The sequence below is a fragment of the Labilibaculum euxinicum genome, assembly GCF_009795715.1.
In the GTDB taxonomy this organism is placed as follows: Bacteria; Bacteroidota; Bacteroidia; order Bacteroidales; family Marinifilaceae; genus Labilibaculum; species Labilibaculum euxinus.
This window is the reverse complement of record NZ_WTCR01000002.1, coordinates 1-57671: the sequence shown is the minus strand read 5'-3', so window position 1 is coordinate 57671 and position 57671 is coordinate 1. Positions and strand designations below refer to the sequence as shown.

Sequence of the window (57671 nt, the reverse complement as noted above, 5' to 3'; positions counted from 1 at the left end):
AGAAGCAAATGATTTGACAAGGGAAGCAAACTAACAATTTCTTTATCCGCAAATATTTCACCACCTTTCACTACATCTACAGACCTGCCGTCAAGCACACAAAGTCCTTTTCTTTGTTCTCTTACAAAAAACTGATCATGAACAAGAAAACCAAAATGAAATTCATTTTCATTCTGAATTTGTGAAATTGCACCGTCTCTATAATAGAATATCTTTTGAAACGAATGAAACAGAATACCCTTTTTATAAGGAAAAATTTGCCAGACTTCATCAAATTTCCGATCATTATCAGGCAAAAGATCAACGAGAGAATGATAGCTCAACTTCCCTTGATTATCGGGCTTTAGATATCCAAATTCGTTATATGCACCAACAAATATCTGTCCCAAACTATCTACTGCCAACGAACGAACAACTGAATTATTCGGCATTGGAATCACACGCCAATTGTTTCCATCAAATTCCAATACCCCCTCGTTATTAGCAAAATAAAGCAACCCATTGGGTGCTTGTGTAATGTCCCAATTCTGGGTTCCTCCTTTATAATGGCTTCGGGGAAATTTTTTTATAAAAGGAATTCCATTGTTCTTCACTTTTGAGAAAGCAAAAAAACTGCTAATGGAAATTAAAAGAAAAATAATTGAAATTCTTTTCAAGATAGGATCTGTTTGTTTCGCTGAAATTTAAGATGATTCTAAGAAATATCCAAACCAAAAGAAAATTGGTTCTTTTTATTCTATATTCAATCTTCTCAATTTTAATGCTTCAACTAAAACAAATCAGGCATTATGTCACTTATTTCCTTTACTAAGGATAAAACGCCCATCAAAAAAATATTGATGAGCGAATAAATTATTTTAATTTTTACTGTTTACGAAAAAGAGGCAATCCCAACCGTTGACCTAAAACGTATACATGTCTGAAATATAAGGGATTGCCTGCTTTACTGAAATTTGCACCATAAATAATGGAAGTTATTTATTTAGCCGAAAAGGTGCCTTTGGCTATGTTTTTTCAATTCATTTCTGCAAGATATCTTTCTGCCTCGATGGCCGCCTGACATCCTGAAGCTGCTGATGTTATTGCTTGTCGGTAATTCGGATCCTGAACATCGCCACAAGCAAAAACGCCTTTAATATTTGTCATCGGAGTGCCTGCCTGAGTCAGGATATAACCTTGTTCATCGGTATCAACGTAATCAGAAAACACATCTGAATTTGGGTGATGACCAATTGCCAAAAAGAACCCATCAATAGCAATTTTTACTTCTTCTGGCGAAGAGGTACCTGCATTTTTAATCAATGTGCATCCCTCTACCCCATTTTCTCCTGTTAATTCCTTTGTAGTGTGTTCGAATAAAATTTCAATGTTCGCAGTTTTAAATACTCTTTCCTGCATTGCTTTCGAAGCTCTTAAAAAATCCTTACGAACAATTAAGTAAACCTTATTACACAAACCAGCTAAGTATGAAGCTTCTTCGCAGGCAGTATCGCCACCACCTACAACAGCAACATCTTTTCCTCTGTAGAAAAACCCATCGCAGGTTGCACAGGCCGAAACACCCGATCCTCTATATTTTTCTTCGCTCTCTAAACCCAAATATTTTGCCGTAGCTCCTGTTGCAATAATTACCGAATCGGCTTCAATATCCTTATTCCCATCTACCTTTAATTTAAACGGTCTTTCGTTCAAATTTACTTCGGTAACAATACCCCAGCGGCAATCGCAGCCAAATCGTTCGGCTTGTTTCTTTAGTTCACCCATCATAACATTTCCTGTAACTCCTTCAGGATATCCCGGGAAATTGTCAATTTCAGTAGTTGTAGTTAATTGTCCGCCTGGCTGCAAACCTTCATAAACAACTGGATTTAAATTTGCTCTTGATGCGTAAATTCCGGCCGTATACCCTGCTGGTCCCGAACCAATTATCAAACACTTTACTCTTTCAATATTCTCTTTATTTTTCATCTTTTTTCTTTTTCTTTATTCTCAAGAAACTTTCTTCATCTTTTCCAACATGGTCTTAAGAATAACCTCGTCGGTTACTTCCATTCCCTCATTTGCCAAACGACCAATATTCCGAATAGTAGCTTCCACATCATCATCAATAATACCATTCATTCCATTTAAACAATTGTGATTCATAGCTAATAATGATGATTGAATTGCGGCACTTACACTTGCAGCAATCTTATGAGAACAACCATATTTTGCTCCATCGCAAATCATACCGGTTACACCCCCTGTCATATTCTGCAATGTCATCCCCATTTGTTTGAAATCGCCTCCCATAATGTAAGTAATTCCGCATCCTGCACCGGCAGTAGACAATAAAACGCCGCAAAGTGCAGATAGTTGACCAACGAAAGATTTCATATAAATAGTAACCAACAATGCCAAAGCCAATGCTCTTAGTAATGTTTCATTACTCACTTTAAATTCCTCTGCTGCAACTACCACAGGCAAAGTAACGCTTATTCCTTGGTTTCCGCTGCCACAATTAGACATTACAGGCATTGCGCTTCCGGCCATTCTTGCATCTGAAGCGGCTGCTGTAAGCATTATGGATCGATTCATTAAATCCTCTTTAAGAATTCCTTTCCGGATATTAATCATCATCGATTTACCCACCTGAAGTCCGTAATTCCCCTTTAAACCTTCCTCCGCAATGGACTTATTAAGCTTTACTCCTTTTTCAATGAAAGCGATATCGGCTATGTCAACAGTATTAATAAATTCATAAATACTACGGAAGCTCCAGTCTTTCATATTAAGGACAGCATCGGTTGCTGATTTTGAAGTATTTTGGTAGATAACAAAACCATTTCGTTCGGCTAGAAGAATATTTGTATGTCGATCCTGAATAATAACCCGACCTGAATTTTCACCCTTAAAGCAGATGCATTCAATGTACAGTTTAGCTACACCATATTTTACATCTACCTGAACTTTTCCCTGGTTCACAAAGGTTTGCGCCAATTCAACAATATCAGGACTAATTCCATCCAAAACTTCTAATCCTGCCATAGGATTGCCTCCCAAAGCACCCAAAGCTCCGGCAATGGTTAAGCCGACCATACCTGAACCTGGAATTCCAACTCCCATTCCATTCTTAAAAATATTTCCACTTACATGAAATTCAATCCGATCTGGTGATTGATTCAAAATTTCCCTTGCTTTTGCTGCCGCATAAGCAACTGCGACTGGTTCTGTACACCCAAGTGCCGGAACAAATTCTTCTTTTAGTTTTTGCAGATAAAGTTCCTTCATTACTGATTTTTCAAGAAAAACAAACTGTATGCTTTTCGATAATTTACTAGTGGTTGGTTAATAGTTTAAGACAAAAGAGCGGACCGGTCAATCATTCTCACCAACCGGTCCTAACTAAATCAAAACAGACTAATGATTTTGTTTTACTATTTTTTAGGATTCATGATCACTTCAACAGTATTCACGTTTTTTAATATTTCTTTTGCAAAATTCTGAATCGAGTCTGCATCGATATTTTCAATCATTTTTATGTAATCTTCTTTAGACGTCAGTTCCGAACCCAGCATCAGGTTCTTTTGAATACTGCTCATCCAGAAAGAGTTTTGTAATTCAGCTTCTTCTCTGCTTTTAATAAAATTGTTCTTAATCTCATTTAAGTCAACTGCATCACAAGCTTCATTTTGAATTTTAACAATTTCCTCCTTAACAATTTCAACCAAACGATCACGCTTTTCAGGATTACAATCGAAACTGATATTCAATGAGAATTCCGGTGTTGGTAATTTAGATGATGATGGACTTACTCCAACGCCATAAGATCCACCTTCCTCTTCACGAATAGTTGTCATGTATCTTTTAGACAGAAGCTGAGACACTACACTAAGCAGCACTCTGTTCTCTAAAGTATAATCGAAATCGCCCTGCAAAGCATAATTCACAGTTGTTTTAGGAACTGCCATTTCACGATCAAAAATTCTGCTTGTTTTTCCTTTGGCAGGACCCACTTTATGATCTAAATATGTTTCTTTTTTGTTCGTAGAGCTAATGTTACCAATATACTTTCGAATCATTGGTAAATGTTCCTTCTCGTTAATATTACCAACAAAAATGAAGGTAAAATCACTGGCATCAGAGAAACGCTCACGGTAAATTTCCGAGGCTCTGTTAAAGTCGATCTTATTAATAAAATCTTCTCCAAAAAGCAAAGTACGTGGAGAATAATTTGTCGATAATAAAGCTATAGTATCCTGAAGTGCTTTATTATTATCTACTTTTATGTTTGCAACATAATCTCTCATACGTGCCATCTGCGCACTAAAAGGAGCTTCTTCGAAACGAGGCGCTTCAAAATTCAGGTAAAGCAATTGTAGTAAAGTCTCAAAATCCTGAGGAGAAGCAGAACCTGAAAACCCTTCTGTCAATTCTCCTAAACTTGTATTCAAACCAACAATTTTACCTGCTAATTTTTTCTGTAACTGAGTTGCATCAAACTCCCCAACACCTGACATTTCAACAATACTTGCCGCCATATCAGCGGAAGCAAGATCTTTATCAGCAATTAATGATGTTCCTCCAAAACTGAAAGAAGACATTGAAATTTCATCCTTACTGTATTCAGTAGGAAGAATAACTACTTTTGCTCCATTATCAAGAACATAACCTTTAGCATCAGTTCCCTCAACTCCAAATTGGCTTAAAATCTTAACCGGCTTCAACTTCTTAGCAACAAGAGGCTGATTGCCTGCTTCATCAATATAAGCTTCCACATTCGAAGATTTCACTTTAGCTGCAACAGCCAGCAGTTCTTCTTTAGTTGGGTAAACTTGTGTTTCATTATCAGGACCTTGTAATATTAATGCTGAATTATCAACATTAGAATAAGACTTTACAAACGCATTCACCTCATCGAGTGTGATGACTGGAATTGTTTTAGCTGCAAATTCCATTTCCCACTCCAAAGAAGGAAATGGTTCTGCTTTTAAGAACAAGTCTGCTAATTGCTCTGCCCACTTATCATTTGTAATTTTGCTGTAATTTGCAGCATATGACTCATATGATCTCATGTATTGCACCTTGGTTCTCTCAAGCTCCGAAGCAGTAAAACCATAACGTTTAACACGTTCCAACTCTGTTAATGCTTCAGTAAAAGCTTCCAGTTCTTTACCAGATTTTGGCACAAGGTAAATATAGTCAGCACCTTTGGTACGCGCTAAATCATATCCTCCAAACTCAATACCCATAGCCGAACATTCCAATTTCTTGGTTTTTTCAGAGATACGGGCAGCAAGCATCTGATTGAACATACCCTTGGCCAGATCGTTTCTTTGAGTGGTTTCATTCTTAACGGCATCCAAATCGCGGCGGAATAGCCACATAATACTAAGATTTTTAGCTTCCTTGTCTTTAGCGGCAACATAACCAACTTCTTTTGAATCCTCAATCTTAGTATAAGTGCGCTCTGCAGCATTTTTTTTCATTGGAATTTTTGAAAATAAATCCTTTACTTTCTTCTCAATATCCTCTGCATCTACATCTCCAACAATAACTACAGCTTGTAAATCCGGACGATACCACTTGTCGTAATATTCGCGAAGTGCTGAATGTTCAAAATGATCAATCACATCCAAAGAACCGATCACATCACGTTCTGCATACTTCGAATTATTATACATCACCGATGATGTTTGATCTCCCAAACGCTTACGAACATTTCTTCTGGTACGCCACTCTTCATGAATAACACCACGCTCCGACTCAATTTCTTTGCCTTCCAGCAATAATCCTCCTGACCAGTCATGCAAAACCAATAAAGCCGAATCCATCAATCCTTCACTCCCTGTAGGAATATTACTGATATTATAAACAGTTTGGTCCTGGGCAGTATAAGCATTAATATCACGCCCAAAAAGAATACCATTTTTCTCCAAATAATCAAGCATGTTCTTACCTGGAAAATTTTCCAAACCATTAAACGCCATGTGCTCTAGAAAGTGAGCCAAACCATTTTGAGAATCTTCTTCAAGAATCCCTCCAACGTTTTGTACAAAATAAAAACTGGCACGGTCTTTTGGTTCCTCGTTATGCAATATATAGTAAGTCAATCCATTTGATAACTTACCTTGCTTTACCTTTGAATTCAATGGAATCGTTGTTGTATACTGAGCTTTAGAGACCAAACCAGAGCATAAAAAAACACTCGCAAAGAGTAATAATACAATCTTATTCATACGTTAAATTTTACTTTATAAATTCTTCTCATTAATAATTCCGAGAGAAAAGTGTTCTCAGGTTGCCCATTAATTCCTAATTGATAAAACTTGTAGTGTTCAATTGGGAATCGATAGGTGGTTTTCATAGCATGAAATTAAATTTCTAAAAAAAAGAGCAGGGAGTTTTTCAGATCAGATATTGGGGTAAATAACTTGACGTCCCTGCCCTTTTTACCACTAACTAAAGTTTGTTGTTGTTTATCTAGATTTTGTTTTAACCACTAAAAAAAATATTCAGGTTTGATGATGAGATGACAGGGATTGCCGACCCTGCCATCTACATCTTCCCTACTAACCACGTTTTCATAATTTACACATGAAAACTCACGAACTACTAACTTACTAACTAATGTTCTTCTTAAATATCTTCCTGCCGTCTTGCTAAAACAAAATAATTTCTCTTTTAATTTAGTTAACTCTTACTGCTACTGTTTTTTTTTGCTTGAAGTTTTTAATTCCTTCATCAAGGAATTCAACAAATTTACCTGCATCCAAATCATAGGCTCTTGGTGAAGCAATATCTTCCCCATCCGAATTAAGCAAACAATAGTAAGGCTGAGCATTAATATTATAATTCGAAATTTGGAAATCGGCATTTTTCTTTCCTAAAGTCTTCTTCTTTTTACCATCATAACTGGAAACAATCCATTCTTCTTTAGGCAATTTTGTTTTATCATCAACATACATTGCAATTACCACATAGTCTTCACGCAAGCGCTTCAACACTTGTGGATCTGACCATACATTGGCTTCCATTTCCCGGCAGTTAACACAACCGTGACCTGTGAAATCCATAAATACAGGTTTGTTTTGCTTTTTAGCAGCATCCATTCCTTCCTTGTAATCGAAATATCCGTTTAAGCCATGAGGTAAATGTAAAAAGTCTGAATACATAGCAGTATGGGCTTCCTGATGAACTGCACCGCTATTACCTGCATTATTTCGTACAATCTGATTGATATCAAAATCCTGAGTTGCTTGTGGTGGAATGTACCCTGAAAGAGCTTTTAAAGGAGCTCCAAACATTCCTGGAATCATATAAACTACAAACGAGAAGGTCGCAACCGCCATCAAAAGACGAGGAACACTAACAAATTTCAACTCACTATCATGAGAGAATTTGAGTTTACCTAATAAATACAATCCCAATAAGGCAAATACTACTATCCAAACAGCAAGGTAAATTTCACGATCCAAAATTCCCCAATGGTAAGTTTGATCAGCAATACTTAAAAATTTAAGACCTAAAGCCAGCTCAATAAATCCCAAAACCACTTTTACTGAATTTAACCATCCACCGGACTTCGGCATTTTATTCAACCATCCCGGAAAAATGGCAAACAATGTAAACGGCATCGCAAATGCTATTGAAAATCCTAACATTCCAACAATTGGCATTAATACTTCTCCTCCTGCCGAGGCAACTAAAATGGCACCCACAATAGGTCCTGTGCATGAGAACGAAACCAAAACCAAAGTAAATGCCATAAAGAAAGCACCCAATAATCCACCTTTATCTTCGTTTGATACGGACTTATTCACCATCCAGCTTGGCATGGTAATTTCGAACATTCCAAAGAAGGATGCAGCAAACACCATGAAAATTAAGAAGAAGAAAACATTAGGAACCCAATGTGTTGAAAGGAAGTTGGCAAAACCAGGCCCCATAACAACGGCAAGTAAAGTCCCAATAAAAGTATATATCGCAATAATAGAAAATCCATAGAAGAAAGCCTGCATTCTACCTTTGGCCTTGTTTTCACTGCTGTGCATAAAAAAACTAACCGTCATAGGAATCATAGGGAATACACAAGGAGTAAAAATTGCAGCTAAACCACCTAAAAAGGCAAAAATAAATACTGCCCAAAGTCCTTTCTTATCTTTTGATTCTTTTACCGGTGCCGGTGCTTCAGCTTTCACTTTTTGTGTAACTGCAACGGCTCCGCCTTTAACCTGTAAATCGAAATTATCATCCCCCATTACACATTGTCCCGTAGCATCGGAACAAGTCTGGTATTCGAATGTTCCTTTTACATGCAAGGGCAATTCCTTCACCAAAATACTTTGGCGCATCTCAGCTTCATTTTCGAAATAGCTTACTTCACCGCCCCATATTTCATCGTGGTGCTTATGAGCATTTATAGGTTTTACTTCACCAATTCTTTCGTAACTGGAATTTTCTGTAAAATCAAATTTAATTAATACCGGCCCCAACTCAGGGTCGAAATCGTTTGAGTACACATGCCAGGTCTTATCAATCGCAGCCTTAAAAACAACATCCAGCTGATCACCTACCTTAACCTCTTTATTCGAAAACTCAACTTTCCATTTGGCTGGTTGTAAAACTTGTCCAAATGAAAATTCGCTAAACATTACCACTATAATGGCAAGAAATGTAAATTTCAATTTCATTTTTTAATCTTTTTATTAATTGGGTCCTCCCACAGAAGTATTACCCAATGTAATTGAGTTGCTTTAGTTTATTTGATTCTTCTTTCTAATTCTGTATTGTTACTGTAAAGACAACCAAAATACACAATAGGGTGAAAGACAGAATGAAAAAATTCGCTAATATTTGTTAATTACTAAGCTTTTACGAGACATTAGATTATCATCTTCATAATTATTTTGTTTATTAAATTCAATGTAATTAGTCTGATAATCTATACGAATCAAAAATGCTTTCAATCTAGATTAGATAAAAATTACGATTCGATTAAAAACTCCCCTTTTTAGTGATATTTTTAATCGAATCGTAACTAAAAGGTGTGTTTTGGTTCGTTGTAATTAAATATGCCTGCGTTTTGCTTGTGAAACTAACTTCTTCCTGATTTTAAAATGATCATCTCAGTCTTTACCAATTAAATAAATTAATTTTCTAATGGATAGGATACGATATCCAAACTTATGTACAAATGAAAAAGCCACCTGACAGGTGGCTTTAAATTCAGAATTTAATCGATATGCTAATTAAACTCTTGTAAAGTATTGGTGTGATTAAAAATTTTGGCAATAATTCTATTTTATTTAGCCGGATATGTAATATCAAACTCATCATCTCCCATTACACACTGTCCACTTACATCGGAACAGGTTTGGAAGTCAAAGGTTCCCTCCACTTTTAATGGCAGGCTCTTCACCTTTATTTGCTGACGCATTTCAGCCGTATTTTCAAAATAGCTCACTTCCCCATCCCAAATCTCATCGAAATGCTTTTTTGCATTGATAGGTTTCACCTTACCAATACGCTCATAACTTGCATCCTCTTCAAAATCAAATTCAATCAAAATAGGACCTAAGTCAGGATCAAAATCATTTGAATACAAATGCCATGTTTTATCAATTGTCGCCTTAAAAACAATGTCAATTTTGTCGCCCACCTTAATATCTTGCTTTGACAACTCTACCTTCCATTTCGATGGAGTTAAAATTTGTCCGAACGAAATGCTGCTTAGCATCATGAGTAAGAGTGCAGCAAGTGTAATTTTTCTATTCATTTTCATTTGTATTTAAATGTGATTTTTACTCTCAGACTACTTTTAAGCCTTCTTCTTACCTTAAAGACAATCTAAAGTGTAAATAGGGTGAATTTGCAGGCATAAAAAAATTTCTATTCAACAAACGATTATATACTATCAATATCTGCTTTCAATTTGTCTACACGAACATTTGCATTCTTAGTCAGAAAAGTATTGAGGTTCTCTAAAGCTTTCGCTTTATCACCAAAATCACCGTAAAATGATGATGAAACTCTCTGCATCATGTTACATGGCAAATTATTCCATTCTTATCAACTCGTATGTTAGAAATTAATCTTTTGCCCGCTTTTCATCATGTCCAATAACTCTTCCATATTTCCCTTATCGCTATCTTCAGCAAACAAAGCTGCCTTTTCCCCAAATTCTATCGCTTCTTCATTCCTTCCAAGTGTATAAAGCAAAGCAGCTCTAGTCATCAGTGAAGAAACATCTTCCTGATTTTGCTTCAAAGAAATTTCACTCCATTCAAGCGCTTTTTCCAAAAAATCCTTATCCTTACAAGAGGTAAGAATAGTCCAAACATAACCATTGATATCTTCCTTTAAATATTCATTATCCTTTATTTGTAACCATCCTTCAACTTCCTTCACAAAATAGTTCCATTCCTCATGTTCTCCAAAATAGATGATCCTGGCCTTTGTTACCAAAGCATCACTGTATTCAGTATATGTAGAATTTATTGATTCTCTTATTTTATTCCAATCCGGGGAAGATTGATCAGAAATCAATGGCAAAACCTCTCTATAAAAAATAGTCCCCTCCACAAGAGACCTCGATATCTTCCTTCCTTCTACCGAATCAATGGATGCTCCGTATTGGCGGAATATTTCAAAACCCTTATCGCTCACATTATGAGTGAATCTCATCATAAAATCGATATTCTCCTTTGTAAGAAGATCTTTAACTTTCGATTTTGAGATAAACTCATTGGCACATTGCTGCCCCATATCTCCTTCTCCGTTTTTTGTATCACCATTATGCGAAAAAGCTATTGCCATACTTCGCAACAAAGAAAGATCAGGATCCAATGTACTCTCAAACTTCTTTTTTAAGCTGATATATTGAGTGGAAGAATCGAGTGCTGCTTTAGCGTATTCAATAAACTCATTTGGCTCAAATGGAGCTCCCACATAGCGATGAATAAGTTCCCCTGCCGGGGTGAAATATAAAAACGTCGGGTAATTTACCACCTGACCAATCTTGGCAATTGTATCAACATCAGAATACCATGCCTTAACATCTTCCTTATCATGCGGGGTTTTATCCATCTGTACTTTAACATTAATAAAGTTTTGATTAAAAAACTGCCCGACTTCCTCCAACGGAAAAATTTTTGTGCTTACCATCTTGCATGGGCCACACCAGGTTGTAAAACAATCTACAAATATATACTTGTTTTCAGCCTTTGCTTTTGCTTTTACTTCTGTCCATTTAAGACCATGTACAAACTGAACTCCCTTTTGCTGAGCCATTGTACAACAGGAAATGGAAATTAAAAAAAACAGAACAATCGTCCTTCTCTTCATTTTCATTGTTTTAGAATATTATTTTGCCATCTCAGCAGCCATTTTTTCTAATTCCGCCTCTGCAGGGAAAATTCCTTTATCCAAAGAGTCGGAAAACATTTTTAATACATTGATGCCAGTTTCCGGAAGGTTCTCCTTAACCGCCAATTCAAGAGATCTCTTCACCATTGTTTTTGCATACTCCTTTTCGTTATTCGCCCAAAACATTTGAGTGACTAAAGCCAGATATCCGAAATCCAACTGATTTTCCTTCAAAAATTTTGAGGCAACATTGTAAATGGCATCGTCAACAATCTTTACCATTGGAGTTACTGGGTAGTAAGCGGCTACCACAATGGTAGTTTTCAGAAGATCACTATCAGTAGTGCTGTTTGAAACCCGATTGATAAATGCAACAAGTCCTTTATAATCTTTTTTAGCGGCATAAGCCTGATATCCAGATGCAACGATATCTCCTGCAGCAGAAGTATTCTCCAATAAAGCTCTGTCAAAATCAATATTTACATACTTTATTAATTGATCAAACTTCTCCTCTTCCATAAGAATACTATATAGCTGAAACAGCACGATCGGCAAGAATTTTTCCTGGCGTCTTTTTTCAAAATATGCAAGAGCCTCTTCAGGTTTTCCGCTTCTTTTAAGCGCTACTGACTTATAGATTAATGCGATTTCCTTATCAGGGTCTTCGAGCAGTATTTCATCGAGTGCAGCTAAAGCTTCGTCATATTTCTTATCATCAAATATCAAGTTCCTTATGCTTACTATATTGCTTCCGGAACTAAGTTCCTTAAGTTTTTCTTCCGAAAATTCTTTATTTATAAGCAAATCAATTGCTTCATCTGTTAATTCATCAGGGTGAGTCATCCAAATTACTCTATTGTTCTGAATTACAATTGTAGTTGGAATCGAATTAATTCCTGCAGGCTTCAGCCATTTTTTAGAAAAATCACTCTCTGTTCCTCCACTATAAGTAACCCGGTACGACATTTCATCCCCTTTACCGGCAACAAACTTTTTAACCCTGACTAAATTGTTTTCGAATACATTTTGCCCGACAATAACAATTTTATCTCCATATTTTTTGTGAAGCTCATTTAAGTGAGGCATAGCAGCTTTACACGGGCCACACCAAGTAGCCCAACATTCAATAATGTAGATCTTATCCTTATCAAATTGAGTAATTGAATCCCCTTTTATCCATTGTACCTCCGGATAATCGTACACTTCGGTACCAATAGTGAAGGTGATCTGGCTGGTGTCTTGTTCGGTTTGTGCAAGACCGTTATGAGTAAAAAAGAATAAACTCAATATGAAGCCAAGCTGCAATTTTATACTTGATTTTTTAAACATTATGCTGATTATTAAACATTTTTAGCTGTTCTCAATTAGAAACCACTGATAAACCTTTAAAATATTTATCAACGATATCCTAATTATTTCAACTAACTATTTTATTATTATGTTAGTTATTATACCCTGGATTTTGCGTAAGCTTAGTATTAATTTTTATCTGACTCTCGGGTATCGGATACAATATGGCAGTAGAAGTCCAAGTCGGTTTGTTTTCGGACAATACATCATCAGCCCTTGTTTTATTCGTTGGATCAACGATACTCGGAGTCCGTTTTAAATCCAGCCATCGATGTCCCCATTCTCCAAAAAATTCAAGATTCCGTTCTTTTTCAATGGCAAGAAACATTGCTGATTGAGTAGAAGCATCTGTATTTTCAAGCCCTGCACGGTTTCGGATCGTATTTAAATCAGCTTCTGCACTATTTGCTCCGGTAATACGATTCAAATGAGCTCTGGCTTCGGCACGAATTAAGTATTGTTCCGCCAAACGCATAACAATATCGTATTCATTACCTGTGCCGGATTTTACTTTGTATTTGAATATTGTACCGAATTCCTGACCATTAACAGTTACTTGTTTTATCCACATGCTCTTTCTTAAATCATCATCACTAAATGAATTAAACAAGTTATCGGTTAAATAAAAAGATGGCATGGATTGCTCGGATACAGGAACATACATCTCTCCAAATTTTGAAACCCCGGTTGTGTTGGCAATTTGTAAAATGGTCTCTTTACAAGAATTCACAAATGTTTCATCCAATGCTGACAGTTCATAAGCGGAATTACTTATCACCAGACCTGACTCTGACTCTGCTTTTACCCAATCTTCCCGATAAAGATAAACCCTGGCAAGTAAGGCACTAACGCCTGATTGATTAACCCTTACTCTATCACCTAAAGAGCGATCATCCATTCCTAGTAATTCTTTCGCATCTGTAAGATCTGTAATAATCTGATCGTAAACATCTGAAGCTGCTGTTCTTGGCAACGACGCATTTTCTATTACATCGGTACCCAACGGCATAGGAACATCTCCAAACATATTTACCAAGTAAAAATATGAAAATGCCCGCCAAAATTTAGCTTCTCCCAACAATTGGCTCTTAACTGAAGAAGATGGCATTTTGGATTCATTCAATCCATTAATTGCATAATTAGCCTGTAATACGGTGTTATAAGTACTACCCCAAAGATAATAAGATGAATAATAACTATTAGTAGGTATAGCATTACTAACGAATGAACCATAACCATTTGTATACGGCAATACCCCATCGGCACTGCATTCCATACAAGCCACATAATGTTCATCATAAGCACTTAACCCTGCATATAATCCCAAAACGGCACCCGTAGCAGACGCTTCATTGTTAAAAGCTTCCTCTACCCCAATCTGCATTTCCGGTGCACCAATATCAACAAAATCATCACAGGAAACGAGTAACAATAAAGCAATCGCAAAGGTGGAAACAGAGGTGCATTTTAAGGTGTTAATAATATATTTTTTCATGGTTTTACTAATTAAAATGAACAATTAATACCTAAAACAAATGTTCTTAATGGTGGCATAGTGCCAATTCCAATTCCGCTGGTTTCAGGATCAAAAACATATTTATTCTTCGTTGCTGTATATAAATTTTGTCCTTGGAAATATATTCTGGCCGAAGATATTTTCAGCTTTTCAATCCATTGATTTGGCAAATTGTATGCTAAATTTATTGATTTGAATCTTACAAACGATGCATCACCATAATTTGCATTAGAATATGAATAATTGTCGTAACTATCATAAATATCTGTACCGTAATTTGCTGAAGCTCCCGGGAAGCGGGTATTTTCATCTCCAGGAGATCTCCATCGATTCAAAGCTGAAGTGTTTTGGTTAGCCATAGTTCCCAATACAGATTCATATTGATATTCACTTATATTATTGGTCTGCCCTTTTCTATGCGAAAACTGAATTAAAAAATCAAAAGACCAGTTTTTATAAGTAAACGTATTACTTAACCCACCATAAAAAGGAGTGCCGACCGGAGCATATTCATAATCAGCTTCTCCATCATTATCCTTATCAGTATACAAAACCTTACCTGTTGAAGAATCTATACCGGCATACTGATAATATTTGCTGGCATTAATAGGTTTACCAATCTCGTACAGATCGCTGAAATTACTTCCTTCGAGCCCTGGGAAAGAAACTAACTTATTCTTAGGGAATGAAATATTAAAATTAGTAGACCATTTAAAATCCTCACCATCTATATTTGTAGAAGACAGATCAAACTCCAGCCCCGTATTTTGAACTACAGCATCCAGATTTTGAATGGAATAATTAAAACCTGACTGCGAAGCTGTTTTTACATTCACAATTTGATTGCTTGATCGATTCATATAATAATTAGCAGCAAGAAGCAGTCTGTCTTTAAAAAAACCTAAATCCAAAGCCATCTCAAACTTACGTGTTGTTTCCCATTGTATGTTTGGGTTTGATAATGTCTTCAAATTAAGACTTGCTGAATTGTTATAGGTCGTTCCAATATCGTACAGCGCTAAATAGAGATAGTTGTCTATTTGATCATTTCCTGTTACACCATAACTGGTTCTCAATTTTCCGAAACTTAAAAACGGCACCCCTTCCTTAATAAATGGTTCACCGCTAAATAACCAGGCCACACCGGCAGAACCAAAATTTCCGAATCGATTATTGTCACCAAATTTCGATGAACCATCTCTGCGGTAGTTCACATTCAAGATATATTTCTGCTTAAAATTGTAGGTAATCCTGCCAAATAGAGATGCAAAACTATATTCCGAACTATCCTCATACAAAGAAGAAATAAGACCTGCTCCCGATATTGCACCTAATAGGGCATCAGAGCTGTAATTGGATCCTTCCAAAGAACTGCCGCTGGTAATATTACGTTGCAGCGAAGCTCCCAAAAGGGTATTTAAAGTCCAATTATCTCCGGAAATAGAATAACTGCCGGTAGGTTCAATAATATAATTTGTCATCTTATTATTCGCAAACATCGCAAAACTAGTCATGCCATATGAAGGATTAAAAGATGAAACTGGATATTTACTTTTTTGTTCTAATGTTGTTTGGGTGTAACCCAGATTTACCTTTAAATATAATTTATCAATTGGGCTATAACTAAGCGTCGAATTACCCATTAAATTGTTAGTAATCCCTTTATATGTTTGCTGTAAGTTAGCGATCGGATTATCTTGGTAATAATCCCAGAATAAGGTTCCATCTTCATTATACACTGGATAATTGGGAGGTAAACTATAAAAACGTGTTAAATCGTTAGCGTACATATCAGTTTTATCGTTTGAAAACGCGCCTGAAAATGTAGCTTTAAACTTCCCGTCCTTCGAGCCATAATCAAGATTCATCCTTGCCCCAGCCTTAGTAGATCCTTGATTTCCAGGAAAAACAGTTCCTTCATTTCTAAAGTTGGCATTCACCAAAAACTTTACCATTTCGCTGCCTCCATGCAGGGTAGCCTGCACATCGGTTGTGTGAGCAGTTCCTCCGATAAGTAATTTTTGCCAATTGGTATAAGCTTTTTGATCGTAAGCCATTAAATCCGGTGCATTGTACTCATCTGGTTCAACGCCGTCATTTTTAAATGCCTCCCGTCGCATACCAAGATATTCATCTGTATTCATCATAGGAATAAAATGACCTACTTTCCCAGCACCTGTGTATACATTCACATCCAGTTTTGCCTTTCCTGTTTCACCTCTTTTTGTGGTAATCAGAACAACACCATTGGATGCTCTGGCACCGTATATTGCCGTTGCATCCGCATCCTTTAGTACATCAATCCGCTCAATATCCATGGGATTTATCACACTAAAAGGGCTAATTCCTCCACTAGCTGCGCCAATTCCAAAGCTGTTAAGATTCTCGTTGGAAAAAGCGACACCATCTATTACGTATAATGGCTCTGTACCCGATGAAAGGGAACTTCTCCCTCTGATTTGTAATGAGGTACTACTGCCTGGCAAGCCATTATTTTGTTGAATGACCACACCTGAAACCCGTCCCGACAGTGCATTCATAGGATTGGCAACAGGCTGACTGGTTAATTTGTCCGATTTAACCGAACTTACCGAGCCGGTATTTAACCGTATCGAAGAAGTACCATATGCTATAACCTGCACCTCGTCAAACACCTGACTTTCGGCAACCATTACAACATTCACCACAGATCTTTGCGCAATTTTCACCTCCTGCTTTTGCATACCTACAAATGAAAATATCAAAACAGGATTATCATCTACTTCTATGGAATAATTTCCATCAACGTCGGTAGATGTACCAATCATAGTTCCTTTAACAACAACAGATACTCCTGGCAGAGGAATACCATGTGTATCCATAACACGGCCATGAATTTCCTTTTTTTCTTGCTGAACCGGCTTAGGTGCAACAATTGGTTTCTGTTTAACGATTACTACTTTATCGACAATTTCGTAGCTTAAGTTCGTATTCAGAAAACAGTTATCAAGAATCTCTTCAACAGTAGCCCCTCTTTGGTCAATATCCAGATTGTTAACTGTTTCTACATCTTCTAAATCATACACAAAAGTAAAATCGCTATTGTTTCTGATCTCTTTAAATACTTCAACCAATGATTGATTGGTCATGTTCAAATCGAGTTTGGTATTTTGCGAATAGACACTAGCAGACAACTGCATAGCATTCAACACTATTAGCATCAGGGTAATCTTCATTGCTAATAAAGGTTTGCAGAGTTTCTTACGCCAAAAACTCCGGGTTTCACTTTTTTTCATAAATTTGCATTTAGGGTTAATAATTTAATTCCGTGCGGGAATTGGGTTACTACTCACCGGGCAAAAGTTATCTCACTAACTTTTGCTCTTTTTTTATTTTAATTTTTAACAATTACTACATTCTTATTTATCTCGAAATTTACTTTGTTTGTTCTCTCCAACATATTCAGCACATCCTCAATTTCTTCGTACCTTTTCACTTCAACAGAAAAGCGTTTCATCTTTATTGTTTGATTCATATAGAATACCTTTATTCCGTACCATCTTTCCAATTTTTGCATTATTGTTCCCAAGTCAGCTTCTTCAAAACAGAACACTCCATCTTTCCATAGTACGTAATTTTTAGCAACTACATTTTTCACTGCAAACTGTTCTCCCCCATCCGAAATAAAGGCTTGCTGATCGGGCTTAATAGTGACACTTTCCTGTCCTTTTCTTAGCTCTACACTTCCCTGAACCAGTGTGGTCACCACCGATTTCTGATCATTGTATGCTTCTACATTAAATTCGGTTCCCAAAACCTCAATTTCAACATTCTTAACATCTACAATAAACGGCTTGTTTTTATTGTGCGCCACATCGAAAAACACCTCCCCTGCAATCCAGACTTTTCTCTTATTCTGGTTAAACTGAACAGGAAACTTAATTTCCGACTCAGAATTCAGCATTACTTTAGTTCCATCTGAAAGTGTCAATTGATACTCTCCTCCAACCGGAACCTTAACCGTATTATAAATTGTTTGCAATGCAACATCTTCATTTGCGGCATAAGATAACTTTCCATTTAAATTACTAATGAAGGTTCCATCTTTTTCCACAATGCTGTCATTACTTTTATTCTCTAACTGCAGCGTTTCACCGTTATAGAGCTGCAATACAGCTTTTGAAGATCCTGGCTCAATGGTCGAAGAGACCAATTCAGATTCATATTTTAGATCTTTCGTTGAAATATGATAAAGTGTTCCAACCAATACTCCAATTACCAAAACAGCAGCAATCCTCAATCCCCATTCCTTTAAGCGAATGATTTTTTGCTGTGGTTTAATTTTATCTCTTACCTTACCAAAAGCCAACTTCACATTCAGATTTGCTGCATAAGAATTTCTTTCAACTCTTTTTTCTCCCCTTTTAATAATTTCGTATAGTTCTTTGTTTGCCTTCGATTCGGACTTCCACGTCTCAAGTTTTTTCACTTCATCAGCAGAAAGTTCATCAACAATCTCTTTCGAGATCAATTGAGCAATTTGATATTCACGGTGCAATTCTTTCATGTTTAAGGTTTCATTTCTAATTATAAAAACAATCGGGGTTTAAAAGTAGATGAATGGGATTAAAAAAAATATTAGCTAATACCATAAGCATAATGGTTGTAATAATATTGCTTAAAGAAATGGATAGAGAATTATTTACTCTATAGAGTGTAGAGAAGATAAACAAACGGCTGTTGCAGCAAGCTGTAAATCTGAATTTAAACCTGTTTATTACAAATAAACAAATTAGAAATTTACTTCGTGAGAATTATTCCTTTGAATAAATTAAATTTCCCCGAGTAAAAGAAGAAGGATAAAAAAGTAGTTTTTTAATTTAACTCTAAGAGTTTTCATCGAATTATATTTCAGCGTTTTTACAGTATTAACCGATATTCCAAGTCGTTCGGCAATTTCATGATTTCGCACCCCCAGCAAGCTTAGATTCATAATAGCAGCACTCCTATGCGGCAATTCATCGATAGCTTGCTGCAAAATCCTGTATGTTTCTTCTTCTACAATACGGTTATTGAAATAATAATAATCTTCTTTGTCGAGACTTTCTGTAAATTTGCTGCCCAACTTATCTCTTTTTAAAGAGTTAAGACTCAAATTTTTAACCATCACGTACAAAAATGATTTAACAGAGGTAATATCTTCGTATCGGTCACGGGCATTCCACAATTTAACAAAAGCTTCCTGAGCTATATCTTCAGCCATTCCATCGTCCTTCACATATTCGCGGGCCAGCACACACATCGAAGGATACAACTGATTAAATAATGCTTCGAATGCTTTGGAATCTCCCGATTTTATTTTTTGAAATTGGCTTTTTGTGGTCATGGATTGTGGGTATGGGCTGTGGTTAAGATTTTTCAAAAGTAAAAATAGAAATGGTATTTCCAAAATTGAAACTGGACCGCATGTCGCTTAAAAGCAGCAAATAAAATGAGTTCACAAGGACAGTAACAATCAAAAAAGACGCTTGTACAGTTAAATAAGAATTAATCATTATAAATTGCCGGCATAGATTTCATATTTCCTGTAAAAATAGTTGTAAGCACTTCAAAAAACAGCTAAAAACACAGGGTTGATAAGGCATAGATAATTTCATGAAAAATTTACCGGCACATGCTTCATGCAATAGATCGCTGAATATCAGACATGAAATATTGGATTGATTTACAACACGATTACGTTTCAAATTTTTCGCCGAAACATTCAATAAGCAAATCACCCTAAAAATTGAGAACCTGAAAAACTTTACCGGCAATACCAAATTAACATCAAAACATGCCTTATAAAATGTTTCTTTTCAGCTATATCTTCGTTAAAAAAGATGCATCGCAACATGGCTGTGCTTTACTTTTTTGCCTCGATACAGCTAAAAATTAATTCATATTATTTAAAGTCTGTTTTGAAATTAAATTGGAATAAGACTTAGAAAGATTTTGCTCTGTATATACAGATTTCTACAAAATAATCTATTCTCAATTGGCTTAAACCTGGCTCAACCTATTAAACATTTATACAAACTGAATTCAGTTCTGAAATTTACCCTATTTTACATCCCCTGCTGCCAGCACATCTGCAAATGCATATTATTAGTTCAACCTCTAATAAAAACAAACATACACACAGATAGCTCACACCTGCTCACAAACCAAATAAATTCCATTAACAGTCTCCCAAACCATTTGTTAAATTTCATTAATTTCACTGAATCGGTAAAACTTGGCAAACTTGACACTTTATTAAAATGTAGATTTTACTTAATTTCACACTTGTTGAAATGGAAAAGATCTGTTTCGGGTAAAAACAGACAACCCATCGGCTGGTCATCAACCGGATCGTTTTGAGACGCGAGTTTGGAAGAGGAGGCCGATGGGCTCTGAAATATACAAACAAAATCGTAATTGATTCTGAAAAAGTTAAATCTTGAAAAAAGAGTTCGTTTACGATTTAAATTCAAAAATCAAATGGCAATAAATTTTAAAGTCATTGAAAGAGGCCAACCAGGTATAGTAGGTGGCGGTGAAAAAAAGTACTATGCAAGCAACATGATCAGTGGAAATGCTGACATTGAAGGTTTAACTGAGGGCATCGAAAAAATCAGTACCGTGAGTGGTGCAGATATCCGTGCCGTGCTTTATGCTCTAACCGATGTAATTCCAAACATGCTTGCCGATGGAAAATCGGTGAAACTTGGTGAAGTGGGAAACTTCAGGGTAAGCATCAACAGCGAGGGGAAAGAAACCCCTGAGGAGGTAAATGCCAACTGCATAAAGAAATCGAAGATTATCTTCACGCCCGGCAAAAAATTAAAGGGGATGTTAGATAGTTTAAAGTACCACAAATTGTAGATGCTAAATTTCATGCTTATCGCAACTTTTTGCAATCACTATTGCAACTTTTTGCGGTAAGCATCGCAAAAAGTTGCAGTAAGCATAATTCTAAAACGGGATAAGCATTCCGCAATTACGCACTACCGATCCTCTTTTTTAAATCTGCCTATCACAAAAACAAGCTCGTGGTTTACCTGGAAGTAAGCACATTTGTGTAAATGTAAATATCTTAAATAATAAAGCAAGGCTTCATTTCTTCAATTACTCTTTCCTAAAACCAAATCCCGATCTTAATTCAAAATTTCAATCGTTTAACCGATTATTTTAGAGTAAGACCCCCATTGATGAAACTCCATATGATATCGCTGCCGTAAAAAAAAAGCAGCCACACAAATGCGGCTGCTCAAATAATATTTCAAATTTAAAACCTATTTTTAAAAAACCTAATGAAAGGGACCTGTTTTGAGATACTCTAATTTTAACCCTATGTTATTCTAAAATGCCCCAACGTTTTTCAAAAAAACTATTTTATTTCACTCAACAGATATTGAACATATTCTCTTGTTGATACAGATCTATAATCACTTTCCCCTTCTGTCGATTTTAAGTAATCATTCCCAATTTTTTTAGCACGATTAATATCGCCTGCAATAACATAAGCATAAAACTCAGGATAGCAGAATTGATCAGGCTCCATCATTTTTTTCTTAAATTCATTAGCCCAATCAATTACTAAATCAGGATTATTGAACTTCGAAAACTTTTCTTTTCCAACACCATACAATTCCCAAACCAACTCATTGCGCAGATAATTATTGGGTTTTGAAAATTCCTGCAGGTACTCTTTTGCAGATTTTTCGAATGATAAAAAATCGGATTTGTTTAAATAATACTTCCATTCTGCTCTTTTCATAAATAAGCCCAACTCATCGAATCCAATTTGCTTGTATTTAAGAACAATCTCTTTATATTTCTCTGTTCCAAAGTTCGACTGCAATTCATAATCAATTTCCTGGTCAATAGCTCTTTCAATTTTAAAATCATATGCTACTTTCTGATAGTCTTTTCGATGACGAACTACAAAGACAAACACTTCACCGTCTGTATCCAATCTCACATCTGATATCATTTCAAAAGTTAAGCTATCCAGCTTTTGTTTTTCGGGCAGGCCTTTAAAATATTCCTCGAATTCACCTTTAGAGTTTTTATCAAAAGCAAAGTAGTTCATAGCTACCGGCAAAGAGCGATCGCCATTGTTCCATTTTGTTATACTTGAACCTACTCTCTTATCCTCATCGAAGACTTTTTTTGCTTCTGTCAATAATTTATCAACCTCATGAAAACCTACCGCCAAATGCAGTAATTCCCCTTCGCCATCAACCCACATTAGTGTTGGATAGGCTGTCACATGATATCGATCAGCAATTTCCTTATTATCAGCTTCCTTTTTATCTGTCTGCAACTTAAAACTCACAAATGATTTATTAAAATAATCTCCTACTGCTTTTTGAGGAAACACTTCTTTGGATAGCTTTTTACATGGGCCGCACCATGATGTAAAAACATCTATAAACATTGGTTTATTTTCCGCTTTTGCTTTTGCCAAAGCCTCCTTGAAGGTGCCGTGTTCAAAGTTTATTCCTTGTGAGAATACATTACCGCAAAATAAAATTGCAGCAATAATTACAAATAAATTTTTCATTATTTTTTAATTAATAAAGGTTTTATCTTAAGATTATTCCTTACAGGTTATTATACAATTTTCTTTATAGAATTCTAAACATTGATCTATAGATTAAATCCGTCATTTCAATTCAGTTTTCTTTTTGACAAAATAGCTGATAGACAAAATTGAAAATGCCAACATAGGTTAGAAATATCAATAAATGAACGGATACATCTAAAATGAGCGATTTCTCTTTAAGAAATTCATCTAACACAAATTTATTTACAGAAGCTAAAATATTAGTTACAGCAACCAGCAGTATAAAAACAGCTGTTTTTTTTAGTGCTTGACATATGGGTTGATGATTAAAATTCAATAAATAAAAGGGTGTCCTAAAAGTTCAATCTCATTGTTATTCTGAGCTTACTGAAGCATATTTACATCTGAATCACAGACATTTAAACTTCAATAAAAAGATTATTTTCAAATGAAACTTTACTTTTCGGACATCCTCTTGAGTGCTGTTTACCGAGGGTTTTGCTCAATTAAAGAATTCAACTCGATCACTTTACGTGGAATTGGAAGCACATATCTTTTGCTTCCAGGCTCCAAAGTGTAGGTCTGACCAAACAAAGTATGGGTGATTGTTTTAGCAGTCTTGGAATCCTTGTTTAATCGCTTTAAATCGAACCAGCGAAGTCCTTTAAATATGGTTTCTCTTCTTCGTTCATCCAATATTATCTGCAAAAGTGCATCTGGATTTGTTTCTGTGATATCAGTTGTACCTGTTACATACCTCTTGGTTCGCAAAGCATTTAATGCTTTAAGGGCTCCATCAATATCATTATCCCGCAATTTCGCTTCTGCTTCTGTCAGGTATACTTCACCAAGGGAAATCCCCCTATTTACATCTGCTTCATCTGAATACCGATAACCATTGGGATCCTCAACAAATGAGTAGTATTTATAATTGGTAACAAAATTTTGATACCTCAGATCGGATGTTGGATCCATGAGAGTCATTAACTCATCTGACACGTAATATTTGCTGGATAAATCGCTGTTTTCCTTGTAAAAAACAACATCCGGCTTTTCCCAACCCGAATAAGGAGCCCAGTTGTCGAGACCAAAATCCGGTTGTCCGGGCTCATACTGCTCAATTGTATTGTAGTCTTTCAGTTCCGGCACAATTTGCAAAACCGAATCTGCGTACTGCCAGGATTTTTTATATTCTCCCTGATATAAATAGAAACGAGACAGAAGACCAAAAGCTGCTGGTTTTGCAGCTTGAAAAGTATACTCAGATTTGTTGGAAAGTAACTTCGATGCCTCTTTTAGGTCTGTCAGAACCTGAGCGTAAACATCAGCAACAGTAGCTCTTCCATATCTGATATTAATATCGGATTCCAACGGCAATGGTACACCAAGAGCTGCTGAAGCCGTATTTTCATCATAGTGTTCTGCATACAGATTCACCAAAATGAAAAAAGAATGAGCTCTGTTCAACAAAGCGGAACCTTTCACAAAATCTCTTGAATACTCGCCTGATCCTTCCGGAGCATCATCAATTTTTTCCAAAATATAGTTACACAAATAAATCACATGATAGAATCCTTCCCAATTCCCATCATTCTTCGAAACATCGAATAAGTGATCCGCCCAAGTATAACTTTTCACAACAGCCGGATTTGCAGAAGAGGCAACATCTTCAGGAAGCTTGCAGTCATCAGTCATTAAAGTCTGATTTCCATGACCAAACGCAATTGCATTGGGTTCAAAGATATCGAAAGCATCCAAAATCATTCCCATATCGTCAACTGTCTTAGGAATCAAATTCCCTTTTGGTGTTTCATTTACAAAATCCTGACAGGAGAAAAAAAGCAGGACAATAAGGATTATATATATATTTCTCATAACGAACATTTTAATTTTACAGATTCAATTTCAAACTTACTGTATACTTAGCTCTGACGGGCAAACTAAACGGTGAGCCATAACCTGACGCAGATAAATAATCTGTGTCCAAATTATACCTGTTGGCAGCCCAATACCAAAGGTTCTCAGCATTCAGACGGATAGAAGCATCTTTTACTGGTAACTTTTCAATTAATTTGTTCAATTTATATTCCAGACTAATGCTCTTCAATCGGATGATATCCCCTTTGTCTACAAGATAATCGCTGTACTTCACAGCATCACCTCTGTCAAATGAAGCATATCCCGGACTTGCATCCAACTTAGGCGCCCATTTTGTTAACTCGTCTCCAGGTTTGGTCCATCTATATTTCTCCGACATCCATTCTGTAGGGGTGAAATCATCAAAAAAGGAATTGTCCGGCGAAGGCATTCTCACCTTATGTCCAAGTTTATAGGTTATCATGATTCCCAAACTTAGATCTTTGTATCGAAAGGTGTTGGTAAGGCTTCCAAATACAGGAGGTGTACTTCTGCCCATAAATCGATGATCGTCAATAGTAAGCTTATTCAAATCAGTATAAGGCAGAATTGCATCATCCCCCTTCTTTTTGATTTGCGGCTCACCGGCAGTATCCAAACCTGCATATGGAATGGCTGCAATGTACGAAATTGCTTTTCCTTTCAATGGTGATTGAAAATACAAACCTCCTGATGAAGGAGTATAGTTAATGTCTGTAACTTTATTGTAATTGTACGAAAAATTGGCTCCCAAATCCCATAAGAAGATTCGGTTGAGAATGCGTGCATTTAACGAAACATCGAGTCCTCGATTCAATACAGATGCCGCATTTTTTAATACTGAGCCCCAACCAGATGTTGCATCATTATTAACGGTACTTAACAGATCTCTGGATCTTTTCTCATAGAACTCAAAAGTACCATACATTCTTCCACCCAAAATTGAATAATCCACTCCAACATTAAGCATATTTGTCTTTTCCCAACCCAACTCTTTATTTTCAGGATTTGTAATTGAAAGAAAATTCAAACCACTCAGGGAGTAAGATTGATCAACTTTACCTACAATATCAGGTCCGGTAGATTTCTCAATATTTCCGCTTAAACCATATGATACTTTTACTGCCAGATCATTGATCCAATCACTTTGGAAAAACTCCTCTTGTGACAAATGCCATTTTCCTCCTACTGACCAGGAAGGATTGTTTCGGAATTGACTTGAATTGACCAACATATTGGTCTGATCTAAACGCACACTTGCAAACAGATCATACTTGTCCTGATAAGAGAGATTCGCAGTACCAAAATAGGAAGCATATTTCTCCAAAGTTTCTTCCAATTCCGGAGAATAACTTAAATAGCTTCGTTTTCCGGTATAACCTTTAAATTTCCCTTCCTGAAGAGAAGCCAGGTCAATTGCCTCGTGAGCCATGGTGCCTTCATCATAACCAAACAAACGATTACTGCTATATTTTGTTTTCAACGAATACAGCTCATTACCTACCATAAACTTTATTCTGAAATTGTCTGGATTTATTGAATATTGCAGTGTATTTCTAATGGCAAAAGATTTTGTTTGATCAAAAGACAGGTCGAGAATTCCACCTTTTTTAGGCAAATGGCAGGCTATAATTTCAGGAGTTTCAGTATCGTCCACTTCGGTATAACTATTCTTCAAATCCCTCACATAGTCATGCTCTGATCTATACAAGTTACGTCCTTCAGTCCTTCCGGTTTCATAACTTCCAAAACTAGTGAATTTCAAGCCCTTAATTAACTCAATATCTAATTTTAAACTAGTAGCGACATTAGTTGTCTCCTTTGTTTTGTCATTCAGTCTTACCTTCCGGAGGTTATTTTGGCTCCAATCCAGAAATCCGCTGGCATCCAAAAGATCTCTATAGTTTTCGGAAATACTATGATTCTGATCAACATATGCCCCATCTTCATCTAAAATTCTTTGGTAGGGTAACATTTCCCACGCACTGCCATTACCATTATTATTGCCTTTTTGGTAAGTTCCACGTAGTCCAATCTGAAGATCGATTCCTTTAGCAAGATTTACATCTGTATTTCCAATAAAATTGATTTTATCAGCAGAGTTCCCCACCAATTCCTGATCAGTTTTGTCATAGTTAACTGAAAAATAATGAGATGCTTTATCTGTTCCGGTAGTTAATGAGATATTGTGCCGCTGCACCGTTTTTCTTTGATAGAATAAGTCTTCAATCTGAGATTCATTATCGAAGGCTCCGATCTCAGCTATTCGTGCCCTTGCCTCATCCAATGAAATACTTCCCTGCTCCTCATAATCAATCCATACTTTCTGTACCTGATTGTAGCCATCGGTATCCGACCATCTGAAGATTCCTTTCCCCAAACTTCTCTCAAACTCCAGTTCTGCATATTCAGAAGCATTCAATCTATGATAATCACCGATATCAACTTTATCTTCGATACTGTAACTGCCCGAATAACTTACAGCCAATTTACCATTCTTTGCTCCCCTTTTCGTCGTAATTACTACAACTCCATTTGCAGCACGAACCCCCCAAATTGAAGCTGAAGCAGCATCTTTTAATACTGATATCTGATCGATGTCATTAGGATTTAGGTTTAACTCAGAACTTTCCAATGGAATACCATCCAATACAATAAGAGGTTTTTTATTGCCTAAAAGAGTTCCCTGTCCACGAATCATTAAATTATTATCCTTATCAATATAAACACCCGAAGCGGCTCCAATTAACTTTTCCCGAAAATCTGTAGATACAACATTGTCCATATCTTCGTTTTTCAGAATTGTAAACGATCCTGTTGCACGTCCTTTCTCAATTGTTTGAAGTCCTGTTACCACAACCTCTCCCAAAGTTTCAGAATCAGCTGACAAGATTACATTCTGCACAGCTTGCCCATTATAAGCTACCTCTTGCGATGTCATACCCACAAAAGAGAAAATCAAAAATGCATCTTTGTATTCAACTTTAATGGAATAATTTCCATTAATATCAGTAGCTACACCATTACTGGTTCCTTTAACAACAACTGATACTCCTGGCAGAGGCGAACCATCTTTATCGGTAACCTGGCCAGTAATTACTTTTTTCTGTTGTTGTACAGGAGTCGAAATAGATTCCTTTTGCTTAGGAATTACATTCTCGCGAGGAAACAAAACAATCATTTTGTCTTCAACACGATAATCTAAATTGGTGTTCTTCAAAACCTCGTACAAAACGTTGTCAAGACTTGCATCTTTAAAATCAACATCAATAGCTTTTAACTCTTTCACATACTCGTAATCGTATATAAAATCGTAATTGCACTGCTTCTGAATTTGCTCCAAAACTTCCTCTACACTAGCATTCTCCACATGAATACTCAAAGAGGTTTGAGAAAAAATCTCGTTGCCCTGAGCACTCAGAATTCCAAATAAAAATAAAAATACACTTAGTTTCATGGTCAGTAGTATTTTTCGCAGCCGAGAGTATCTGTTCTCACGACTGATGTAAACACATTTTTTTTTCATAAATTTGAATTTGGGTTAGACATTCGTTTAACTTGACATTTATTGAGTCTTTCGACTCGTGTTTTCGGGGAACCTGGTCCGTTCCCCGTTTTTTTTATTCTGGTTATTTTCCGCTGACAAACAATCCTTTTTGATTCAAGCTGATTTCAACTGGCGAAACCTCTTCAATTAAACTAATTAGTTTGTCTATATCTTCATATTTGTTGAGTACTCCTGATATTCGTCTGTTTAGCAATGCATCATCTTTACAGTTTATTTCTACTCCATACCATCTCGACATTTTACGAAATACACTTCCCAATGGCTCCCGGTTGAAAACAAACTTTCCATCCTTCCATGCCGAATACTCGTAAGTTTTCACTTCACGTACCCTAATTTGATTCGAATTACGATCTAATCCAGCTTGCTCTCCGGGTGCAAGCAACACTTGGTTGCCACCATAAGCAAACTTTACTTTCCCTTCAACCAAAGTAGTTTGCACCTCTGCTTCATCGTCATAAGCCATAACATTAAAAGATGTTCCCAACACCTCAACATCGGAACCATCATTCATGTGAACCGTAAATGGTCTTGCTGCATCTTTTGATACTTCAAAATAGGCTTCTCCCTTAAGCGTAACCCCGCGTTTCCCTTTTCCAAACTTTACCGGATATTCTAGTTCTGTTTGTGCATTCAGCCATACTTTTGTTCCATCGGACAGTACCATTGCATATTCCCCTTTTACCGGAGTAACAATGGTATTGTACTCCAACACTTCCCCGCGAGTCTCTCCTTGCTGATAAATTAGATTGTGATTTAGATTTGTTGCCAATTTCTCTTTCCCTGATTTGATCTCTTTTCCTTGAAAATCTTCGAGGTAAATGGTTTTGCCATTGGACAATTTTAAGCTGGCTTTGGCACTTCCCGCTTCTACAATAACCTGATTGCTGCTCCAATACACCTCATTCAACAAATAAGTTGTAGCAAGCAAAGGCAACAGAATCACTGCGGCCCACTTTAGTGCTGTTCGAATGTAAACAATCGGACGATTGACCAATTCCGGAACCTGATCGGTTATTTTACTCCACGATTTTTTGCGATCAACTTTTGCATACAAATCATGTTTCTTACGGATCTGTTGCGAATCCGATGCTTGATGATATGCTTCCTGATTGCTCTTCTTTTCGCTTATCCAATCTGCCAGCAACATCTCTTCCTCGTTGGTCAATTGACCAACTTTCTGCTTGGTAATAAGCTCAGCTATGTGAAAAATATTCTTCATTTATTGTGTGTGATTTATTAAAGAGACCACTATGAAGAAAAAGAGTGTTAGTGAAAAAGTATTTTTTTTCTAAAAATATTATTAGCAAAGGATGTATCGATGAACTACGCAGGAAATCGTGTATACACAAATGCTAAACTCACTGGGAAAATGGGTTAAATTAAAACCAAAAAATATAACTCTTTAGGGACAGAGAGATTGAGCTGCCGGGTATATTTTTCCCCTTGCATGAATTTTTAAAGATAATTTCAAAACATGGTTTTAGGCCTGATTAACTATTGATTCCCAACAGCAATGCAATAACAAAAGCATGCTCTCCCAACTTCTCACGAAGTTCTCTGTACGCATTTAATTTGTGCGATTTAATGGTATTCACTTTTAATCCCATTATATCGGCAATTTCCTTATTTTTTAATCCTAATAAACTGTATCGGATAATCTTTTGACGTTGCAGAGGCAGTTCTGCAATAAATTTGTAGAGCAATCCGGAGACCTCTTCGGAGAGTACCTGATCCAAAAAAAACTCCTCTGACTCCAATCGAGGCAAGGTTTCTTCTTTGTAATTTCTTCTTACCTGTTCGTGTTTAATCTGGTTCAAACACTTGTTTCGAACAGCACGATACAAATACACTTTTAAACTTGTTTCGTTTTGGTATTCATCCTGCTTTTCCCACAAACGAACAAACACATCCTGAACTAAATCCTCACTTAAATCAACGCTTCCCAAATAAGAATTGGCAAAACCAACTAAGCCTGCAAAATATTGCTCAAAGATCTTTTTAAAGCTCGATTTGTCTAATCTTATTTTATTTAGATGATCCAAGGGCATAGGGGAGTTTAATTCGGCCTCTAAAATAATCAGATTTCCTTACAATCAAAAAATCTTTGTTTTTAATTCCATTTCCTTATTCTACCTATTGTTTTCATAAGTAACATTTCAATATAAGCCTTCGATCCCAAATACATTCTCAGCAACCAAGCTCCCTCGGCAGCAACAAACAGCCCTCCTTTTTGGCAATGCAAAACAAACTTAAAAAAGGGGAAAAAAGCATATACCAAGCAAAATACATTGGCACTACCAATTATTGAATCCCTGCAAATTGAATTCACCCTAACCTACTTTTCCCTGTTAAATACTATTCCGAAGACTAAACTGATGAACTTGGCAAACCAGACAATTTATCAAAATGCAGGTTTTACTTAATTTTGCACTTATTGAAATGGAAAAGATCTGTTTCTGGTAAAAACAGACAACCCATCGGCTCGTAATATTTATTGAGGAACTCCCTCCTCTTTGGTTAATGCTAAATTTGTTTCTCTTTCTTTGAGACATAAAAATACCCCAAATGTTGTGTCTAACATTTGGGGTGCAGTTCAAAGGTAAAGGTGAGTTTGGCTTGTATGAGTAAAAAAATCAGCAGATTTAATTTTTCTCATTCAAAAATATTGCTGACCACAAGTCTTTCTTTTGATCTTCGGGTGCCAACTCTATTGATTTTGCAGCCTGAATTTTCGCCTCTTCTGTTCGTCCTGCTTTATTCAATATGCAGGCATATGTATCTATATTCGCAAAATTGGAATTCAATTCAACAGAGCGTTTGGCCATTTTCACAGCCTTGTTTACCAATTCTTTATCAAGATCCTCTTTTGCTTCAGCAATAGTCCATGCATATTGGTTCAAGTTCTCGAAGTTGTCAAAATCATACTTTATTCCATAATCAGCCACTGCCTGATAAAATTTTCTCTGATCAGGATCACTTTGAAGCATATTCATATCCAAAAATGCAACCACCTTTGTTCCAACTTCTTTGTCGAGAGCAATTAACTCTTTCTTTTTAAGACTTAGAGCCTCCATATCGCCTTTACGAGCCAATTGTACCATTTCACCGAACATGGTATTCTCCAAAAACTGGTCAATCTGGGCTTTATCAGCTACAGCATAAAAACTGGCCTTATTTTTCAACACAAAGTGAAAAACAGGATTTGATGTGCTTTCAATCGTACTGGCAATTAACTCGGCATCTTTTGCATTAATCAGCTCTTCAGGTTTTTTACTTGAAAAATAGCTGTCAACAGCCTCTTTTGCATCAATACCCGCGTTTGCAGAGGTCATGATGTACCTTTGCATAAATTCGGAACTACGATCTCCTTTTTCGAATTGTTTGTTTAGTGCAGCCCAGTTATTTTTAGGATCTAAAGCTAACGTAGCTGCCGCGATAAGTGATTGTGTATCGCCTGCTCCCACCATTTTGTGCTGCAGCTTGCCATCGGCATCCAACCACAATAAAGTAGGAAAAGCAGATATCTGATATTTTTCCATTAAAGGTTTTCCTGCTTCCGATTCCATATCCATTTTCACACACACAAAATTCTTGTTAAAGAAAGCTCCGACTTCATCTTGGGTGAAGATATTTTTCGCCAAATATTTACAAGGACCACACCATGTGGTGTAACAATCCATGAATACAGTCTTATTTTCTTTTTTTGCTTTTGCCAGGGCCTCTGCAAATGTTCCGTGTTCAAATGCTATGCCTTGCGAAAATGCGCTGACAAAAACGAATATGCTTACTAATGATAAAATTATTTTCTTCATGTGTTTTATTTTTTTACTTGGTGAATATTATTAAAGATCAGTCTCTAAATATTTCTGTCTTGTTTATAAGACAACTAAAATCTATAATAAGGTGAAAGATCAAGTATAAAATATTGTTAAAATTTATTAACGATAAAATTGAAAAACCGACTGCAATCAAAGAACAAGTTGCTATGCTTAAGCCTACAATAAAAAAGGATCAGACTTTGATTAATTCTGACCCTTTTAATTGTCTTATTTGTGTCAGGATAAAAATTAAACCCGGAACATTAAAACACTACTTATTTTAATTCAATGTCTTTGTTCTTATAAATAGTCCTGCCTGATTGGGCTAAATACATCGACAAGCTCACCTGCATCAATAATTTCCATAGAATGTTCAACATTGGCAGGAATGGAATAAGTATCCCCTGTAGTTAATAAATAATCCTGATCTCCAAATTTCAATTTGTACTTCCCTGAAATAACATAACCGCTTTGCTCATTAGGATGTTTGTGAAACGGTACAAAATCGGTTGATTTATACAGCATCTTCGTTACCATAGTGTCTTTGCCAATGGAAAGAACTACGAAATCAACACCCAAAAATTGTTTTGAAACCGCATTTTCTTTTTTTACTACATTTTTCATATTCTTAGATTTTATTATTTATCACTAATTCCATTTGAATATGACAAGGTTTTTAAGGTTTTGTATCACCACATATTTTTAGAGAATCCAACCTGTGAAGTGCACTTCACAGGTTTAATTATTTTCTTTTTCGATAATCACTCAAACACTTTTGAAGAGATTCATAATTACCTTGCCAATCCATATTATCAATAGGGAAATTCTCTGAAGTTTTACATGAAGAATCTTCTTCAAAAAAATCGTTAAATGCTTCAGGGAATTCAGTCTTATATTTAGTAATGTCTCTGTTTATACAATACACAACAGCCTCTATTACCTCTTGTAACTCTTCTGAAATATTGATCTGACTTCCTTTGTCAATCTTATAGCAAACAGTCTTAGTCTTAGCATCTTTAAATATATATTTACTGGCTCTTTTATAGGCCGAATACATTATCTGTGAATTTACCGTATTTAAATCAACTATTGAAGTTTTGGTTTTATTATCAGTAGATTGAAGCTTAAGAAATGGTGCATCTTTATCTTCGATTGACACCATCTGCACTTCAGGTTTTAAAATTGGTTTTGATATATTATCACAAGCTGACATCAATATGACTAGCATGATTACCTGCAAATTAATTGTTCTTTTCATGGCTTTATTTAATTAGTAAAAAAATATAAAATTTGCATTTCCCAAATTGTATACACTACAACTAAAATCCCAACTGACTCGCCTATCATGTACAAGGCCTGAATTTGCTTCAAAATAGGATGTTCGGTAAGGAAATAGGAATAAACTCAAATAATTCGAATAACTACTTTTAAGCAATCTTCACGAGGCAGTGTTAGGGTGATTTATCGCTATCTTTGCAAATGTTGAAGTTGCAAATAGAGCTGTTGCTTCCCCTTCAACTCTACCTATTATTTGTCCACCACCAGAAGAATTACCGCCCTGCAGAAAAGAGATACTACAAGTTTCACCCCATCCAACTAAACAAGCTATAGGGACACCATGTACTCCTGGGCCAAGTTTAATTTTTGACTGCCCAACAATTATTTTACAATCACTCCTTGGATATGCAACAGTTAAAAGCACTTGCTTATCTTTAATTTGTTGAGCACTAAGAAATGTTTGAGAAGATATATCAACAACTCCTTCAATAATTTCTGCTCTACTTAAATTAGACGCTCCCGCATCGTATCCATAACCAAAATCTACTCCTGCATTTAGACCCGCTTCAAAAATAGTTTCACTAGCTTCACAGGTAAATTCATAGTCTGCATTTCTTAAGCTTAATTTCACATTATAGCATTGGGAGTATGCTGAAACACCATAACAAGCAAAAAACAATAAAAAAAAACTCTTCATTCTTATAAATTTTATTAGTACATATTGTACTATTCAAAAAAATTAATTTCAGAAATAAGTCAGTAAATTTTCATCATATGAAAATGTGTTTTTATTTGCCGCAGGAAACTTACCATACTGAGATAATAATTCCCCTGTGTGTCAAAATCGCTTTGACATGGACTTTTCATACAACATTTTAACTTGTTTCTTCTCATCAATTCACCTGACTATTCAACTCAGATTCTATTGCATCTCCCGAAGACGGTACTGGTGCGTTGGCATTAACAATGTTAAAATCTTTATCAATAATCAGGAATCTAGGAATGCTCTTAATCTGCCAATCATCTGCCACCCGATTGATGTCCTTCACCAAATATTCTACCGCATTGGATTTTTCCTCTTCCACACACTTTACCCATCGTTCTTTCTCCTTGTCCATAGAGATAGAAATAAAAACAAGATCTGGTTGGTTGTATTTCTCTTTTAACCTAGAAAAATACGGCTTTTCGCACATACAGGGACCACACCAGGTTGCCCAAAAATCAACATATATCATTTTTCCTTTGTAATCGCTTAAATGAGCTAACTTCCCATTAACATCCTCTAATTCGATATCAAAAGCCTGATTTCCTGCCAAAAGCTTAGAGGCCTCTTTAATAGCTGCAGCCAGATTATCGGCAAGATCTTTACTTTTAAAAGTTGCCAGAATATTTGTTGCTTTGATTGTGGCTTCCTGAGAACGATTCTCGACCAACAAGTCCTTCATGGTTAGTAAAGACGCATAATCATATACATTCGATCCAACCGATACACTCAACAGATTATCATCAACCGCACATTTCTTCACAACTCGTCTTACATCGGGATGCTCAATAGAAATGTCATTCATAAACTCCTTGGAAATATTTTCTATTTCAGGTTTAATTTTCATTAAATATTGTTGGTGTTCTTTCTCAATGTTCCCTCTGCTGTAAATTCCATCCTGACTATAAAAATAGTGAAGATATGAATTGGCCAAATGTGCAAAAATTCGGGACCTTTCTACCTTTCGAAATTCATCGGAAAGTTCTTTTGTTGTATTTAGCGTATTAATTTTTGATGCAGCCAAAGAATCAACAAACCCTTTGGTCAACTCAAATGTAGACTTGGCATTACGACCGCCATTTAAAAATGAGTGAGCCTTATCGCCATAAAAGTACAGTTGAAAATCCGCCAAGTAGCGATTCGCCTCGGCTCCGGTTCCATTGTATTTGGTTTGAGTGCCGTTGTCAAGTTGAAAGTAAATATCCAGATCGTCCCCAGGACTTAAATAGAGAAGATTAGTCCCGGTTCCATATTCTTCAAAAACATTATAATATCCTGACGAAGTAAGCGTGACAACAGTATCAAAACTATTCTTTTCATCTAGTTTTAGAATAATGTCTTTCGTAGAGCTTACTTCACTCAACAAGCCTTTATACTTAATAACAAACTCGTCACCTACCTTTTCTGAGAGCTTCCCTTTTAAGTGAATCGTTTGGGAAGATGTTATTGTTTTCAACAAAAACATTCCTATAATTAGTAAAGCAACAATGGCTGCCAATGCAATTTTTTTATTCATTTTATTATATTTTTTTTAGTTACCATATAGCCTGTCCCGAACTTGTTTCGGGAGAACTTACCATGCTCAAATAATCATGATCCTGTGTCAAAATCGCTTTGCCATGGACGTTTCATATGTTTATAATTTTAAGTTTTTGTCATATGGAACTTACCATATAATCATCTCCCTGTGTGTAGAAAGCTTTATACATGGACGTTTCATATTGTATTCTCTTTTGTTAAAATTTATATTGCAATTCTTAATTTAACAGCTTATTAAGCAATGGTTCAATTTCGCTATCGGAAGGACGGGGAGCAAAAGAATTCACAATTTTAAAATCTTTATCGATGAGAATGAATCGGGGAATCAGACTGATGTTCCATGCAATTAACTGATCCAAAGTTAAATCTCTGTCGGCATGATATTGAAGCACAGCTGTTTTTTCTTTGGTTTGCATAAACTTTAGCCAGGCAGCTTTTCTTTCGTCTATAGAAACCGAAATAAAAACAACATCCTGGTATTTTTCTTTCAACATAACAAATGAAGGAAACTCTCTTTTACATGGTCCGCACCATGTAGCCCAAAGATCCAAATAAATCAATTTCCCTTTAAAATCGCTCAGATTCACCTGTTTGCCCTCCATATCTTGGAGAGTCAACTCTATGGCCGGCTTTCCACTTTCAAGAACTTCTATTTTTGCAACGGCAGGTTTTAGAATCGCCACAAAATCGTTACAGGTAAGTGTTGTAAGCTTTTCCCTTGCCTCGGCTATTAACTCAGAAGAAACACCCTCGTCAAACTTTTTCAACAAATCCCTAAGGGTATAAAATTCGGTCCAAATCGATTTTTCAGGAAAAAAAGCCAAACTGTCTTGCCTGCACCGGTCAACAACCCAACGTATATCAAACTGATCGATACATGCATCAGCAACAAGATTACGAATAGCAGGCTCAACAAGCGTTCGTATGTTTTCAATAAATTTCCGCCCAGGTTCTGTTTTATACTCATCCCCCAAACCATACTTTTTTCCTTCATCCGTAAATAAGTAATAGTTTAAATAACTATTTACCTGATGTGCCTGAATACGATTTTTTTGCACATTAACAAAGTTTTTGTCCAAGCCTTCTGTCTGATTAAGAACCGTTAATTTTTCAGCGGCTATGGAATCAACAAGCAGTTTCGTTTTTTCAAACGACTCCCGAACATTTTTCCCTTCATCTAAAAAAGACAAGCTCACATAAATATGCATTTGGTTTGCATTCAGGAAATCACATTCCTCTTTTGTTGCACCCTTAAATGAGTAAGTACCTGTGGTGTTATCAAACACAACATCCAAACTTTCGCCGGGAATAATATATATGCTTACCCCTTCTATTGTCCAGAACTCCGGTTCACCAGCCATAAGAATCGTTTCAAAGAAACCATCTTCACTAATCTCTATCTCTTTTTGAGTGTATTCATTAAAATCTAAAGCTGCATTCTCTTTTTGGAATCTTACTTTACCTTCTCTTGATGAAAAATGATATCCTCTAATTTTCACTGGTAAATCAGCAGAAAAAACCTGCAGACAACAACACAAAAAGACTCCTGTTAGTAATATATATTTCGACATTTTCTTAAGTGTAAATTATAATGAACTATTTATTTTGTTCCCGATAACTTCGCCGGATGACGGACGATCAGCAAATGCATCAACAAAAGTGAAATCCTTACTTACAAGTGCAAAACGAAGAATTCCTTCTACTTGCCACTGTTTACTTATTGACTCCATATCTTTTGAAAGGAGTTGAACAGAACCAATGCTTTCTTAATGAATGATTGCCATTTTCCTTTGTCCTGATCGACTGATATGGAAAGAAATACAACATCCTTCCCGATTAACTTTCCATAAAAAGGCAGCTCTCCCAAACAAGGTCTGCACCATGTATCCCAAAAATCGATGTAGATCAACTTGCCTTTAAAATCACTTAGTTTTACATTTTTACCATGCATCCTCGAGTTGTAAATAGAATTCCATGGAGAGATTTTTTCTCCCCATGAAATAGATCTGTTTGCACCAAATTAGTAGGTGTTTTGTTTGATCACTCCCCTGCTCGCAGTAATGTCATCAGCCGGAATGGGAAGAGCATAACGTCTTGAATCGGGCGCCAGTCGATACTCCTTAATTGGATCATTTTTTAAGACTCCAAATTCGTTAACCGGAAAAAATGTTTTCACCAATGTGATATCGTCGTTAGGATCATTATTGCTATTGCATCTTCTTATATCTAACCAGCGTTGGGTAAATGGCATTTCGCGTTGGCGTTCATCCAAAATAAGACTGATGGCTTCTTGCTTTGTTGATGCAGTAAGGCTCAATACATTTACCGGAGTTTCGGTGCTGAATCGTGTTACCCGCAGTTGATTCACCACATTCATTGCTTCGGTATAATCACCCAATCGTGCCAAGCATTCTGCTTTTATCAAAAGCATTTCAGCAGAACAAGGACCGGAACTTATTTGATACGACCATTGAACGTAACCGGGATAACTATAGGCCGGATCATCCATTCCCCAATCGTAAGATAAATTTTCTACAATATGGTATTTATACCTTAAATCGTAAGTTTGATTGTAAAGACTCAATAATTTTGCACTGGGCACAAACCACCCATCATTACTATGATAAACGTTTCTGTAGTAATAGTTCCCTTTATAATTCGCAACCAATAAAGCATCAGCACCCGTACTAATATCCCATGTATGAGGATAATTAATTGTAACATACTCGTAATCATCAGTAGAACCATTTATCATGACTTCCTCTTCCTCGAAACTCATCTCGGTATTGTAATCAACCAATTCAGAATAATCGGCAAGTGCCGTATTTGCATGTATCATTGCTTTTGTATAATCTCCTTTCAGTAGATAAAAACGTGCAGCCAAACCATTTGCAGCTGCAACATTTCCCCTCCAATTTCGTTTGGCTGTTGCACTCATTTTTAGCTTTAAGGCTTCCTGAATATCATCTTCGATAAACTGGTAAGTCGCTTCCAAAGAAACTCTTGTTAAATCTTCTTCGAACGAAGTTGATTTTTTGATGGGAAGCCCCATTTCGTTTTTGTTCTTTTCGGTGTAAGGTAAACAAAATGTATTTACAAGATTAAAGTAGCTGTAGGCTCTTATCAAATAAGCCTCCGCCTTCATCTCTTCCTTCTGTTCCAGAGTTCCTGATACATGATCAACATTGGTTAATACTAAATTTGCATTGTATATGATTCCAAAATCGCCCCCCCACGAGCCCTTTGCAGAATAACTATCTGTTAAATACTCAACTTCCCACAAACTTTGACTCATTCCATCATCACTAAAATTGCTGGGGCGTGCTAAATACAGTTCAGGACTCACCTCGTAGCTGTCGCTGGCCAAAATCAATTGCTTATTTGCATCAGTATTAAAAGAAGAATAGCGAGAAAGGATACCACTTAGCTGCTCATAAGTAGTAATGGGAATTCCTGCACCTTTTGAAGGTTGCTTATCTAGATAATCGTCACACGAACTGAATAACAGCAAAGAGCTAACTAGAACTCCCAGCTTCCAAAATAATATATTTTTACGTTTCATAGGTTTATAATTTTAAGTTTTTGCCATATAGCCTGTCCTGAATTTGTTTCGGGAGAACATACCTCATAATCATCTCTCCGTTTGTCGAAAAGATTTAACCATGTATCGTTCCTAATTGTGTTTTAAAAATCGAACTTAAATCCAAATGTATAGGAAGGCAGTAATCGTTGAGATCCTCTCCTAAAATCAGGATCCTCTTTGGCTCCTTTTATTGTAAGCAGATTATTTGCCTGCACATAAGCAACCACTCTTCGCAAATTTAGTTTTGAAATGATACTTTTGGGCAATTGATAATTTAAATTGACTTCCTGTAATCTAATATTCCAGGCATTGGCAACCATATAATCCATATAATTTGTTCCCCAATTACCATAGTCATAATCATATTCGTCATATGGAAGCTCAATCGATCCTGTATTTCTTATCGGCTCACCATTGGCAAACAGGTGTGAGAGATACCCATTGGGTAAGTTTCTCCCCGATGAAGTTGGATAATTGAAACCTGAACGAAGGAATTTATGACCAAACACTCCGGTAAATACGAATGACAGATCAAAGTTTTTGTACGAAAAATTATTCGAAAAACCCACAGAATAAGGAGGAACTCTTGTGCCTGAATTCTTCAAGTACTCCAATCCATTTTCACTACGGAATTCATGGATCGGATAAAATGCGCCGTTAACACCATGGATCACCGGCTGCAGATTGGGTGAAGTTTCAGACCCCATATTTTGTATGCCTGCATACTTGTACACCCACAATGAATTGGCATCTTCTCCTTCCACTTCGTAACCAATCGTTAAATCATAACCACTATACGAAGCGATGTACAGTTTTTTCACTTCATTTCTGTTGTACGAGAAATTTAAATTCCCGTTCCAGCTAAGATCTTTAGTCAATTGTTGATTGGTTCCGAAGGACAATTCAATCCCCTGATTCAGCATTTCGGCATTATTCATCCTTGCACGACCTGAGCCATTGGCATTTGGAATGCTGATATTCGTTAAAATGTCTTTGCCGTGTTTGTTGTACACATCAATTTTACCATACAGCTTACCCTTAAATAAGGAATAATCGATCCCTAAGTTAAGGGTTCCTGTTTTTTCCCATCGTAAAGTTGGATTTCCCCGACTTGAAATCATGACAAATAAATCCCCGGTCTCTGCATTGCGGTTTCCAACACTAACCAAAGGTTTAAATGAGGTGGAGTTGTCAGAATTTCCATTGTATCCAAAAGTAGCTCTCATGGAAAGTCTGTCAATCCAAGACACCTCTGACATAAACGACTCCTCACTAATTACCCAGCCAGCACCCACTGACCAAAACGGAGAATATCTGTACTTGGGATCATCACTAATAAAATTGGAAGCATCGGTACGATAGCTGCCTGATATATCGTAACGGTTCTTGTACGAATAAGCTATATTTCCGTAATAGGAAAAGTAACGTGTCGTGTAATCAGAAAAATAATTTGTATAATTAAAATTGGTACTGTAACCACTCCAATTGTAAATTCGATTCGGATAACCTGTTCCGTTGGGGAACGGAGAACTGTTCAGGGTTTCATTACTATATCCATAGGTGTCTGAATAATTAAAAGTCAATCCTCTTATTTGACTAACTTCGGTACCTACAAGAACATTTATACTGTGTACCTCATTGAATGTTCTGTTAAAATCCAATTGATTCCGGAAATTGTAATTTCTTGATTCAGAACGGTCTTGTTTTAAAATATCTCCTTTGGGCAGATTGGCAACAACTTCACCCGTTTCTCTATCCCAGGAAGATGCCTGATTCACAAAAGATCTCACATAAAACGATTTCTCTCCGTAATGCGCCTTACTCCAATTGTTATAAAGTTCGTACTGAATTTTTGTTGTATAACGAAGTCCTTTAAAAAGCTTAACATTAAGCCCTGCCTGAATCCGGGCATTTAAATCTTTATTTGTTTTATTAGTATTGTTTACCTCCTCAATGGGATTGTATCCCCAATTGGTATAAGGAAATGAACCGGTTGGCACATGCCGTTCAATATTAGGTGCATAATATCTATTAATGTTGTTGTAACTCCCATCAGGATTTACCAACATCTCGTAAGGAGCCAAAGTCGTAATGTCTCCTCCGCCAAAACCTCCGTTTTCAGCATCTCTGTACTGAACCATACTGCTAATATCAAGATCCAACCACTTGGCCAGTGAAGCTGACACATTGTAGTTGAGCATATAATCCTTCGATTCATTTCCCTTGAATGCAGATCGGCTGGTATTGTAAAGTAAGGACAATCGGTTACTCATACGTGAAGTTGATCCGGAAAGGGAAAAATTATATTGTTGACTAATGGGTCTCTGTAAGATATACTTACGTATTTGTCCCCGGTTATCAAGGGTTTTTAGTTGGTTCAATCCTGTTTGCAATTCTTCATCGCTTATTTTTCCAAGCCGATGCTCACTTAGTAAGGTTACAGCAGGAGTTCTGGCATTATTCAAATTACTCCAACTGTCTGTATCTCCAATCATTCTTGAACCCCATTTGCCAAAAGCGTACTTTTCGAACTCGATGGTTTCGGCCGAGGAAGGTTTGTTGTTTGAATAATTTAAATCGTATTTCGCACCCAACTTAATAAAAGATGAAAACTCAACCCGAAGAGGGGTGTCTTTACCGGCTTTCTTTGTGGTAACAACAATCACCCCATTGGCAGCTCTGGCTCCCCAAATTGAAGCCGCTGCGGCATCCTTGAGCACACTTACCGATTCCACTTCGTTTGGGTTGATCGAATTGAAATTTCCTTTTACCGGAAAACCATCCACAACAACCAAAGGTGAAGAATTGGTTTCAAAACTGGTTTGTCCACGAATTTCGAATCTGGGATTGCCGTTCCGATCCAAGTCGGCACGCATTCCTGCTGTGGTTCCAACCAAACGGGTTGCCAGACTCATACTTGGTTTATCCAGAGTTTTTTTGTTGATAATGTCAAAAGAACCCGTTGCCCGCTCCTTAGAAATGGTTTGAAATCCTGTTACAACCACTTCGTCTAAATTAGCCGTATCATAGTTCAATACAACATTCAAGTCTGCTTGCCCGCGGTAAACAATTTCCTGCGGAATCATCCCCACAAATGAAAAAATCAATTGAGGATTCTCTTCTTCAACCGAGATGGCATAGTTACCCTCAATATCAGTAGCTACACCAGTATTGGTTCCTTTTATTACAACCGAAACACCTGGCAGAGGCGCCCCATCTTTGTCGGTAACCTGGCCGGTAATTTTCTTTTGCTGAACGGGTTGATCAATTACCGGAGCTTTCTTTGTAATTACAACAAACTCTTCGATTATTTCATACTTTAAAGGAGTTTGCCTGCAGATTTCATCCAGAACTTCTTCTAAACTTCCTCTATCCATATTCAATTCAACACTTACGCGATCATCAACATCCTCTTTGTTGTACATGAAAATGGTTCCGGTTTGATGATTCAAATCCTCCAGAATAGTTCCCAACAAAGATTCTCCAGATTGAACACTAACTTGTTGACCGAGGGATACCGATGCAGAAAGCTGCAAGGTACAAACCAACATTAATAGTAAACTTAGCTTCATAGCCAGCAGGGTTTTTCTAACAGCTGGTGATAAACACCGCCATTTCAGGTTTTTTTTCATAACTTTATGGTCTAGATTAATACTGCCATTGATTTCATAACTCAATGGATAGTTTCTACTCAAACAGGGAATGTGTCCGCATTTCCTGTTTTTTTATTGATATACCGTCAAAATACCGCAACTCCCGGCAAATTGACATTTGCTAATTGGGTTTTCCTACTATTATTTTACCTCCCTTTACGGCAAACTTAACATCAGCCATTTTTTCAATTATTTCCAAAGTAAAATCGAGCGACCTGTCCTTCTTTGCAGCACCTGCAAATCGTAAATTCCGATATTGATTCTCGGTAAAAAAGAATTCTACATTGTACCATCTGCTTAACTGATTGCAAATTTCTTCTAAAGACTGATTCTTGAATTGAAACACGCCGTTTATCCAGGAAGTATACAAATCGGCATTTACCTTGTTTACCTGAAACTGATTGCTGCCTCTTTTAACAACTGCCTGGTAACCCGGCTCCAATAATTCAGAATTGCCCAGACTACTTACCTGAACGCTTCCCTCAACCAATGTTGTTGTAATATCCTCTTCATCATTATAAGCCGATACATTAAACTTGGTTCCCAACACTTTCACCTCGGTACCATGCGATTCAATAATGAAAGGTTTCGACTTATTATGAGCAACTTCGAAATAGGCTTCCCCGGTGAGTTCCACCTTACGGATTTCACCAATAAACTGCACCGGATATTTCAAGGACGATTCTGAATTCAACCAAACTTTGGTTCCATCGGCCAGTGTTAACGAATATTCTCCTCCACGCGGTATGTTAATCTGATTGTAGATTAGTTTGCTTTGCAGTGAACTGCTCTTCTTATAAGTTAAAGCGTTGGACGCATCGTTTTGAATCAAAGTTCCATCAACTTCAGCAATTACGCTATCCAGATTCTCTTCCAGATTCACTGCATTGCCGTTGTTCAATATTAAAACTGCTTTTTTGGAACCAATAGTTGATATTTCGGCAAAATTGTAATTTCCATCGAAATTGTAATCTTTTTCAACTTGATACACCATTAAATATCCTATCACACACATCACGATCACTGCTGCAGCATATGGCAACCAATAATGTAATTTACTGTTTTTCGGCTGCTTCTTAGCTACTGATACTGCCCCAATTATTTTAGACCAAGCCTCTTGTGTCTTTATTTCCGTAAGACTGCTTATCGCTCCACTCTCCTTAAGCAAAGCCAAATAGTTTGCAAATTCTTCGGCATTTGTTTCATTTTCTGCCAACCAATTCTCTAAATGTTTTATCCCTTCATCTGAAATCGTGTTCTGATGATAGGATGCGATAAGATCTATAATATGTTCTTTTGAAAAATTCATTTTATTGTTCTTTTAACTCTATAAGTGAAAATGATAAAAAAGGGTGACAAGAATTTTTATTTTTTTTTATAAATTTTCCTGAAAGGGTAAGAATTTAGAGTTAATTCGGGTCTGGAAGAGTCTTGAATAGTCGAATAGTCGAATAGTCGAATAGTCGAATAGTCGAAAGATAATTACAACTGGTTAAGAACCCCTAATCCTAAAGAGGACTTTAAAAACAATCTGAAATCTGAAACTCCGAGCAAAAGCACGGAGCAATACATTTTATACTTGATACTTTAGACTTGGAACTTTAGGGCAACATGATCATGATAAGAATATCCAAATTGCTGCGCAATTGTTTTAAGGCTCTTGAATAATGTGTTTTAACGGTATTCACCGATACATTTAACTCGGCAGCAACCTCAGCATATTTCATCTTTTCAAAAACAATGGCTTCAAACACTTTTTTGCATTGCTTTGGTAATAGATCAATTTCCTGATACAATTTAGACTTACGTTCGTCCAATTCCTGGGATTCAAATTTATCTTCGATAATCCCATAAGCTTTGTTCTCTATTTCTTCAAACCGATATCGATTCTCTTGTTTAATTTTATTGATGGAATTATTTCTTACTATACTAAACAGGTAGGCTTTAATAGAGCCTGTAAAATGAATCAACCTGTTTTTTTCCCATAATGTAATAAAAGCTTCCTGAACAATGTCTTCGGCCTGATCGATGGAATCAAAATATTTGTGGGCATATGCACAGAGTGGTACATAGTATAAATCGAACAAGAGGCGGAGTCCTGATTCGTCTCCACTTTTAAACTTACTGATGATATCTTGTTCGTGATTTTCCATATTTCAGTCTGTAAATGTAGAAAAGCATAAGGAAAATACAAAAGAATCAACAATTCACCCGTTTATCAGGTGGATACAAAAAAACAATCATTGATTTACAAATCAAATCCTGGAAAAAATAAATAAATCATTATGAACTATTATTTCATTAAGTTTTTCTTTCGTAAAAGCTTCTTCAATATTTTTTTGAATACAAAAAATAGTACTAGTGTAATTATACAAAATGCGATAATGCTTCCAATTACCCAAAGAGAAGTCAATGACTAGTCTTAAAATAGCGTTACATAAAAAGAGGATGAGCCAATCTGCACATCCTCTTTTTCAATCTGCATTATTTTAAATTAACTTTAGTTAAAAACTAAAATTTATTTAAAACAACTCTTAATTAATTTTCTACTTAATTATTTTACTAAAAATAATATCCAACGCCCCAGGATCATGCCCAACATGACGAATTGTTCCGCTTTTATCTACTAAAATAAAAGTTGGCACGCTCATTAAATGATAAGCTTTTTCGAGTTGATCCATGGTTGCAGTATCCCGCAGCAATTGCGGCCATTCCATGTCCTCTTTTTCCAATGCTTTCCGCCACTGTTTTTCATCCTTATCAATAGAAAGGCTTACAAATTTCACCTTACTATTGTATTTAGAATGCAACTGTTTTACAGTAGGAACAGCTGCAAGACATGGCATGCACCACGAAGCCCACACGTCAACAAATAGAAACTTTTCCTCTTCCATAAAATCAGACAGTCTTAACTTTTTACCTTTTCCGGTTAAAACATCAATATCCTGAAAAGGCGTTCCTGTTGTATACGGCGCCATTTCATCCAGCTTCTTTTTAATTTCAGATACCCGAATCGAATCTCCTTCTACCACACCCGCAACCTTTCTCCATATGGCTAGATCTTCCTGTGAAAAGCTGTATTCTGCATCTAAAAATTTACTCATTATGAATAGAGAAACAGAACCTCCTTTTTGTTCGATAAACGATTTGTAAGCCGCAAGAAGTGACTGGTGTGCATTGTGTAATTCATTGTACAGATTTTCCTTGGAAACTTCACTCTTTTCATCCCACGAATAATATCGCATACTTTTCTCAGAATAATCAATTTCATAAGGGCGCAACTGATTGCGAAATGCTGTAAACATTTCCTCTCCTTTTCCTCCGTCAACACTTACATTCGCCTCCTTGTACAGTGGCGAAGATAGATATACATACGAAAGAGGGATACTATCCAAATGAGCCGCTTTGTACTGCATTTTAACATTTTCCACCCATAAGGAAGTAGTTGTTTCGAATTGTTGTCCATAAGATGCATCCACTGGAATCAACGCCCGGTTAGTTATAACCAACTTAGCAGCCACAGGTTCCTGCACACTCCCATGCAAAACAAAAGATTCATTTTCAACAGTATCAATTGCCATCAGAGAATTATTCCCATCCTCATCATTAATCAATTCAACAATTAAACCATTGTACATTCCCGGTATTTTTGCTGTAATCTCAAATTCCTTCTTTGAGTCTTTGCACGCATTTAAAGAAAGTGTAACGATCCCTAAAATTAAAATGGTAAATCTGCTCATTTTATTTTTTTTCATAAGATCTGTTTAATTTTTCCTCCAACATTCGACCTGTTTTGTTTTCTATTTTCATTGTTTCTGAAGATTCTGAAGATTCTCCCCAAACTAAATGCAAAGATTTCATAAGCACATCGTAAACTTCTTCGTCAACAGGGAACGATAAAATTTTGTTAAAATCTCTTTCATAAGCAATTTTATCATTCAAGAACTGGGCTTCAGAAAGATCTCCTAATGCTAAATAAAAATCTCGATCCGGAATTGCTGCATTTTCAAGCAAGCTTCTGAACGAAGGAATTTCATTTTTCAATTCAGCCCCATAATTCTCTTCCGGAGTTATCATTCCTGTTAAGTAATTATAAAAATGAGACCACAATGCAGCCATTTTCACATAAGCAATACTCTCTTTATCCATCATAGGTGTAATCTCCTTGTAATGCTGTAAATAGTATGCATAACGGGCACTGTTCCAATCGGCATAACCGATACAATTATACAATATCAGATAATCAATGCTTACTCTTTCCTTTTCAGTTAAATTCTCAAAAAGCTGATTTGCCACTTCTGCGACTTCTTTTTTTGAAGAAGCATCCGTTAAAGCATTAATATAATCTAACATCTGTTTTTTACTCAGTTTTCCCTGTCTGTAATTCTGTTCTAAATAATCCAATGAAGTCTCTTTAGTAAGACCGCGTTTGACCATATTTATAAAGATAGATAGTGTATCAGCCCCAACCACTTTATGCTGGATTTCTCCATCAGGACGAATGATTAAAAACGTTGGGTAAGCTGTAATTTCTTTTTTGTATTTCTCATCCAAAGTTTTTCCTTCTTTTTCCATATCGAATTCCAGAAAAACAAAGTGTTTGTTAAAAAAAAGACCGGCTTCAGCAGATTTAAACTGCTTTTTCATCCATTTGCAAGGACCACACCATGATGTATATCCATCTATAAGAACCAATTTTTTTTGTTGCTCTGCTTTAACCAAAGCTTCTTTAAATGTTATTGATTCTATCTTCACCCCTTCTTGTGAAAAAAGAAGAGATGAACAAAACAACAAAATCACCAATAAAATATTCTTCATAATTATATTTTAAAAAATTTTAAATGGATTTTTATTCATATACTACTATTCCGTACGATCCCAACACTTTTATCAGCTCTTCCATCTTTTCAATGCAAATAGGATATTCAGCATATTTTGTTCTGAATTCTTCTTCACTCATTGCAAAAACTTCCTCAATATAGGCTCTCAGATCATACTTCGCAGTATTAAAGGTTACTAACCAATCATCAGCATAAGTCATTAGTAATCCTACTGATTGGTATGGATTTGGAACATTCCACGGGTAGATATCATAGTACTCATTACTGTAATTGTAAAACTTTTCAAATTCTGCTGCAGGAATTTTATCTATCTGCGCAATAATTAGATTTTTTAATAGATCCGAGGCCAAAGATTTTCTCTCGTTTTCATTTAAAATACTTAAATCACCCAGAGCAACAGCAGTACCCTGCAAGCCGTTATAGAAATTAGTTAATTCCGGTTCAGAATAATATCCATATTCTTTTTTGCTTACTAACATGCTATTTGTTAGTAAAAATGAAAACGGATGCATTTCCTTTGGGATTTTGGGAAGAATTTCCTCTTTGACGAAATCAGATGCGAACTTTTGAAGTTCGATATCATCATAGTAGTTAAATTCAAATTTATTACCTGAAGATGAACTGGTCATAGAATAGCCGGGATTAAAAACCTCATTTACAACAACTGATTCCCCGGCCAAAGATGTAACAGTATAGGTAGTTAAGGTATCATTAAAGAGTAGGTAAACTCCCGTTGCATTAAAAAATTCCCTCCTAAGCAAAGATTCTTCATCCATAGCTCCCTGGGCAGGCGCAAAAATATTCTCTTGAGGATAGTCTGTTTCAAGATAGGCTTCGTCTTCACTACACGACGAATTACATAAAATCAGACAAAACAAAATTATATATATATTTTTCATATCAATCGTATTATAAACTTTCATTAAAACCGTCTCTGGCATCTCTCCTATTGTCTTTCATTCCTTTGTTGTACTCTAATTCGACCTGAGGAATAGGCAAGGTATAAGCAGGATCATTGGGAGGCAAAACATATGATCTTCTCGCTGAGGGAATATATTTGTATGTATTGGGATCTTCCTCAAAATAAGTATATGATGCAGTTAGTGTCTTTGTATTGGGATATTCCGAAACCACATTGTACCGGCGTAAATCAAACCAACGATGTCCTTCGAGACACAACTCCCTGCGACGCTCATCCCTGATAAAATAAATTAACTCGTCATGAGTAAGGTTATTTACTTTTGAATTATCATACAAATCACTGGCAAAACGATTGCTTCTTAATTCATTTAGAGCTTGTTTTGCCACATTGTCATCATTCAAAAAAGCAGCAGATTCAGCCAAATTTAAGTAAGCCTCTGAAGTTCTGAGAACAAAATTATCCGATAAATCTTTGGTTTCAAAATCAGCTCCTGTCATTTTTTTCAGGTATGTAATTTGCCCTTCTTTTACCACATAATACGTTGTTCTTAAATCTCCTGGCTCATAAGAATTGTACAAATCTGCAGAGATTTGAAAATTATTGGAAAAAAGAGAGGTGCTTACAGCAATATTTCCTGGAATTGATGCTGCCCCCATGGAAAAAATCAGTTCGGGAGAAGATGGATTTAAAAATTCTTCGCCTGCAAATATGTTTAAATCTTGAAGCGCACTTTTTGCATCCAATACTTTTTGTCCATAAATCTTTGCATTCTCATAATCCTGCATATACAAATAAACCCGACTTAGCAATAATCGAACCCCATTCACGTCAACTCGATATAATGATTGATGCTCAACTCCTTCCAATGCTTTTTCTGCATCCAATAGATTTTCAACAATAAACTGATATACTGTTGCAACTGTACTTCGTGTATAAGTAAGATCTTCGATATAGGGTGTAGTTTTTAAGGGGACCGCTAATGCAGTTTCAGCAGAAGATGGATTGTAGGCCTCTCCGAAAAGATTTGTCAACACAAAATAGTATGCCGCCCGTAAAAATAAACTCTCTCCTTTTATTCTGCTAATATTCTGAATGTCGGTATCTGTTTCTCCTTTAAAATCATTAATCGATGAAAGAATAACATTCAAAGAATTAATATGACTGTACAAATTATTCCAATCTGCAGAATCGTCCCAGCTATCGCCCCCATCGGGATTCCGTGTTACTTTTTGCTGCCAGGTATAATATCCAGATAAAGCATAACATGCCGCTTTAGGGAGATAATCATCACCCTGTATATATTGCTCGGTTTCATCTGCCATAAAGTGTATATAAGGGTAATAAAGACCTTCCCGAACTCCCCACTGATAAGATTGCACATCGTTACGTGACATGTAGGCATTGCCTAACAGCAATTCATCTAGATCGTTGTACCCTTTAACATATGCCTGATCCTGCGAGTATTCCTCTAAAAAATTAGAACAGGAGGCCAGTGCAAACAGAAGGAATATTATTAAATATTTTTTCATATGATTATAATTTGTTTTTTAATTGCCATATGGAACTTACCATGCTGAGATAATCATCTCCCTGTGTGTCAAAATCGCTTTGGCATGGACGTTTCATAATCGTAAAACTTTTAGAATGATACACTAAGGCTCAAAGTAAATGCAGGACGCTCTGACAGCTGAATATCAGTAAATCCACTTTGCGTTGGGGTTTGTCCTTTTAATTTACTTGAACAAAGAATAAATGGATTGGAAACCAGGAAAGAGGTTTCTAATCTGGATAGCGCCCAGTGTGAAATCGTTGATTCTGGGAATGAATACGTTAAAGACAGACTTGAACATTTTAAATAATCGGCGCTCACTACCCGTAAATCACTATAATCATACATTTCCCACAAGCTATTGGCAATAGTAGGAACCTGCCCAGATGTGAATCCTGACCAATGGTACTGATAATCAGTATATGCACTTGAGTTCGGACTAATAACAGCAGGAATATTGGTCACATTTTCATCACCAGAATGTTGCCATCGGTTAAGCATCTCCCTGTTTATATTGTCTTCTGGTCGAATTTCTGATCCTGTTTGATTGTACAGACGAAAAAGGCGGGTCTTTGCCCCTAAACTATAGGCAAAATTAGCGTTCAACCTCAGGTTTTTATACTCTAACGTTGTATTAAAACCTCCTGTTACGATAGGTTCTCTACGTCCGCTTGATTTCATTACCTTCATGAATACATCATAATTGTCGATGCCATACAAAGTTTCTTTCTTATCCTGCAAATCATTAAACATTGGTCCCCCATCGTTTGGGTTTAAGCCAATAAAATCGTAGGAATAAAAGGAACTAACCGATTTCCCTTTTACCGTAGCGGTTCCTTTTAAAAAATCTGTATAATCGTATTGCTCTGCAGAAGGAAGTGTATTCACTTTATTATCCATGTAGGAACCTGAAGCAGACAAGTACCATTTAAAATTTTCAGTTTTTACAGGTATCGCGGTAATTGAAACATCATAGCCCGAGTTAATAATCTGCCCCCCGTTTACTACAGTCGAACTTAAACCATTCACGCCGGATATCTTCTTTTGCATATAGGCGTCTTTTGTTTCTTTATGATAATAAGAACTGCTTACCATTACTCTGTGGCTGAACATCGAAAACTCCAGACCTAAATTAAAGGAACCCGTACGCTCCCATTTTAAATTCTCGTTAGGGAATATAGAAACTTTCGATACATATTCATTGTAATGTGTATCATATGGCTGTTTTGAAATAATCATTTCCGGTGATTGACCACTCAACATATTTCCCTGATAACCATACGAACTTTTCAAAAGCAACTCATCAAAAATTCCTGTAAAGCTTTTCAAATGCTCATTCAGATTGTATGAAAACGAAGCCGACCACACAGGCAAAAGATTGTCGTTACTTTTGCTTCCAAATTTATTTGACCCATCGTAACGCATGTTACCATTCACGGTAAACAAATTTTTATAACTATAGGAAACACTCGAATAGAAGGAAAGTACATTAGAAAGGTTATCACTTACAACAGGTAAATTCTCACTTTGCCAATTTGCATAGGCAGGATATAAAGCCGGAGAAACTACAGCAAACTGCATTCCTCTCTCAGGATAATAGCCCCTTGTGCTATTAACGTACCCTTTGTACCTGTCAGAATTCATCTCGAAACCCACAGTGGCATTAATATTATGCTGTTCCGACTCTCCCCAATACTTATTTGCATTAGACTGCAAACGTGCAGTATAAGAATTGTTCCGGGTTTGATTCATTGTGTATTCACCTCCAAATGGCAACTCGCTGTATTCTGAATCAATTTTATCACCAAGGTTAGCTCTACGTAATTCCGAAGCATGAAAAGTAGACTCCCCCCAATAAGAATTAATGTCAGTATTGGACTGTGTATATGAAAATATTCCATTAAATGATAACCAATCTTTAGGAGAAAAATTCATATTGATACGATAGGTAGAGTTATTGCTCTCCTGTTTACAGCCACTGTTAGCTAATTCATTCAAGATATTATACACGTAGCCATCACCAACAATATAATTGTCTTCCGGAGTTATTAATCTACTTGTATTGTAGGCATAATTAACAGGTGAAATTTCATCTTGATAATACTTGCGCTTTCCTTTATTTGCATTAAAAGCAAATGAGGTAGAAAAAGCAGGAGAAAATCTCACATCTAAATTTAGAATCGCCGTATAACGTTTGCTCGTATTGTCTTTAATAACATCATTATTGTTCGAGTATCCAAAAGAAGAATAGTAACGGATATTATCTGTTCCACCTGTAACACTAACTGTATTGTCTGACGAAAATGAGTCTTCAGTCAATTCTTTAAACCAGTCGGTATTTGTATTCTTCAACGAAGAGACCTTTTTGTTAAATTCATCGTAGCCAATTTCTCCTGCGTATAAGCTTCGTAACGCACCTTCGTAACCGACCCAGGAAACCGTATTTGAATACCCATAATTATCATTTAAAAGCTCACGGGAAAAATTTACTCTTTCCCTGCCAGTCATTAAATTAATATTGCGGTTCGAATAACGAGGTCGTAACTTATAACTATTATTAGTATTGAAGGAAACAACTGGTTTTCCTGCATGACCTTTTTTAGTGGAAATTACAATTACACCATTGGCTGCTTTTGTTCCATACAAAGCCGTAGCCGAAGCATCTTTTAAAACATCGATCCTTGCGATATCCTGAGGATTCAAGCCTGAAATAGCATTTCCAATGCGATTTACGTAATCAGGGTCATTCAACTCTTCCGGAGATATTTTTACCGGATCAGAAACAACAATACCATCAATAACCCACAATGGTTCACGATTCCCGATCAAGGTAGAAGTACCTCTGATTCGTATTTTTGGTACAGCTCCAACCTCTCCTGAATTTGTACTTACAGCCATACCTGAAATATGTCCCTCAAGCATTTTATCAATAGTATTCCCTCCTGTCACCAAAATATCTTCTGCTTTAACAGAAGCAACTGCACTTGTCAATTTTCTACGATCGATCACTTGATATCCTGTTACAACAACTTCATCTAAATTTGCTGTATCATATTTCAAAACTATTTTTAAATCGGTCTGTCCATCATAAGTGATCTCTTGCTGCAACATTCCAACAAAGGAAAATAACAGTACCGCATTTTCATTTTCAAAAGAAATAAAGTAATCACCATTTGCATCAGTTGCTGTACCATTTGTAGTCCCTTTAACAACAACTGATACTCCTGGCAGTGGAATACCATTTTCGTCGGTAACTTTACCTTTAATCTCTTTCTTTTTTTGTTCTGCTTCGTTAACTGGTTGTTGTGTTCTGTAGCTTATAATTACTACATCTCCATCTGTAGTATAAGTAAATGGTAATTCTTGAAATAGATTACTGAGGCACTCCTCCAATGTTGCAGATTCCAAATCAACCGATACCTGGTAACCTTCTACATCATCGTAAGAGAATACAAAATCGTAATCTGTCAATTCTTCAATTTTCTCCAAAGCCTCGGAGAGTTCTACCTCTTCCAATTTTAAATTCGAAATGATCATTTGAGAATTTACCCGCGCATAGGTCGTTAGTAAACTCATCAACAAAATCATTTTTAATACAGTAAGTCTCATAAGCCACTGTCGGGTTTTTGCCCTATCCCAATTCGGAATAAGGTGGGTTAGTTTTTTTTTCATAAATTTGTGATGATGATTAAACAATAGTTCATCCCTCCAAGGATGAACGGTTAAATTTTGAGGGATAGCTCCAACTATCCCTTTTTTCACTCCTAAATCCCCTGATGGGGGCTTCAGCATTATATCATTTTTAGGGGTTATCTATTAACATCAGAAACCACAATTACATTTCCTTTCAATTTCATGCTTATCCTGCCGGTTTGCTCCAGCCTTCTGACAATTTCTGCAAAATCTTCATTCCGGTCAGCCCGCATTCGAAAGGTGTAATCTTTCACCGCCGGATTTTGATAAAAAACTTTAAAATCGTACCAACGTTCCAACTTTGTTAGTATATCTTCCAAGCGTTCTTTTTCGAAATAGAAATACCCGTCTCTCCAAGCAGTATATTTTCTCACATCAACTTGTGAAACATAAATTTTATCACCTCCAATTTTCAAGTTGGCATTATCGCCTGGTATCAATTGCACCTTACCTGAGATTTGTTTTGAATTGAGCACAATACTTCCCTCAACCAATGTAATATTTAGTTCCTCGCTGGGATAAGCACTCACATTAAACTCTGTTCCCAAAACACGCGTAGTTGTACTCTTTGTTTTTACTAAAAAAGGTTTGTCGGGATTTTTTTCAACATCAAAGTATGCTTCCCCAAGCAATTCCACTTCTCTTGTTTCGCCGGTAAACTTCACAGGATAACGAAGTTCTGATTCTGAATTTAGCCAAACCTTTGTTCCATCAGATAAAACCAGTTGATATTCTCCCAGGCGCGGCACCTTCAAAGTATTGTACATATCAGCCAACTTGCTTTCGTTACTCTTTCCTGCAAAACCTGCATACTGAACTACATGGTTTGAATCGGTGTGAATTTGCACCCCTTCCTTTTCGGAGATTATTTTATTGATGCCCTCATCTAAACGATACTCATTCCCACCGGACGTAATTAATAAAGCTTTGCTGTTTCCTTTTTCTATTTGTACAAGCTGATTTCCATCCTGATCCAGTCGTCCGACAATTTTATCAAATTGAAAAATGAATGCACAGGATAATAAAACAGCAACACTTGCAGCTATCATCCAACCTCTCTTTCTTCTTTGCTGCTCTTTCAATTTGTAATTTAGCTTTTGCCACTCCAAACCAATATTTGGAGCATCAATCTGCTCTAACTTCTGTCCGGATTCTTTGTATTGCCGCAACTCTTTGTACAAATCGAGCATTTGCTGGCTGCTCTCGTATTTTTGAAAGAAGTTAGATCCATATTTTTGAGGATTTTTCAGTACTTGAAAAACCTCCTCCAATTGATCATGATTATATGATTTTTTCATCTTTCTTATAATATTATCAGATTTGAGACATGTAGAATATCCTCGTCTTACAAAAACAACACAAGGAAAAAATAAAATGGGTGAATTCTTTTTTATTTTTTCTTCGAAACATGAAGAAAAAACAACAATAAATCGCGGTCCAGATCGTGACGCAATTTTTTTAGGGAATTGGTTACATGTGTTTTTACGGTATTCACAGAGATATTTAATTCTTCAGCAGTTTCCTTATAACTTAAATTTTCGATAAAGCATTTTTTAAATACACTTCGGCCTTGGGGGGGTAATTCCTCAATGGCTTTCCTAATTTCATCCAGTACGGAATCATAATCCTGATATTCGTCTTCACCATATCCGGAACTGTGTAAGGTTCTGCTGATGTATTTTTTCTCCACTTCTTGTCGTTTCAGGTAATTTAAAGATCTGTTCCTGACCATACTATACAGGAATGATTTTAAGGAATAGGAAATATCCAATTGATTGCGCTTGTTCCAAACTTCCTCAAAACAATCGTTCACGATATCTTTCGCAACTTCGGAGTTGTTTAAAAAACTTTGGGCATGATAATACAAACTGTTATAGTGTTCCTTAAACAATTCTTCTAAAATGGTTGTATTTATGAGTAGTTTAGCCAATCTTTCACTATTCTATTTGAAATTAATTCACCCTAATGACGCTCCTAATTTACTACTTCAAGTAATAAACTCACGCAAATTAGAAAATAGGTGAAGTAAATTTTCATTTTTTAAAATTTTCAACACTCTTTTTTGATTAAGCGTTTTATGCAAATGACAAACGATTTTTAACATTTGATTCGAAAAAATAATAAAAACAAAAAGCTGCCCCATAAGACAGCTTGTTTAAAAATTGGGAAACACAATCCTACAGAATGTGTGATTGATACTCTTTTCGGGAGTTTTTTTATTTACTCATAAATACTATGTAAGCAACATGATTAATGGAAATGCCATTCCCATCATTCTTCGAAACATCAAATAAGTGCTTCGCCCAAGTATAACTTTTTACAACAGCCGGATTTGCAGAAGAGGCAACATCTTCAGGAAGGTTGCAGTCATCAGTCATTAAAGTCTGATTTACATGACCAAACGAAATTGCATTGGGTTCAAAGATATCGAAAGCATCCAGAATCATACCCATATCATCTACTGTCTTAGGAATCAAATTCACTTTTGGTGTTTCATTTACAAAATTCTGACAGGAGAAAAAAAGCAGGACAATAAGGATTATATATATTTCTTATAACGAACATTTTAATTTTACAGATTTAATTTCAAAGTTACTGTATACTTAGCTCTGACGGCAGTTTGTCTAAAACCAATCAAACTGCTCAATTCAATTTTAAATATAGCAGTTTTAAGGATACATAAAAATGAAAAATCCTTTTTAAGCCTTCAATAATTTAAAATCTCTGGATTTTTAACCTAAAAAAGGAAGCTCTAAAAACATGTGAATTCACATGTTTTTAGAGCTTTAATTATATCTATTTTGAAATATTAGTTGGTTGTGCAACGGTTACTTTTGTTGTGGTTAGTATTATTTTAATAAAAGACTCAAGCTGTTATATTCACCTTGTAATTTTATTATATCTTCTTCCGTCATTTCTCTTGTTTTAAACTCCTTATCCTTTAATTTGATTCGGGCTTTATTGGATTCTTTAAAGGAACCTATTCTAATTTCTCTTTCCTTTACTATTCCATGCTGATTGTTTTTAAAATAATAAAAAACCTCGAAAACTATTGAATAAAAACTATTACTCTTTGTTTCAAATCTGCTTTCTAATCCTGAACATTTATATTCTAAGAATACAGAATCCCTTAAATAGAATTCTGTTTTTGTTTGCATAGTAGTTCTATTAAAAAACTCCGTCTTTAGAAGCTTGTATTTACCAGATTTGAGCAATTCCATTTTCATGTAACGGTCTTTGTTCTTGATATCTTCAAATTGATCAACAAGAATACTCTCCTTTTTAATTTTTTCAGTAAGTATTTCAATGTTTTTTACCCATGAAGATTTGAAACTAACTAATGTTAAAAGGGCAATAAAAATTAATATTGTTGATGTTCTTTTCATTTATACTTTTTTTAGGTCTGGGAAATAAAAAGCACCACTTTTTATTGTGCCATTATACACAGTCTTGGTATTTGTCCCAATCCACCCCCAATCTTGTGATGAGTCACATTTTGCGGAAAGAAAATCAGCTATGACCTGTAATGACCAATTGTCTGTTAGAATATTTGTTCCTGAGTAAATAGTTTTCTCCATGCATTCATTTCTAAAATTGGCGGTAACGGCAGTCTGTCTAAAAACAAATCAAACTGCTCAATTAAGTGTTAAATATAGCGGTTTTAGGGATACATAAAAATTGAAAATGCTTTTATTTAGAAATAGAATTTGGGTTCTTATTTGGGCTACTTTTAACTCTAGCATTACGATTAAGAAGATGGGGTGATTGCCTCACAGACAGCCTT

Annotated in this window: 41 protein-coding genes (1 of these 41 running past the window's edge); 1 reads left to right on the top strand and 40 read right to left on the bottom strand. The window is 36.1% G+C overall.

Annotation, left to right across the window (positions count from 1 at the left end):
- From GQR60_RS02330 to GQR60_RS02270, 13 genes are all read right to left on the bottom strand, one after another.
- Positions 1-656, bottom strand: the 5' end (the start) of a protein-coding gene (locus GQR60_RS02330) for a helix-turn-helix and ligand-binding sensor domain-containing protein (RefSeq protein WP_124991386.1). 2275 nt of this gene lie to the left of the window's left edge; 656 of the gene's 2931 nt are visible here — the first part of the coding sequence; its start codon is at positions 654-656; its stop codon lies beyond the left edge, outside the window.
- A 358-nt stretch (positions 657-1014) separates the two neighbouring features.
- Complete coding sequence (gene trxB / locus GQR60_RS02325; RefSeq protein WP_124991385.1) at positions 1015-1968, bottom strand: thioredoxin-disulfide reductase; 954 nt, start codon at positions 1966-1968, stop codon at positions 1015-1017.
- Positions 1969-1989: 21 nt separating this feature from the next.
- Positions 1990-3270: an L-cysteine desulfidase family protein gene (locus GQR60_RS02320; RefSeq protein ID WP_124991384.1), complete on the bottom strand. Its 1281-nt coding sequence runs from the start codon at positions 3268-3270 to the stop codon at positions 1990-1992.
- A gap of 146 nt (positions 3271-3416) precedes the next feature.
- A complete protein-coding gene (locus GQR60_RS02315; protein ID WP_124991383.1) occupies positions 3417-6218 on the bottom strand; it encodes a M16 family metallopeptidase in 2802 nt (933 codons plus the stop codon).
- 450 nt (positions 6219-6668) lie between these two features.
- The gene (locus GQR60_RS02310; protein ID WP_124991382.1) at positions 6669-8672 is read right to left on the bottom strand and encodes a protein-disulfide reductase DsbD family protein; all 2004 of its coding nucleotides are present in this window, start codon (positions 8670-8672) and stop codon (positions 6669-6671) included.
- A gap of 611 nt (positions 8673-9283) precedes the next feature.
- Entirely contained in the window at positions 9284-9757 is a 474-nt protein-coding gene (locus GQR60_RS02305) for a protein-disulfide reductase DsbD domain-containing protein (protein WP_160463394.1), read from the bottom strand.
- A 128-nt stretch (positions 9758-9885) separates the two neighbouring features.
- Entirely contained in the window at positions 9886-10023 is a 138-nt protein-coding gene (locus GQR60_RS02300; protein ID WP_154675796.1) for a hypothetical protein, read from the bottom strand.
- Positions 10024-10062: 39 nt separating this feature from the next.
- Positions 10063-11325 (bottom strand): thioredoxin family protein, encoded by a 1263-nt coding sequence (locus tag GQR60_RS02295; RefSeq protein WP_160463393.1) that lies wholly within the window; start codon positions 11323-11325, stop codon positions 10063-10065.
- Between the two features lie 18 nt (positions 11326-11343).
- Complete coding sequence (locus GQR60_RS02290) at positions 11344-12675, bottom strand: TlpA disulfide reductase family protein (RefSeq protein WP_124991379.1); 1332 nt, start codon at positions 12673-12675, stop codon at positions 11344-11346.
- Between the two features lie 112 nt (positions 12676-12787).
- Positions 12788-14191, bottom strand: coding sequence for a RagB/SusD family nutrient uptake outer membrane protein (locus GQR60_RS02285; RefSeq protein WP_124991378.1), 1404 nt, complete (start codon positions 14189-14191; stop codon positions 12788-12790).
- Between the two features lie 11 nt (positions 14192-14202).
- Positions 14203-17487, bottom strand: coding sequence for a TonB-dependent receptor (locus tag GQR60_RS02280; RefSeq protein WP_124991377.1), 3285 nt, complete (start codon positions 17485-17487; stop codon positions 14203-14205).
- A 98-nt stretch (positions 17488-17585) separates the two neighbouring features.
- Positions 17586-18758: a FecR family protein gene (locus GQR60_RS02275; RefSeq protein WP_124991376.1), complete on the bottom strand. Its 1173-nt coding sequence runs from the start codon at positions 18756-18758 to the stop codon at positions 17586-17588.
- Between the two features lie 264 nt (positions 18759-19022).
- Entirely contained in the window at positions 19023-19577 is a 555-nt protein-coding gene (locus tag GQR60_RS02270) for an RNA polymerase sigma-70 factor (protein ID WP_124991375.1), read from the bottom strand.
- A gap of 1073 nt (positions 19578-20650) precedes the next feature.
- Between GQR60_RS02270 and GQR60_RS02265 the strand changes: the two genes are divergently transcribed.
- A complete protein-coding gene (locus GQR60_RS02265; RefSeq protein WP_225441311.1) occupies positions 20651-21097 on the top strand; it encodes an HU family DNA-binding protein in 447 nt (148 codons plus the stop codon).
- Positions 21098-21602: 505 nt separating this feature from the next.
- Here GQR60_RS02265 and GQR60_RS02260 read toward each other — a convergent pair.
- The 27 genes from GQR60_RS02260 to GQR60_RS02130 form a co-directional block, all read right to left on the bottom strand.
- On the bottom strand, positions 21603-22781 hold the full coding sequence (locus GQR60_RS02260; RefSeq protein WP_124991374.1) for a thioredoxin family protein: 1179 nt from the start codon (positions 22779-22781) through the stop codon (positions 21603-21605).
- A 489-nt stretch (positions 22782-23270) separates the two neighbouring features.
- The gene (locus GQR60_RS02255) at positions 23271-24659 is read right to left on the bottom strand and encodes a RagB/SusD family nutrient uptake outer membrane protein (protein WP_160463392.1); all 1389 of its coding nucleotides are present in this window, start codon (positions 24657-24659) and stop codon (positions 23271-23273) included.
- 16 nt (positions 24660-24675) lie between these two features.
- The gene (locus GQR60_RS02250) at positions 24676-28206 is read right to left on the bottom strand and encodes a SusC/RagA family TonB-linked outer membrane protein (RefSeq protein ID WP_124991372.1); all 3531 of its coding nucleotides are present in this window, start codon (positions 28204-28206) and stop codon (positions 24676-24678) included.
- 103 nt (positions 28207-28309) lie between these two features.
- Complete coding sequence (locus GQR60_RS02245) at positions 28310-29467, bottom strand: FecR family protein (RefSeq protein WP_124991371.1); 1158 nt, start codon at positions 29465-29467, stop codon at positions 28310-28312.
- Positions 29468-29738: 271 nt separating this feature from the next.
- Positions 29739-30296, bottom strand: a complete 558-nt coding sequence (locus GQR60_RS02240; protein ID WP_124991370.1) for an RNA polymerase sigma-70 factor — start codon at positions 30294-30296, stop codon at positions 29739-29741.
- A gap of 594 nt (positions 30297-30890) precedes the next feature.
- Positions 30891-32060 (bottom strand): thioredoxin family protein, encoded by a 1170-nt coding sequence (locus tag GQR60_RS02235; RefSeq protein WP_124991369.1) that lies wholly within the window; start codon positions 32058-32060, stop codon positions 30891-30893.
- 306 nt (positions 32061-32366) lie between these two features.
- Complete coding sequence (locus GQR60_RS02230) at positions 32367-32690, bottom strand: cupin domain-containing protein (protein ID WP_124991368.1); 324 nt, start codon at positions 32688-32690, stop codon at positions 32367-32369.
- Positions 32691-32808: 118 nt separating this feature from the next.
- On the bottom strand, positions 32809-33324 hold the full coding sequence (locus tag GQR60_RS02225) for a hypothetical protein (protein ID WP_124991367.1): 516 nt from the start codon (positions 33322-33324) through the stop codon (positions 32809-32811).
- 180 nt (positions 33325-33504) lie between these two features.
- Entirely contained in the window at positions 33505-34041 is a 537-nt protein-coding gene (locus tag GQR60_RS02220) for a ferredoxin (RefSeq protein ID WP_124991366.1), read from the bottom strand.
- Between the two features lie 196 nt (positions 34042-34237).
- A complete protein-coding gene (locus GQR60_RS02215) occupies positions 34238-35623 on the bottom strand; it encodes a TlpA family protein disulfide reductase (RefSeq protein WP_124991365.1) in 1386 nt (461 codons plus the stop codon).
- A gap of 241 nt (positions 35624-35864) precedes the next feature.
- Positions 35865-37217, bottom strand: coding sequence for a TlpA family protein disulfide reductase (locus GQR60_RS02210; RefSeq protein WP_124991364.1), 1353 nt, complete (start codon positions 37215-37217; stop codon positions 35865-35867).
- 15 nt (positions 37218-37232) lie between these two features.
- Positions 37233-37376 carry a hypothetical protein gene (locus tag GQR60_RS02205; protein WP_154675795.1) on the bottom strand — a complete coding sequence of 48 codons (144 nt, stop codon included), beginning with the start codon at positions 37374-37376 and terminating at the stop codon, positions 37233-37235.
- Positions 37364-37597 carry a TlpA family protein disulfide reductase gene (locus GQR60_RS02200; protein ID WP_124991363.1) on the bottom strand — a complete coding sequence of 78 codons (234 nt, stop codon included), beginning with the start codon at positions 37595-37597 and terminating at the stop codon, positions 37364-37366. Before GQR60_RS02200 ends, GQR60_RS02205 begins: the two co-directional genes overlap by 13 nt.
- A gap of 69 nt (positions 37598-37666) precedes the next feature.
- Positions 37667-39208, bottom strand: coding sequence for a RagB/SusD family nutrient uptake outer membrane protein (locus tag GQR60_RS02195; protein WP_124991362.1), 1542 nt, complete (start codon positions 39206-39208; stop codon positions 37667-37669).
- Between the two features lie 122 nt (positions 39209-39330).
- Positions 39331-42861, bottom strand: coding sequence for a SusC/RagA family TonB-linked outer membrane protein (locus GQR60_RS02190; protein WP_124991361.1), 3531 nt, complete (start codon positions 42859-42861; stop codon positions 39331-39333).
- Between the two features lie 142 nt (positions 42862-43003).
- Complete coding sequence (locus GQR60_RS02185; protein WP_124991360.1) at positions 43004-44191, bottom strand: FecR family protein; 1188 nt, start codon at positions 44189-44191, stop codon at positions 43004-43006.
- A gap of 292 nt (positions 44192-44483) precedes the next feature.
- Positions 44484-45035, bottom strand: coding sequence for an RNA polymerase sigma factor (locus GQR60_RS02180; protein ID WP_124991359.1), 552 nt, complete (start codon positions 45033-45035; stop codon positions 44484-44486).
- Between the two features lie 393 nt (positions 45036-45428).
- On the bottom strand, positions 45429-46637 hold the full coding sequence (locus GQR60_RS02175) for a TlpA family protein disulfide reductase (RefSeq protein ID WP_124991358.1): 1209 nt from the start codon (positions 46635-46637) through the stop codon (positions 45429-45431).
- On the bottom strand, positions 46624-47700 hold the full coding sequence (locus tag GQR60_RS02170; protein WP_124991357.1) for a thioredoxin family protein: 1077 nt from the start codon (positions 47698-47700) through the stop codon (positions 46624-46626). Before GQR60_RS02170 ends, GQR60_RS02175 begins: the two co-directional genes overlap by 14 nt.
- A gap of 31 nt (positions 47701-47731) precedes the next feature.
- Positions 47732-48622: a hypothetical protein gene (locus GQR60_RS02165; RefSeq protein WP_124991356.1), complete on the bottom strand. Its 891-nt coding sequence runs from the start codon at positions 48620-48622 to the stop codon at positions 47732-47734.
- A 10-nt stretch (positions 48623-48632) separates the two neighbouring features.
- Positions 48633-50174, bottom strand: coding sequence for a RagB/SusD family nutrient uptake outer membrane protein (locus GQR60_RS02160; protein ID WP_124991355.1), 1542 nt, complete (start codon positions 50172-50174; stop codon positions 48633-48635).
- Between the two features lie 110 nt (positions 50175-50284).
- Entirely contained in the window at positions 50285-53986 is a 3702-nt protein-coding gene (locus GQR60_RS02155) for a SusC/RagA family TonB-linked outer membrane protein (RefSeq protein WP_225441310.1), read from the bottom strand.
- Between the two features lie 17 nt (positions 53987-54003).
- Positions 54004-55185: a FecR family protein gene (locus tag GQR60_RS02150; RefSeq protein ID WP_124991354.1), complete on the bottom strand. Its 1182-nt coding sequence runs from the start codon at positions 55183-55185 to the stop codon at positions 54004-54006.
- A gap of 92 nt (positions 55186-55277) precedes the next feature.
- Entirely contained in the window at positions 55278-55817 is a 540-nt protein-coding gene (locus tag GQR60_RS02145) for an RNA polymerase sigma-70 factor (RefSeq protein ID WP_124991353.1), read from the bottom strand.
- Between the two features lie 286 nt (positions 55818-56103).
- Positions 56104-56370, bottom strand: a complete 267-nt coding sequence (locus GQR60_RS02140; protein ID WP_124991352.1) for a hypothetical protein — start codon at positions 56368-56370, stop codon at positions 56104-56106.
- A gap of 366 nt (positions 56371-56736) precedes the next feature.
- Positions 56737-57273 carry a hypothetical protein gene (locus GQR60_RS02135; RefSeq protein ID WP_124991351.1) on the bottom strand — a complete coding sequence of 179 codons (537 nt, stop codon included), beginning with the start codon at positions 57271-57273 and terminating at the stop codon, positions 56737-56739.
- Complete coding sequence (locus tag GQR60_RS02130; protein ID WP_124991350.1) at positions 57274-57465, bottom strand: hypothetical protein; 192 nt, start codon at positions 57463-57465, stop codon at positions 57274-57276.
- Positions 57466-57671: the final 206 nt, after the last annotated feature.

Excerpts from the sequence above, each read along its gene's own strand:
- GQR60_RS02260 (WP_124991374.1), bottom strand. The coding sequence starts at position 22,781 with ATGAAAAATTTATTTGTAATTATTGCTGCAATTTTATTTTGCGGTAAT.
- GQR60_RS02190 (WP_124991361.1), bottom strand. The coding sequence starts at position 42,861 with ATGAAAAAAAACCTGAAATGGCGGTGTTTATCACCAGCTGTTAGAAAA.
- GQR60_RS02320 (WP_124991384.1), bottom strand. The coding sequence starts at position 3,270 with ATGAAGGAACTTTATCTGCAAAAACTAAAAGAAGAATTTGTTCCGGCA.
- GQR60_RS02155 (WP_225441310.1), bottom strand. The coding sequence starts at position 53,986 with ATGCTGAAGCCCCCATCAGGGGATTTAGGAGTGAAAAAAGGGATAGTT.
- GQR60_RS02275 (WP_124991376.1), bottom strand. The coding sequence starts at position 18,758 with ATGAAAGAATTGCACCGTGAATATCAAATTGCTCAATTGATCTCGAAA.
- GQR60_RS02170 (WP_124991357.1), bottom strand. The coding sequence starts at position 47,700 with ATGAAGAATATTTTATTGGTGATTTTGTTGTTTTGTTCATCTCTTCTT.
- GQR60_RS02310 (WP_124991382.1), bottom strand. The coding sequence starts at position 8,672 with ATGAAATTGAAATTTACATTTCTTGCCATTATAGTGGTAATGTTTAGC.
- GQR60_RS02135 (WP_124991351.1), bottom strand. The coding sequence starts at position 57,273 with ATGAAAAGAACATCAACAATATTAATTTTTATTGCCCTTTTAACATTA.
- GQR60_RS02195 (WP_124991362.1), bottom strand. The coding sequence starts at position 39,208 with ATGAAACGTAAAAATATATTATTTTGGAAGCTGGGAGTTCTAGTTAGC.
- GQR60_RS02130 (WP_124991350.1), bottom strand. The coding sequence starts at position 57,465 with ATGGAGAAAACTATTTACTCAGGAACAAATATTCTAACAGACAATTGG.
- GQR60_RS02280 (WP_124991377.1), bottom strand. The coding sequence starts at position 17,487 with ATGAAAAAAAGTGAAACCCGGAGTTTTTGGCGTAAGAAACTCTGCAAA.
- GQR60_RS02285 (WP_124991378.1), bottom strand. The coding sequence starts at position 14,191 with ATGAAAAAATATATTATTAACACCTTAAAATGCACCTCTGTTTCCACC.
- GQR60_RS02210 (WP_124991364.1), bottom strand. The coding sequence starts at position 37,217 with ATGTCGAAATATATATTACTAACAGGAGTCTTTTTGTGTTGTTGTCTG.
- GQR60_RS02185 (WP_124991360.1), bottom strand. The coding sequence starts at position 44,191 with ATGAATTTTTCAAAAGAACATATTATAGATCTTATCGCATCCTATCAT.
- GQR60_RS02240 (WP_124991370.1), bottom strand. The coding sequence starts at position 30,296 with ATGCCCTTGGATCATCTAAATAAAATAAGATTAGACAAATCGAGCTTT.
- GQR60_RS02150 (WP_124991354.1), bottom strand. The coding sequence starts at position 55,185 with ATGAAAAAATCATATAATCATGATCAATTGGAGGAGGTTTTTCAAGTA.
- GQR60_RS02160 (WP_124991355.1), bottom strand. The coding sequence starts at position 50,174 with ATGAAAAAATATTTAATAATATTCCTTCTGTTTGCACTGGCCTCCTGT.
- GQR60_RS02300 (WP_154675796.1), bottom strand. The coding sequence starts at position 10,023 with ATGATGCAGAGAGTTTCATCATCATTTTACGGTGATTTTGGTGATAAA.
- GQR60_RS02180 (WP_124991359.1), bottom strand. The coding sequence starts at position 45,035 with ATGGAAAATCACGAACAAGATATCATCAGTAAGTTTAAAAGTGGAGAC.
- GQR60_RS02220 (WP_124991366.1), bottom strand. The coding sequence starts at position 34,041 with ATGAAGAGTTTTTTTTTATTGTTTTTTGCTTGTTATGGTGTTTCAGCA.
- GQR60_RS02230 (WP_124991368.1), bottom strand. The coding sequence starts at position 32,690 with ATGAAAAATGTAGTAAAAAAAGAAAATGCGGTTTCAAAACAATTTTTG.
- GQR60_RS02245 (WP_124991371.1), bottom strand. The coding sequence starts at position 29,467 with ATGAAGAATATTTTTCACATAGCTGAGCTTATTACCAAGCAGAAAGTT.
- GQR60_RS02250 (WP_124991372.1), bottom strand. The coding sequence starts at position 28,206 with ATGAAAAAAAAATGTGTTTACATCAGTCGTGAGAACAGATACTCTCGG.
- GQR60_RS02270 (WP_124991375.1), bottom strand. The coding sequence starts at position 19,577 with ATGACCACAAAAAGCCAATTTCAAAAAATAAAATCGGGAGATTCCAAA.
- GQR60_RS02165 (WP_124991356.1), bottom strand. The coding sequence starts at position 48,622 with ATGAAAAATATATATATAATTTTGTTTTGTCTGATTTTATGTAATTCG.
- GQR60_RS02295 (WP_160463393.1), bottom strand. The coding sequence starts at position 11,325 with ATGAAGAGAAGGACGATTGTTCTGTTTTTTTTAATTTCCATTTCCTGT.
- trxB (WP_124991385.1), bottom strand. The coding sequence starts at position 1,968 with ATGAAAAATAAAGAGAATATTGAAAGAGTAAAGTGTTTGATAATTGGT.
- GQR60_RS02205 (WP_154675795.1), bottom strand. The coding sequence starts at position 37,376 with ATGGAGTCAATAAGTAAACAGTGGCAAGTAGAAGGAATTCTTCGTTTT.
- GQR60_RS02255 (WP_160463392.1), bottom strand. The coding sequence starts at position 24,659 with ATGAGAAATATATATATAATCCTTATTGTCCTGCTTTTTTTCTCCTGT.
- GQR60_RS02215 (WP_124991365.1), bottom strand. The coding sequence starts at position 35,623 with ATGAATAAAAAAATTGCATTGGCAGCCATTGTTGCTTTACTAATTATA.
- GQR60_RS02315 (WP_124991383.1), bottom strand. The coding sequence starts at position 6,218 with ATGAATAAGATTGTATTATTACTCTTTGCGAGTGTTTTTTTATGCTCT.
- GQR60_RS02200 (WP_124991363.1), bottom strand. The coding sequence starts at position 37,597 with ATGCATGGTAAAAATGTAAAACTAAGTGATTTTAAAGGCAAGTTGATC.
- GQR60_RS02235 (WP_124991369.1), bottom strand. The coding sequence starts at position 32,060 with ATGAAGAAAATAATTTTATCATTAGTAAGCATATTCGTTTTTGTCAGC.
- GQR60_RS02175 (WP_124991358.1), bottom strand. The coding sequence starts at position 46,637 with ATGAAAAAAAATAAAATGAGCAGATTTACCATTTTAATTTTAGGGATC.
- GQR60_RS02290 (WP_124991379.1), bottom strand. The coding sequence starts at position 12,675 with ATGTTTAAAAAATCAAGTATAAAATTGCAGCTTGGCTTCATATTGAGT.
- GQR60_RS02305 (WP_160463394.1), bottom strand. The coding sequence starts at position 9,757 with ATGAATAGAAAAATTACACTTGCTGCACTCTTACTCATGATGCTAAGC.
- GQR60_RS02225 (WP_124991367.1), bottom strand. The coding sequence starts at position 33,324 with ATGAAAAGAACAATTAATTTGCAGGTAATCATGCTAGTCATATTGATG.